This is a genomic window from Paraburkholderia strydomiana (assembly GCF_031456815.1).
In the GTDB taxonomy this organism is placed as follows: domain Bacteria; phylum Pseudomonadota; class Gammaproteobacteria; order Burkholderiales; family Burkholderiaceae; genus Paraburkholderia; species Paraburkholderia caledonica.
In genome coordinates, this window is record NZ_JAVDVL010000016.1 from 1 (window position 1) to 57671 (window position 57671).

Annotated in this window: 53 protein-coding genes and 1 pseudogene (1 of these 54 running past the window's edge); 30 read left to right on the forward strand and 24 right to left on the reverse strand. The window is 61.4% G+C overall.

The genetic code is table 11. The features are described from left to right. From sdhB to gltA, 3 genes and pseudogenes are all read left to right on the forward strand, one after another. Window positions 1-102 (forward strand): annotated as a pseudogene (sdhB, locus tag J2W46_RS29710) (succinate dehydrogenase iron-sulfur subunit); the annotation flags it as partial. A gap of 81 nt (window positions 103-183) precedes the next feature. After that, window positions 184-456 carry an FAD assembly factor SdhE gene (locus J2W46_RS29715; protein ID WP_020071103.1) on the forward strand — a complete coding sequence of 91 codons (273 nt, stop codon included), beginning with the start codon at window positions 184-186 and terminating at the stop codon, window positions 454-456. Between the two features lie 72 nt (window positions 457-528). Then, complete coding sequence (gltA, locus tag J2W46_RS29720) at window positions 529-1830, forward strand: citrate synthase (RefSeq protein WP_027805112.1); 1302 nt, start codon at window positions 529-531, stop codon at window positions 1828-1830. A gap of 154 nt (window positions 1831-1984) precedes the next feature. On the opposite strand, the gene J2W46_RS29725 is transcribed toward gltA, so the two are convergent. After that, the gene (locus J2W46_RS29725; RefSeq protein ID WP_310358701.1) at window positions 1985-3076 is read right to left on the reverse strand and encodes an AraC family transcriptional regulator; all 1092 of its coding nucleotides are present in this window, start codon (window positions 3074-3076) and stop codon (window positions 1985-1987) included. Between the two features lie 144 nt (window positions 3077-3220). On the opposite strand from J2W46_RS29725, the gene J2W46_RS29730 reads away from it, so the two are divergent. Beyond that, on the forward strand, window positions 3221-4471 hold the full coding sequence (locus J2W46_RS29730) for a DUF1479 domain-containing protein (RefSeq protein ID WP_310358703.1): 1251 nt from the start codon (window positions 3221-3223) through the stop codon (window positions 4469-4471). A 144-nt stretch (window positions 4472-4615) separates the two neighbouring features. On the opposite strand, the gene J2W46_RS29735 is transcribed toward J2W46_RS29730, so the two are convergent. Beyond that, window positions 4616-4867 carry a GlsB/YeaQ/YmgE family stress response membrane protein gene (locus J2W46_RS29735; RefSeq protein WP_020071099.1) on the reverse strand — a complete coding sequence of 84 codons (252 nt, stop codon included), beginning with the start codon at window positions 4865-4867 and terminating at the stop codon, window positions 4616-4618. A gap of 272 nt (window positions 4868-5139) precedes the next feature. Here J2W46_RS29735 and J2W46_RS29740 point away from each other — a divergent pair, with 272 nt between their 5' ends. The 9 genes from J2W46_RS29740 to J2W46_RS29780 all read left to right on the forward strand — a co-directional run bounded on the left by J2W46_RS29740 (window position 5140) and on the right by J2W46_RS29780 (window position 14159). After that, window positions 5140-6516 carry an amidase family protein gene (locus tag J2W46_RS29740; protein ID WP_310358706.1) on the forward strand — a complete coding sequence of 459 codons (1377 nt, stop codon included), beginning with the start codon at window positions 5140-5142 and terminating at the stop codon, window positions 6514-6516. A gap of 22 nt (window positions 6517-6538) precedes the next feature. Continuing rightward, window positions 6539-7420 (forward strand): polysaccharide deacetylase family protein, encoded by an 882-nt coding sequence (locus J2W46_RS29745; protein ID WP_020071097.1) that lies wholly within the window; start codon window positions 6539-6541, stop codon window positions 7418-7420. Between the two features lie 68 nt (window positions 7421-7488). Further along, on the forward strand, window positions 7489-8826 hold the full coding sequence (locus tag J2W46_RS29750; protein WP_204523746.1) for an MFS transporter: 1338 nt from the start codon (window positions 7489-7491) through the stop codon (window positions 8824-8826). Window positions 8827-8844: 18 nt separating this feature from the next. After that, the gene (locus tag J2W46_RS29755) at window positions 8845-9600 is read left to right on the forward strand and encodes an SDR family NAD(P)-dependent oxidoreductase (protein ID WP_020071095.1); all 756 of its coding nucleotides are present in this window, start codon (window positions 8845-8847) and stop codon (window positions 9598-9600) included. A gap of 59 nt (window positions 9601-9659) precedes the next feature. Next, the gene (locus J2W46_RS29760) at window positions 9660-10418 is read left to right on the forward strand and encodes an SDR family NAD(P)-dependent oxidoreductase (RefSeq protein ID WP_310358715.1); all 759 of its coding nucleotides are present in this window, start codon (window positions 9660-9662) and stop codon (window positions 10416-10418) included. 16 nt (window positions 10419-10434) lie between these two features. Beyond that, window positions 10435-10734 carry a hypothetical protein gene (locus J2W46_RS29765; protein ID WP_020071093.1) on the forward strand — a complete coding sequence of 100 codons (300 nt, stop codon included), beginning with the start codon at window positions 10435-10437 and terminating at the stop codon, window positions 10732-10734. Beyond that, window positions 10731-11804 carry a CobW family GTP-binding protein gene (locus tag J2W46_RS29770; protein ID WP_310358718.1) on the forward strand — a complete coding sequence of 358 codons (1074 nt, stop codon included), beginning with the start codon at window positions 10731-10733 and terminating at the stop codon, window positions 11802-11804. Before J2W46_RS29765 ends, J2W46_RS29770 begins: the two co-directional genes overlap by 4 nt. 32 nt (window positions 11805-11836) lie before the next feature. After that, window positions 11837-13036 (forward strand): ABC transporter substrate-binding protein, encoded by a 1200-nt coding sequence (locus J2W46_RS29775; protein ID WP_310071863.1) that lies wholly within the window; start codon window positions 11837-11839, stop codon window positions 13034-13036. A gap of 19 nt (window positions 13037-13055) precedes the next feature. After that, window positions 13056-14159, forward strand: a complete 1104-nt coding sequence (locus tag J2W46_RS29780; protein WP_310358722.1) for a GntR family transcriptional regulator — start codon at window positions 13056-13058, stop codon at window positions 14157-14159. 37 nt (window positions 14160-14196) lie between these two features. On the opposite strand, the gene J2W46_RS29785 is transcribed toward J2W46_RS29780, so the two are convergent. From J2W46_RS29785 to sapR, 7 genes are read right to left on the reverse strand one after another with little or no spacing between them, the layout of a single operon-like run. Further along, complete coding sequence (locus J2W46_RS29785) at window positions 14197-14964, reverse strand: ABC transporter ATP-binding protein (RefSeq protein WP_020071089.1); 768 nt, start codon at window positions 14962-14964, stop codon at window positions 14197-14199. Then, window positions 14961-15851, reverse strand: a complete 891-nt coding sequence (locus tag J2W46_RS29790; RefSeq protein WP_310358726.1) for an ABC transporter ATP-binding protein — start codon at window positions 15849-15851, stop codon at window positions 14961-14963. Before J2W46_RS29790 ends, J2W46_RS29785 begins: the two co-directional genes overlap by 4 nt. Before the next feature lies 1 nt (window position 15852). Next, the gene (gene nikC / locus J2W46_RS29795; protein WP_027805109.1) at window positions 15853-16767 is read right to left on the reverse strand and encodes a nickel transporter permease; all 915 of its coding nucleotides are present in this window, start codon (window positions 16765-16767) and stop codon (window positions 15853-15855) included. Window positions 16768-16825: 58 nt separating this feature from the next. Continuing rightward, window positions 16826-17896, reverse strand: a complete 1071-nt coding sequence (locus tag J2W46_RS29800; protein WP_310358730.1) for an ABC transporter permease — start codon at window positions 17894-17896, stop codon at window positions 16826-16828. A 21-nt stretch (window positions 17897-17917) separates the two neighbouring features. After that, window positions 17918-19525 (reverse strand): ABC transporter substrate-binding protein, encoded by a 1608-nt coding sequence (locus tag J2W46_RS29805; protein ID WP_020071085.1) that lies wholly within the window; start codon window positions 19523-19525, stop codon window positions 17918-17920. 57 nt (window positions 19526-19582) lie between these two features. Continuing rightward, on the reverse strand, window positions 19583-20149 hold the full coding sequence (gene ddpX / locus J2W46_RS29810; RefSeq protein WP_310358733.1) for a D-alanyl-D-alanine dipeptidase: 567 nt from the start codon (window positions 20147-20149) through the stop codon (window positions 19583-19585). A 5-nt stretch (window positions 20150-20154) separates the two neighbouring features. Further along, complete coding sequence (gene sapR, locus J2W46_RS29815) at window positions 20155-21033, reverse strand: sap1 transcriptional regulator SapR (protein ID WP_204523753.1); 879 nt, start codon at window positions 21031-21033, stop codon at window positions 20155-20157. A 442-nt stretch (window positions 21034-21475) separates the two neighbouring features. On the opposite strand from sapR, the gene J2W46_RS29820 reads away from it, so the two are divergent. After that, entirely contained in the window at window positions 21476-22384 is a 909-nt protein-coding gene (locus tag J2W46_RS29820) for a hypothetical protein (protein ID WP_310358735.1), read from the forward strand. A 143-nt stretch (window positions 22385-22527) separates the two neighbouring features. On the opposite strand, the gene J2W46_RS29825 is transcribed toward J2W46_RS29820, so the two are convergent. After that, the gene (locus tag J2W46_RS29825; protein ID WP_020071081.1) at window positions 22528-23679 is read right to left on the reverse strand and encodes a branched-chain amino acid ABC transporter substrate-binding protein; all 1152 of its coding nucleotides are present in this window, start codon (window positions 23677-23679) and stop codon (window positions 22528-22530) included. 148 nt (window positions 23680-23827) lie between these two features. After that, a complete protein-coding gene (locus J2W46_RS29830) occupies window positions 23828-25063 on the reverse strand; it encodes an NAD(P)/FAD-dependent oxidoreductase (protein WP_310358737.1) in 1236 nt (411 codons plus the stop codon). Between the two features lie 389 nt (window positions 25064-25452). On the opposite strand from J2W46_RS29830, the gene J2W46_RS29835 reads away from it, so the two are divergent. After that, entirely contained in the window at window positions 25453-26856 is a 1404-nt protein-coding gene (locus J2W46_RS29835; protein WP_310358740.1) for an aminotransferase-like domain-containing protein, read from the forward strand. Window positions 26857-27011: 155 nt separating this feature from the next. On the opposite strand, the gene J2W46_RS29840 is transcribed toward J2W46_RS29835, so the two are convergent. The 7 genes from J2W46_RS29840 to J2W46_RS29870 all read right to left on the reverse strand — a co-directional run bounded on the left by J2W46_RS29840 (window position 27012) and on the right by J2W46_RS29870 (window position 33583). Next, complete coding sequence (locus tag J2W46_RS29840) at window positions 27012-27635, reverse strand: hypothetical protein (RefSeq protein WP_310071895.1); 624 nt, start codon at window positions 27633-27635, stop codon at window positions 27012-27014. Window positions 27636-28226: 591 nt separating this feature from the next. Next, on the reverse strand, window positions 28227-29354 hold the full coding sequence (locus J2W46_RS29845) for a porin (protein ID WP_310358742.1): 1128 nt from the start codon (window positions 29352-29354) through the stop codon (window positions 28227-28229). Between the two features lie 328 nt (window positions 29355-29682). After that, on the reverse strand, window positions 29683-30039 hold the full coding sequence (locus tag J2W46_RS29850) for a host attachment protein (protein ID WP_310358744.1): 357 nt from the start codon (window positions 30037-30039) through the stop codon (window positions 29683-29685). Window positions 30040-30128: 89 nt separating this feature from the next. Beyond that, window positions 30129-31343 (reverse strand): alkene reductase, encoded by a 1215-nt coding sequence (locus J2W46_RS29855; RefSeq protein WP_310358747.1) that lies wholly within the window; start codon window positions 31341-31343, stop codon window positions 30129-30131. 391 nt (window positions 31344-31734) lie between these two features. Then, window positions 31735-31977 carry a hypothetical protein gene (locus tag J2W46_RS29860; protein WP_020071074.1) on the reverse strand — a complete coding sequence of 81 codons (243 nt, stop codon included), beginning with the start codon at window positions 31975-31977 and terminating at the stop codon, window positions 31735-31737. Window positions 31978-32168: 191 nt separating this feature from the next. Further along, complete coding sequence (locus tag J2W46_RS29865; protein WP_310358748.1) at window positions 32169-32807, reverse strand: SDR family oxidoreductase; 639 nt, start codon at window positions 32805-32807, stop codon at window positions 32169-32171. A 245-nt stretch (window positions 32808-33052) separates the two neighbouring features. Continuing rightward, window positions 33053-33583: a DUF1269 domain-containing protein gene (locus J2W46_RS29870; RefSeq protein ID WP_020071072.1), complete on the reverse strand. Its 531-nt coding sequence runs from the start codon at window positions 33581-33583 to the stop codon at window positions 33053-33055. 430 nt (window positions 33584-34013) lie between these two features. Between J2W46_RS29870 and J2W46_RS29875 the strand changes: the two genes are divergently transcribed. After that, a complete protein-coding gene (locus J2W46_RS29875) occupies window positions 34014-34667 on the forward strand; it encodes a BON domain-containing protein (protein ID WP_310358753.1) in 654 nt (217 codons plus the stop codon). Between the two features lie 115 nt (window positions 34668-34782). On the opposite strand, the gene J2W46_RS29880 is transcribed toward J2W46_RS29875, so the two are convergent. Further along, the gene (locus J2W46_RS29880; protein ID WP_310358756.1) at window positions 34783-35733 is read right to left on the reverse strand and encodes an AraC family transcriptional regulator; all 951 of its coding nucleotides are present in this window, start codon (window positions 35731-35733) and stop codon (window positions 34783-34785) included. A 323-nt stretch (window positions 35734-36056) separates the two neighbouring features. Between J2W46_RS29880 and J2W46_RS29885 the strand changes: the two genes are divergently transcribed. The 3 genes from J2W46_RS29885 (at window position 36057) to J2W46_RS29895 (ending at window position 40419) form a co-directional block, all read left to right on the forward strand. Then, entirely contained in the window at window positions 36057-36632 is a 576-nt protein-coding gene (locus tag J2W46_RS29885; protein ID WP_087752700.1) for an HdeD family acid-resistance protein, read from the forward strand. A 143-nt stretch (window positions 36633-36775) separates the two neighbouring features. Then, on the forward strand, window positions 36776-37321 hold the full coding sequence (locus tag J2W46_RS29890; protein WP_310358760.1) for an Hsp20/alpha crystallin family protein: 546 nt from the start codon (window positions 36776-36778) through the stop codon (window positions 37319-37321). A 263-nt stretch (window positions 37322-37584) separates the two neighbouring features. Then, window positions 37585-40419 carry an ATP-dependent Clp protease ATP-binding subunit gene (locus J2W46_RS29895; protein WP_310358762.1) on the forward strand — a complete coding sequence of 945 codons (2835 nt, stop codon included), beginning with the start codon at window positions 37585-37587 and terminating at the stop codon, window positions 40417-40419. Between the two features lie 53 nt (window positions 40420-40472). On the opposite strand, the gene J2W46_RS29900 is transcribed toward J2W46_RS29895, so the two are convergent. Both J2W46_RS29900 and J2W46_RS29905 read right to left on the reverse strand, forming a co-directional pair. After that, complete coding sequence (locus J2W46_RS29900) at window positions 40473-40745, reverse strand: UBP-type zinc finger domain-containing protein (protein ID WP_020071066.1); 273 nt, start codon at window positions 40743-40745, stop codon at window positions 40473-40475. 59 nt (window positions 40746-40804) lie between these two features. Beyond that, window positions 40805-42040, reverse strand: a complete 1236-nt coding sequence (locus tag J2W46_RS29905; RefSeq protein WP_310358765.1) for an NAD(P)/FAD-dependent oxidoreductase — start codon at window positions 42038-42040, stop codon at window positions 40805-40807. 291 nt (window positions 42041-42331) lie between these two features. Between J2W46_RS29905 and J2W46_RS29910 the strand changes: the two genes are divergently transcribed. Beyond that, entirely contained in the window at window positions 42332-42898 is a 567-nt protein-coding gene (locus tag J2W46_RS29910) for a phosphate-starvation-inducible PsiE family protein (protein ID WP_020071064.1), read from the forward strand. A gap of 106 nt (window positions 42899-43004) precedes the next feature. On the opposite strand, the gene J2W46_RS29915 is transcribed toward J2W46_RS29910, so the two are convergent. The 3 genes from J2W46_RS29915 to J2W46_RS29925 all read right to left on the reverse strand — a co-directional run bounded on the left by J2W46_RS29915 (window position 43005) and on the right by J2W46_RS29925 (window position 46439). Beyond that, a complete protein-coding gene (locus tag J2W46_RS29915) occupies window positions 43005-43316 on the reverse strand; it encodes a DUF4148 domain-containing protein (protein WP_087752696.1) in 312 nt (103 codons plus the stop codon). Window positions 43317-43559: 243 nt separating this feature from the next. Next, a complete protein-coding gene (locus tag J2W46_RS29920; RefSeq protein WP_310358768.1) occupies window positions 43560-44525 on the reverse strand; it encodes a LysR family transcriptional regulator in 966 nt (321 codons plus the stop codon). Between the two features lie 288 nt (window positions 44526-44813). Then, entirely contained in the window at window positions 44814-46439 is a 1626-nt protein-coding gene (locus J2W46_RS29925; RefSeq protein WP_310358888.1) for a putative bifunctional diguanylate cyclase/phosphodiesterase, read from the reverse strand. A gap of 462 nt (window positions 46440-46901) precedes the next feature. Here J2W46_RS29925 and leuC point away from each other — a divergent pair, with 462 nt between their 5' ends. The 10 genes from leuC to J2W46_RS29975 form a co-directional block, all read left to right on the forward strand. Then, window positions 46902-48311: a 3-isopropylmalate dehydratase large subunit gene (gene leuC, locus J2W46_RS29930; RefSeq protein WP_027779578.1), complete on the forward strand. Its 1410-nt coding sequence runs from the start codon at window positions 46902-46904 to the stop codon at window positions 48309-48311. A 5-nt stretch (window positions 48312-48316) separates the two neighbouring features. After that, window positions 48317-48475, forward strand: a complete 159-nt coding sequence (locus J2W46_RS29935; protein ID WP_020071059.1) for an entericidin A/B family lipoprotein — start codon at window positions 48317-48319, stop codon at window positions 48473-48475. Window positions 48476-48561: 86 nt separating this feature from the next. Then, window positions 48562-49215: a 3-isopropylmalate dehydratase small subunit gene (gene leuD / locus J2W46_RS29940; protein ID WP_020071058.1), complete on the forward strand. Its 654-nt coding sequence runs from the start codon at window positions 48562-48564 to the stop codon at window positions 49213-49215. Between the two features lie 86 nt (window positions 49216-49301). Then, entirely contained in the window at window positions 49302-50369 is a 1068-nt protein-coding gene (gene leuB / locus J2W46_RS29945) for a 3-isopropylmalate dehydrogenase (RefSeq protein ID WP_025601983.1), read from the forward strand. 405 nt (window positions 50370-50774) lie between these two features. Then, complete coding sequence (gene asd / locus J2W46_RS29950; RefSeq protein ID WP_027805102.1) at window positions 50775-51896, forward strand: aspartate-semialdehyde dehydrogenase; 1122 nt, start codon at window positions 50775-50777, stop codon at window positions 51894-51896. 140 nt (window positions 51897-52036) lie between these two features. After that, window positions 52037-54364, forward strand: a complete 2328-nt coding sequence (locus J2W46_RS29955; RefSeq protein WP_310358771.1) for a FimV/HubP family polar landmark protein — start codon at window positions 52037-52039, stop codon at window positions 54362-54364. Then, entirely contained in the window at window positions 54361-55179 is an 819-nt protein-coding gene (truA, locus tag J2W46_RS29960; protein WP_310358774.1) for a tRNA pseudouridine(38-40) synthase TruA, read from the forward strand. The genes J2W46_RS29955 and truA overlap by 4 nt, the downstream gene beginning before the upstream one ends. After that, on the forward strand, window positions 55169-55894 hold the full coding sequence (locus tag J2W46_RS29965; protein WP_310358777.1) for a phosphoribosylanthranilate isomerase: 726 nt from the start codon (window positions 55169-55171) through the stop codon (window positions 55892-55894). The genes truA and J2W46_RS29965 overlap by 11 nt, the downstream gene beginning before the upstream one ends. A 51-nt stretch (window positions 55895-55945) precedes the next feature. Continuing rightward, window positions 55946-57139: a tryptophan synthase subunit beta gene (gene trpB / locus J2W46_RS29970; RefSeq protein ID WP_020071052.1), complete on the forward strand. Its 1194-nt coding sequence runs from the start codon at window positions 55946-55948 to the stop codon at window positions 57137-57139. A gap of 11 nt (window positions 57140-57150) precedes the next feature. Further along, window positions 57151-57671, forward strand: the 5' portion of a protein-coding gene (locus J2W46_RS29975; RefSeq protein ID WP_310358780.1) for a DNA-methyltransferase. Its footprint extends 391 nt past the window's final position; only the first 521 of its 912 coding nucleotides appear in the window; it begins with the start codon at window positions 57151-57153; its stop codon lies off the right edge, out of view.

Genomic DNA, 57671 nt, shown 5'->3' on the forward strand with positions numbered 1-57671 from the left:
TGCCACACGATCATGAACTGCGTCGACGTCTGTCCGAAAGGACTGAACCCGACCAAGGCGATCGGCAAGATCAAGGAATTGATGGTGCGTCGCGCTGTCTAGGATGAATAACCTCACGCTCACAATCGTTCGCTGCCTCAGCGGGCGGTTAGTACGCTTGTGAGCGGCCCGGTACGTACTGACATGAACGAACCATCGCATCAGTCCGACCCTCTCCGCCGCGCGCGCCTTCGCTGGCGCGCACGACGAGGCCTGCTGGAAAACGATCTGATTTTTGAACGTTTTTTCAGCCGATATGAGCATGACCTCAGCGATGCAGATGTGGGCGCACTTACGCGCTTGCTCGAGCTGAGCGATAACGACCTGATGGACTTGCTTCTCGCGCGCAAGGAACCTGAAGGCGAGCTTGCCGACCCGGATGTGATCCGGGTCCTGGAGCTGCTGCGCAACGCTTGAGCGCCGCGAGTGCGTTGTTCCAGGCGTGCAATTATCGAAACCCTGTTTACATACTTCGATTGAGGATGTGCTATGACCCCGTCAGATGTTAAAGCCACGCTATCGTTCAGCGACAACTCGCCGAGCGTTGAAATGCCGATTTACAAGGGCACTCTCGGCCCGGACGTGATCGACATCCGCAAGCTGTACGGCCAGACTGGCAAGTTCACGTACGACCCTGGCTTCATGTCCACGGCGGCGTGCAATTCGGCGATCACCTACATCGACGGCGATAAGGGCGAACTGCTGTACCGCGGCTACCCGATCGACAACCTCGCGGAAAACGCCGACTTTCTGGAAACGTGCTACCTGCTGCTGAAGGGCGAACTGCCCAACGTGCAACAGAAAGACGAGTTCGTGAAGACCGTCACGAACCACACGATGGTGCATGAGCAAATGCACTTCTTCTTCCGCGGTTTCCGTCGCGACGCGCATCCGATGGCGATTCTGGTCGCCGCAGTCGGCGCGCTGTCGGCGTTCTATCACGACTCGCTGGACATCAACAATCCGCGTCACCGTGAAGTTTCGGCGATCCGCATGATCGCGAAGCTGCCGACGTTGGTCGCCATGGCGTACAAGTACAGCATCGGTCAGCCGTTTGCTTACCCGCGCAACAACCTGTCGTACAGCGCGAACTTCATGCACATGATGTTCTCGAACCCGTGCGAGGACTACAAGGTCAACGACGTGCTGGTGCGCGCTCTCGACCGTATCCTGATCCTGCACGCGGATCACGAGCAGAATGCATCGACGTCGACCGTGCGTCTCGCCGGTTCGTCGGGCGCGAATCCGTTCGCGTGTATCGCAGCCGGTATCGCATGTCTGTGGGGCCCGGCGCACGGCGGCGCGAACGAAGCCGCGCTGAACATGCTGGAAGAAATCGGCTCCGTCGACAACATTCCTGAGTTCATCAAGCAGGTGAAGGACAAGAACTCGGGCGTGAAGCTGATGGGCTTCGGCCACCGCGTGTACAAGAACTACGATCCGCGCGCGAAACTCATGCGCGAAACCTGCCACGAAGTGCTGAACGAGTTGGGCCTGCACGACGACCCGCTGTTCAAGCTGGCCATGGCACTGGAAAAGATCGCGTTGGAAGACGAATACTTCGTGTCGCGCAAGCTGTACCCGAACGTCGACTTCTACTCGGGCATCGTGCAGCGCGCGCTGGGGATCCCGACGTCGATGTTCACGTGTATCTTCGCGATGGCTCGCACGGTCGGCTGGATTGCGCAGTGGAACGAAATGATCGCGGATCCTGAACAGAAGATTGGCCGCCCGCGTCAGCTGTTTATCGGCGACACGCAACGTGAAGCGAAGCCGATTTCGCAACGCTAATTGGGTTTGAATTTGCCTGCCCATAGCACGAGGTTTGCTATGGACAAAGGCGAATCCTAAGGCTTTACGAGAAAACGCCCCAACGGGTTACACCGTTGGGGCGTTTTTATTTGCGGGCGTATGTCTGCCGCAAGCCGTTCGTCGTGTGCGCTGTTCAAGCCGGTGGCGTATTCCGTTGCCGTCGCCCCGATCTTTCGAGCGACGGCGGGCGCGCTTGAAGGTTGTGCGGCGCCGTGCCCGCATCTTTCGGCGGGTGGCCGTGGGTCTCGAAAAAGCGTCGATACGCGCTCGGCGTCATGCCGCGCGCGGACAGAAACTGTCGATTGAAGTTGGCCAGGTTTGGAAAGCCGGCTTTCGTGGCAATTAGCGCGATGGGCCACGCGGTGTCCGTCAGTTGCCGCGTTGCGTAGCCGATCCGCAAGCGGCTCAGATAACGCCCCACGCTTTCGCCGAGATGCCGCACGAAGTAGCGGTGCAAGGAGCGCTCCGACAGGTTGGCCACCTCGCACAGCTCCGCAATGCGCAGCGGCTCGTGAAAACGCCTGTCGAGCAGATCGAGCACGCGGTTCAGACGTTCTGCCTCGGACGCGCTGCCGCCCGGCGTCGCGAGCGCTGGGCCCGCGAGTGACCGCTTTCCGGCCTCGGCTGAATTGGCTGAGTTGTTGGATCGGTCCCGTCTGCCGGACCGGATAGCGTTGTCGCCCTGTACGCCGTGTCGTCTCGTTCCGTCTCTATGCGCAGCCGGCGACGCCAACGGCTCGGATTCCGCGTCCGCGAGTTGCGTCAGCACGTCTAGCGCGGCGCCAAGCCGCACGCGCGGCGACTGATCGAGCAACGCTTCCATTCGCTCGCGCATCAGCGTCGCGGCCTCGGTGGAGAATCTCAGCCCCGGCGCGGCACGCCGCAGCAGCGTGCGCAGCGACGCGAACTCGGGGCAGCAGTCCGCCATTCGGCGCGCCCAGTCGCCGCTGAACCACACGACGATCGCCACCTGAGGCGCGCTGGCATCGATCGGTTCAGTCGACGCCCACGTATGCGGCATGTCCGGCGGCACGAGCACGAGATCGTCGCCGCTGTAATCGGCGATGTGATCGCCAATGAAGCGGCGGCCGCGACTGTTCATCGTCAGCGTGAGTTCGTACTCGGGATGGTGGTGCCACTCGAACGGTATCTGCGCGAGCTGCCGGTGGTAGACGCGGACCGAGCAGCCGTCGGGAATGGTGACGCGTTCGTATTGAGGTTTCACGCTGGTCTACCTGGCCGCGCGGGGGGAGGCGCGGCAATGTCTGAATTGTATCGGTATCTGGCCATTAAGCATGTTTCGCGACGGCCAAACGTCCTTACTCTTCAAATGAGACAGCACCACACAGACCGCTTAAGGAGACGAACCATGCCACTTATCATCGACAATCTTCCGGAGGCGGTTCGCGCCACCAAGCGCGCGCTGCGAGCCGCGCTGCCGAACTACAAGCAGGTGTTCGGCGAAGTGGAGGGCGAGATCCGTCGGCAGGTCGACACGATTCAGCGCGACCGCGCGCAGGGACGCGATGCGATTCCCGTGTTCGACTATTCGTCAGTCGTTTCCGGCGACGTCGATCCAGCTACGATCCTCGGCATCAAGGCTCGCGGCGCATGCGTCGTGCGCGGCGTTTTCGACCGGCAGCAGGCGAGCGACTGGAACGACGAAATCACCGAATACGTCGAGCGCAACGACCTCGACGCCAAACTCGCACATCGCGCGGAAGACAGGTATTTCGGCAACCTGTCGTCGAGCAAGCCGCAGATTTACGGCATTTACTGGTCGAAGCCGCAAACGGCCGCCCGTCAGTCGGAACAACTGACCAACACACGAGTGTTCCTGAATCGCCTGTGGACGTCGGAAAGCGAAGGCAAGCGGCATTTCGATCCCGAGCGGGTGCCTGTCTACGCGGACCGCATTCGTCGTCGGCCGCCCGGTTCCGAGTCGCTGGGTCTGTCGCCGCACGTGGACGGCGGCTCGGTGGAGCGTTGGCTCGATCCGAACTTCCAGAAGGTGTATCGGCATGTGCTGACGGGCAACTGGCGCGACTACGATCCGTTCGACGCGGCGTATCGGCCGGACGTTCAGGAAATCCCATCGCCGGCCGTGTGCTCGATGTTTCGCACCTTTCAGGGCTGGACCGCGCTGACGCCGCAGGGTCCCGGCGACGGCACGCTGCAATTGATCCCAATCGCGAACGTCATGGCCTACGTGATTCTGCGCGCGCTGCAGGACGACGTTCCCGACGACGAACTGTGCGGCGCTCAACCAGCGCGCGCACTGTCGATCAAGCCGGAGTGGCACGGCTTGCTGCTCGAAGCGGTGACGCCGATCCCCCACATGCAACCGGGCGACGCCGTGTTCTGGCACAGCGACGTCATCCATTCGGTCGAAGACGCACACCGCGGCAACGGCTACAGCAACGTGATGTACATTGCGTCCGCGCCGTGGTGCGCAAAAAACGAAGATTATTTGAAGCGTCAGTTGCCGAGCTTCTTGCGCGGCGAAAGTCCCCCCGATTTTCCGGCCGACCACTTCGAGACGGACTTTATCGGACGGGCGCAAGAAAGCGATTTGACGCCGCTTGGGCGCGCGCAACTCGGTTTCGATCTATCGCGCTGAGCCGTCGAATGAGAGGCGGTCAGCGAACCGCCTTGCTAGATCCAGTCTCGCGCGTCGGTTGAACTGGCTAGCCTGGCGGGCCCGCTCTTATCCGGAGCGGGCCCTTTTCGCTATCGCCAACGTGGGCGCGTCACGCGCGAGCGATCAGGCCCGCCGGCGCACCATGCCATAAATGACCAGCAGAATGATCGCGCCGATCACCGACGCAATCCAGCCCGCCGCCTGACCCGGTTGATACCAGCCGAGCGCACGCCCGATATAGCCCGCAATCAGCGAGCCGGCAATACCGAGAATGATGGTCATGATGAGCCCCATCCTGTCGTCTCCGGGCTTGACCGCCCGTGCAATCAACCCGACCACGAGCCCTACGATCACCGTACCGATGAAGGAAAGCATGCTGACCTCCCAAGAGTGTGAGTACTACCGTTTTCATTAACTACGGGCTGCTTCGCTGCCGCGATGCATTTCCGAGCATACAGGCGAGCCGGCTGTCCATGTGTGCCGGTCCGCGCGTCGGATGCTTCAGCAACAACCGCGCCGCGGTTCCGGATGCGCGGATCCCGGTGAAAAGACAGCAACCAAGGGTAATCCCTGTGTTGCTGTTTTTTTTTGACCTCGTCACCGTAAACGTATGTTGTCAACGAAGTACATTCTGAGCGAGAACTGAATTGAATGTTCCATCGTGGGACCGGCGCAGCGCCGTCGGCCTTGCCCATACCTATGGCGAAGGCTCGGCCGACGTCGAAGGCGTCGTGCGTGAGGCGATTGACCGGGCACGCGCCTGCAACGCTGCCTTCATCGACGTCACTGAGACTCGCGCGCTCGAGGAGTCACGCGCTGCGGCCGCGCGTTGGCGCGAAAAGCGCCCGGCCAGCGCGCTCGACGGCGTGCCGATTGCCTGGAAAGATCTGTTCGATGTCGCGGGCACCGTCAGCACGGCGGGCTCGGCACTGTTCCGCGGCCGGCCGCCTGCCACCGCGGATGCACCGTTGGTCGCCGCAGGCGCGCGTGCAGGCTTCGTGTGCATCGGCAAGACGAACCTCAGCGAGTTCGCGTATTCCGGGCTCGGGCTTAATCCGCACTTCGGTACGCCGTTCAATTCCGCTTTCGATGCGACAGTCGAAGGCGGCGGGCATCGCGTTCCTGGCGGCTCGTCGTCGGGCGCGGCGATTGCCGTCGCTGCGGGCGTCGTGCCGATCGCGGTCGGTACGGATACGGCCGGCTCGATACGCATACCTGCCGCGCTGAACGGCGTGGTCGGATATCGCGCAAGCAGCGCGCGCTATCCGCAGCAAGGCATGATCGGACTGTCGAAATCGGCCGATACCTGCGGACCGCTTGCACGCAGCGTCGCCGATTGCGCGGCGTTCGACGCCGTTGTGCGCGGACGCGAACTGCCTCGCGCGCTCGCCGATTTGCGTGGACAACCCTTCGTCGTGCCGCTGGGCTGGGAATCGCGCTTCGCGGTGACGAACGACGTCGGCGACAACTTCATGCGCTTCGTGGCGCGTCTGTCGAAGGCCGGCGCGCGTATTCAGCAAGTGCGGGTGCGCGCCTTCGATGCGGCATGCGAGCTCATCGCGACGCGGGGCTGGTTCGGCTCCCTCGAAGCGTTCGAGGCCTATCGCAGCGTGCTCGACTCCGACGATGCCAAGCGCATCGATCAGCGCGTGCGTACGCGGCTCGAACTGAGCCGCGACGTGCCGGCGTCTCGCCTTGCCGAGTTGCTCGCGGAGCGCGGCCGCCTGCTCGGCGAATTCGGCGCCGAAATCGACGGCGCCACATTGCTCTTGCCGACCGTCCCCCATGTCGCGCCGGAGTGCGCGCCGCTCGAAGCGGACTCGAAGCGCTTTGCAGCCGTCAATGCCGCAACGCTGTCGATGACCATGCCCGGCAGCTTTCTCGACACCCCCGCCTTCGCGATGCCAACCGGCGCTGACCCGGCGGGACTGCCTACCAGCGTGCAACTGATGCGCGCGCAGAACGACGACGATGCGCTCATCGCGCTCGCGCTGGCCGTCGAACAGACGGTCGCCCTCGATTGATTTGCTCAAAGGAGAACTGAAGATGGCTAAGGAAATTCTGATCGCATTCGGCATCGACGTGGATGCGGTTGCGGGCTGGCTCGGCTCATACGGTGGCGAAGATTCGCCGGACGACATCTCGCGCGGTCTCTTCGCCGGTGAAGTCGGTTCGATGCGCCTGCTCAAGCTTTTCGAGCGCGAGAAGATCAAGACGACCTGGTTCATTCCCGGGCACTCGATCGAAACCTTCCCCGAGCAGATGAAGGCGGTGGCCGATGCCGGACACGAGATCGGCATTCACGGCTACAGCCATGAAAACCCGATCGCGATGACGCCCGAGCAGGAGGAAGCGGTGCTCGATCGCAGCATCGATCTGGTGACCAGGCTGAGCGGCAAGCGGCCGACCGGCTACGTCGCGCCGTGGTGGGAATTCAGCAACGTGACCAACGAGCTGCTCGTGAAAAAGGGCATCAAGTACGACCACAGCCTGATGCACAACGACTACCACCCGTACTACGTGCGCGTGGGCGACTCATGGACGAAGATCGACTACAGCAAGCATCCCGATACATGGATGAAGCCGCTGCAGCGCGGTCGTGAAACGGATCTCGTCGAGATCCCGGCGAACTGGTACCTCGACGACCTGCCGCCAATGATGTTCATCAAGAAGGCGCCGAACAGCCACGGCTTTGTCAATCCGCGCGACATCGAACAGATGTGGCGTGACCAGTTCGACTGGGTGTATCGCGAACATGACTACGCCGTATTCCCAATCACGATTCATCCAGACGTCTCCGGTCGCGCACAGGTGCTGCTCATGCTCGAACGCCTGATTGCGCATTTCCGCAAGCACGAGGGCGTGCGCTTTTGCACCTGTGACGAAATCGCCGACGACTTCCTGCGGCGTCAGCCTCGTCAATCCTGATCACAACACCAAGTCGACCAACGCGAGTCCCGACCATGTCCACTCCCGAGCTCCGAAGGAGCGCCACGATGAAAGAAAACCCTTTGTATGCTTCCGGTTTCAAGCTGGAGCAGATCCTGCCGTCCGACGTGAAGCGGGCGACCGTAGTAGCGTTCTTCGCGTGGGTGTTCGCCGTTTATGACTTCATTCTGTTCGGCACGCTGCTGCCGGAAATCGGCAAACACTACGGCTGGGACGCCGCGGCGCAGGCGGAAATCGCTACGCTGGTCGCCGTCGGCACGGCGGTGATCGCGTTCGCGATCGGGCCGTTACTCGACAGGCTCGGCCGTAAAGCCGGTCTGCTGTGGACGGTTGCGGGCGCGGCGCTGTGCTCGGGGCTCACGGTGGTCGGCGGGGCGATGGGACAGGTGCCGCTCGTGTTGATCCGCTCATTGTCGGGCCTCGGTTACGCCGAAGAGACCGTCAATGCCACGTATCTGAACGAGCTTTACTCGGCTGCCAACGACCCGAAGCTCAACCGCAACAAGGGCTTCATCTACAGTCTCGTGCAAGGCGGATGGCCGATCGGCGCGCTGATCGCGTCGGGACTCACCGCGCTTTTGTTGCCGCGCATTGGCTGGCAGGGTTGCTTCGTATTCGCGACGTTTCCCGCTATCGTCATCTTCTTCATGACGCGTCGCCTTAAAGAAAGTCCGCAGTTTCTGCTGCATAAGCGCATCAAACAGCTGCGTGAAACAGGACAGGACGGCGAAGCTCGCACGCTCGCGAGCGCCCATGCGGTCGATTACGAAGAGCATAGCCGCGCCGGTCTCGCTGAAGCGTTTCGTGGCAATGCGCTACGCGCGACGCTCGTTCTCGGCGGCGGCATTCTGCTCAACTGGTCCGCTATTCAGGTGTTCAGCGTTCTCGGCACGACGGTGCTGACGCGCGTGCATAACGTTTCGTTCGAGAATTCCCTGCTGATTCTCGTGTTGTCGAATGTGATCGGCTATTGCGGCTATCTGAGCCACGGGTTCATTGGCGACAAGATCGGCCGGCGCAATACGCTCGCCATCGGCTGGATGCTCGGCGGTCTTTCATTTGCCGGCATGCTGTTCGGTCCGAGCAGCGCGGGCGTCGTGGTGGCGCTCTATAGCCTGGGCCTGTTCTTCCTGATCGGACCGTACTCGGCGGCGTTGTTCTTCATTGGCGAGAGCTATCCCACGGCGATCCGCGGCACCGGCAGTTCGATCGTCCACGCGATGGGTCCGATCGGCGCCATTCTCGCCGGCGTGGGCGTGACCTGGATGCTCAATCATGGCGGCGACTGGCTGCACGCGGCGCTGTGGTTCGGCGCGGTGCCGTGCTTCCTGTCCGGCGTCCTCATTCTTTTCGCGCGGCACGTCAACCCTGCCGAAACCAGGTAATCCGACAGGAGAGTCTCTGTGAAAGTAGCTTTAGTAACGGGCGCCGCGAGCGGCATCGGGCAGGCGCTCGCCGTAGCGTATGCACAAGCCGGCGTCGCCGTGGTCGGCGGGTATTTTTCTGGCGATCCGCACGACCCGCAGTTGACCGTACAAGCCGTCGAGCAGGCGGGCGGTCAATGTCTGATGCAGGCCGTCGATGTCACCTCGGCGGACCAGGTCGAGGCCTTTGCGGCCGCGGCAGTGGAGCGCTTTGGCCGCATCGATTACGCGGTCGCCAACGCGGGTCTGCTGCGCGCATCGCCGCTGACGGACATGAGCGACGAGCAGTGGCATCAAATGCTCGATGTCGATCTGTCCGGCGTCATGCGCACGTTTCGCGCCGCAGCGCGCCACATGCAGGACGGTGGCGCAATGGTCGCGGTGTCGTCGATCGCCGGCGGGGTGTATGGATGGGAGAACCACACGCATTACTCGGCGGCGAAAGCGGGCGTGCCCGGATTGTGCCGTGCCGTGGCGATGGAACTCGCGCCGCGCAACATCCGCTGTAACGCCGTAATCCCCGGTCTCATCGAAACGCCGCAATCGCTCGACGCGGTGAATTCGCTCGGCCCGGACGGCCTGCGCGAGGCGGCCAAGGGCATTCCGCTTGGACGTGTCGGCAGGCCGCAAGAGATCGCGTCGCTGATCCGCTATCTGACGAGCGACGACGCTTCATACATCACCGGGCAGTCGATCATCGCGGACGGCGGTCTCACCGTGCGGTGGCCCGGCTAGGCCGTCGATCAGGACACACACAGGACACAGACAGGACACAGACAAGGACGCTCATCAACATGGCATCAATGTTCTCACTCGACGGCCGCCGCGCGGTCGTCACGGGTGCGGCGAGCGGCATCGGCGCCGCCATTGCGCTCGCTTATGCACAGGCCGGCGCGCGCCTCGTGCTCGCCGATCTCAACGAGGCGCGGCTCGCCGCTCATGCCGACGCCTGCCGCGCAAACGGCGTGGAGGTTCAAACCATCGTCGCCAATGTGGGCGACGAGACGGGCGCGCACGGCATCGTCGATCGCTGCATCGCGGCTTATGGCGGCATCGACATCCTCGTCAACAACGCGGGCATGCTGACACAGGCGCGCTGTACCGACCTCACCACCCAGATGTGGGACGACATGCTGCGCGTCGATCTGCGCAGTGTCTTCCTTTGCTCGCGGCGCGCGCTGCCGTCAATGACCGCGCAACGCTGGGGCCGCATCATCAACGTGGCCTCGCAACTCGGCATTAAGGGCGGCGCCGAACTCACGCACTATGCCGCGGCGAAAGCCGGCGTGATCGGCTTTACGAAGTCTCTCGCGCTCGAAGCCGCTCCCGACAACGTGCTCGTGAACGCTATCGCGCCGGGTCCGATCGAGACGCCCCTCGTGGATGGAATCAGCGCATCATGGAAGGAAGCGAAGTCAAAGGAATTGCCGTTGCGACGTTTCGGCCGTGCAGACGAGGTCGCACCGACCGCCGTGCTGCTCGCCTCCGACCCGGGCGGCAACCTTTTCGTCGGACAGACGCTCGGCCCTAATTCCGGCGACGTCATGCCTTAAACGGTGGAGAGTGCAAATGTGCGGCATGTGCGGATTGCTCGGCGGCGGGCGTCACTGGTCCAACACCGTGGCCGCAGGCGAAAGCGTGAGCGCGCGGCGGCAGCGGTATGTGCAGGTCGCGCATGCGAACCGGGTGCTCGAAAGCTTTCGGCTCAAGCTCGCGGATTTTCACGGGCAATCGTTCGTGCTGTCTTCGCCGACGGGCGCGCAGATCATCGTCGAAGATTTCATGCAGATATGGAAAGCCGCCGAGACCATGCTCGGCCGTCCGCTCGACCCGCTCACGATGTTTGCTGAAGACGAGGCGCAACCATGAGCCTCGCCTATGACGTGATTCCGGTGACTATCGTTACGGGCTTTCTCGGCAGTGGAAAGTCCAGCTTGCTCGCCGACGTTCTCAAGGGCGATGCCGCGCGCGATACGGCCGTGCTCGTCAACGAGTTCGGCGAGGTCGGGCTCGATCACCTGCTGATCGGCGAGGTAGATGCGCAGACCGTACTGCTCGATAACGGTTGTGTCTGTTGCGCGATACGTGGCGAACTGAAGGAAGCGCTCGCCACGCTGTTCTCGCGGCGCGCTCGCGGCGAGGTGCCGCCGTTCTCTCGCGTCGTGCTGGAGACAACCGGTCTCGCGACGCCCGCGCCGATCGTTGCGACGCTGCTCGGCGACCGCGTGGTATCGAGCCATTATTCGATCGGCGCGATCGTTACGGTGGTCGATGCCGTCAACGCCGATCAGCAACGTGCGCGGCATCCGGAATGGCTTGCGCAGCTGACGGCTGCAGATCGCATTGTCGTCAGCAAGGCCGATCTTGCCGGCGATGCCACGTCCGCTGTGCTCGAACAAACGCTCTCACAACTGAACCCGGCCGCGAGCATCACACGCCGCACGTGCGCGGACGATGCGTCGGTCGTACTGGACCCGGCGGCGAACGAGCACGACTTCGGGGACTTCGTTCGGCGCACGAGCATGGTGGCACGGGAGTCCCGCCAGGCAGACAATCCCCTCGCGGGACTCAACGCGACGCCCGCGCACCGTCAAGGACTTGCGGCGCTGGAAGCGTTTTGCATCGAGTTTGACGAACCTCTGGACTGGCCCGTCTTCACGCTGTGGCTGACCCTGCTGCTTAACCGCCACGGTGATAACATTTTGCGAGTCAAAGGCATTCTCGCGCTTGCCGGCGCGGATCAACCGGTGGTGCTGCATGCAGTGCATCATCTCGTGCATCCTGTTCTGCATCTGGATGCATGGCCAGGCGCCGGCAAGCAAGAAGCGCCTCGTTCGCGCCTTGTCATCATTGCGCAAGGTCTCACGCGAGACGCGGTTGCCGCATCCTACCGGCGCCTGTGCCGGCATCTTCAAACAGCCGAAGCCCTCATAGATTGAAATCCGACCGTCCGAGCTTGCCCGCCCCTGCCGTGCACCCATCCAGGGTCGAACTGCGCGTGCTCGGCACGACCGTTACGCTTCAGGAGCACATCCGCAAACGAGCCGAGCAGGATCTGGGCATCCGGCTGCGCTTCATCGTTCAGGATGGCGGCGCCGTGCAGCGGGACGGCGCGATGCATCCCGACCGCTATGAACTCTACGACCAGTGGTTCCACAGTCTCGATTGCCTGTGGCCGACTCATGCGCTGCAACCCATAGAGCTTGCGCGCATTCGCCGCTGGGACGAAGTCAACGTGCTGCCGCGCACGGGGCGCATCGGCCGCGCGCCCGCACGGCATGCGGCGGGCAAGCTCAGTGGTGCGGGCTGCACACCTGCCGACCGGCTCTACGTTCAGCCGGACGGCTCGCTTGCCCGCAAGCCGAGCGAGCGCATCAGCATGCTGCCGCTCACACACAATGCGGACAGCTTCGTCTATCTGGAAGATGCGATGCCTGCTTCGCTCACCGGAGGCGAAGAGAGTTGGGCCTGGCTGCTCGCGCCCGAACTCGCTGGCCGCGTTGCACTACAGGCGGATGCAGCAATCGGCGCTATCGATGCGGCGCTCGCCGTCGAAGCCAGCGGGCTCATGCGCTTCGACGACATCGGCAATCTGAGTATCGAGGAAATCGACGGGCTGATCGCGATTCTGATCGACTTCAAGCGACGTGGGCATTTCGCAGGGTTCTGGTCGAGCTTCGCCGAAGCCGCGCAACTGATGATCGCTAACAAGGTGGCGATTCAGAGCATCTGGTCGCCCGCCACCGTCGAACTGGAACGCGCGGGTCTCAAGTTCAGGCTCGCGCGGCCGCGTGAAGGGTATCGGGCGTGGTTCGGGGGCATCGGCATATCGCGGCTTGCGCATGGCCGCGTGCTCGACGCCGCTTACGAGTATCTGAACTGGTGGCTTGAGGGCTGGGCCGGCGCGACAGTCGCCCGGCAAGGCTTCTACATTTCGAATCCCGAGCGCTCGCGGGCACATATGGAAGCCAACGAATGGGCATACTGGTACGATGGTGCGCGCGCGTCGGCCGATCTGCCCGGTCCCATCAGCAAACATCTCGTGCCCGCGGGTCAGATGCGGGACGGGGGCAGCTACGTCGCGCGTATGAGCCGGGTCGCCGTATGGGATTCGGTGATGGATGAGCACAATTACCTGGTGCGCCGCTGGACCGAGTTCATGCGGTCCTGACGGCGAAGTTCGTTTGACGATGACAAGACGCGCAGGCGCTTCCCGATCTTCCCGCTCACATCCAGCCGCGCATCGGCCGGCGGCGCCGCTGACTGTGGACCCGGTCCATCCGACCGATTCCGCGGATGTATCGCCCGAAGCCGATAACCGGTTGCGCTACCGCGTGATTCACGACCGGCTGAAGTCGGCCATTGCGCTCGGCAATATCGCGCCGGGACTCGTGCTGCTGGAAGGACCGGTCGCGCGTATCTTCGGCACGAGCCGCGTGCCGGTAAGAAAGGCCTTCGAGATGCTGCACGCCGGCGGCCTGCTGCTCACCTTCGAAGGACGGGGCTACCTCGTGGCGAATGCGGACGGCAGCGCACCCGAGCCGCTGCGCGCGCCGATCTCCGAAGACACGCTGGGCTTCGACCGTCCCTCTGAACCGCTGGATATCCCTTCGAACAGCGAGCGCATTTACGATTCGCTAGAAGCCGCCATCTCGCTTGGCATCGTGTTCGGGCATTTTCGTATCGACGAAAGCAATGCGGCCGAAGTCTTCGGCGTGAGTCGCGGAACCGTGCGTGAAGCGCTCAACCGGCTGCGTGACCGCGGGCTGGTCGAGAAGTCCGCGTACTCGCATTGGCTGTGCGGTCCGCTCACCGCCCGCGCCGTGCGGCAGGATTACGAGTTGCGCACGTTGCTTGAGCCGGCGGCACTGCTGGCGAGCGCGCCGTCACTGTCGCGTGACCAGCTCGAAGCAGCACTGCGCGACGTCGAGCGCGCGATAGAAGACCCGGACTCAGTCGATGCGAGCACGCTGTACCACCTGGAAGTCACGCTGCACGATACGTTCCTGAGCGGTGCGCCGAACCGCAAGCTGCTCGCGACGATCAGCCAGGCACATATGCCGCTGATCGTAAATCACGCTTTCTACGATGCGTTCCGGCTGCATCCGGAGATGAGCACGCTCACGGAGCACCGGACCGTGATCGAACTGCTGCTGCGCGGGGAGTTCGTCGCGGCGTCAACGGCGCTCGCCGTGCACCTTCGGCATGGCGAAACGCGTACACGTCAGCGATTAAAGGTGCTCGCCGTGCTGCCCGATCCGGATCTGCCTAGTTACATGCAGCGGATTGCGTAAGCCGCGAACGTGGGCGATTTCTGCCCGCATTTTTGCTTCATAACGACGCGTCCACGCCGAACGATTCCGCGACCTTACGCTGATAACCGCCTGTCGCGAGCAACAGGCTGCGCGAGTACTCGCTCTCGACCTTTTGCGCTCGAATGCTTTCTATAGGAAGCTCTTCGACGATCTCTCCATTGCGCATGATCGCCACGCGCGAGCACAGAAAGCCGACCACGGCGAGATTGTGACTGACGAGGATCATCGTCAGATTGCGCTCGTGATGCAGGCGCTTCAACAGGTTGAGAATTTCGGCTTGCACCGAGACGTCGAGCGCGGACGTCGGTTCATCCAGCAGCACGATGCGCGGTTCGACGATCAACGCTCGCGCGATCGCCACCCGCTGCCGTTGCCCTCCCGACAGTTGATGCGGATAGCGAAAGCGAAAAGACGGATTCAGTCCTACTTCGCGCAGCGCGTTCAAGATCCTCGCTTCATGATCGCCAATGCCGTTGATACGTAGCGGCTCGCGCAGCGTCTGATCCACGGTGAAGCGCGGATGCAGCGACCCATAGGGGTCCTGAAACACCATCTGCACATCGCGCCTGCGCATGTCGCGATCCGAACCGGCGATATGCAGGGACCCCTCTGCAACGGGTGTGAGTCCGCTCAGCGCGCGAAGAATAGTCGACTTGCCGGAGCCCGATTCACCGACCAGACCGAATACCTCGCCTGCCGCGACATGAAAGCTTGCGCCGCGAACCGCATCGACGAGGCCCGTGGCCGTCTTGAAGCGAACGGTCAGTGCATCGACGCGAATCATAACGGCGCTCCTTGCTGTTCGTTTAAGTCGTTGAGCCACGCCGAGTCGCGCGAGAGCACGGGCAACTCGACAGGCGGATCCACAAGCGGCGGGTTCGCGGCAAGCAGCCCGCGGGTGTACGGATGTTGGGCATTGACCAGATCGCGCGCCGCGCAGGTTTCAATGACGCGACCGGCGTACATCACCACCACGCGATCGCAGAACGACATGACGAGCGGCAAGTCGTGACTGATGAAAATGAGGCCCGTCTGGTGCTTTTCGATGAGTTCATCGAGCACGGCCAGCACCTGCATGGAGACCAGCACGTCGAGCGCGCTCGTCGGTTCATCTGCGATCAGCAGGCGTGGACCTGTCGAGACCATCATCGCGATCATCACGCGTTGCCCCATGCCGCCTGACAACTCATGCGGATATGAGCGGGCGACGCGTTCAGGGTTGCGAATATGCACGGACTCGAGCGCCGCGACGACCTTTGCCCGCATTTCCCGACGGCCAAGTTTTGGATCACGCAGCGCGAATGCTTCGCGCATCTGCTGCTCGACGGTCATGACCGGATTGAGCGAATACTTCGGGTCTTGCAGGATCATCCCCATTTGCGAGCCGCAAAAGCGACGGCGTTTATGGGCCGGCATCGCCAGCATGTCCTGGCCGTCAAAGCGTAGACTTTTGGCGGTGCAATGTGCGGCGGGCGGCAACAAGCCGAGCAGCGCGCGGCCTGTGAGCGATTTTCCCGAACCCGACTCGCCGACAATGCCGAGTCGCTCGCCCTTTTTCAACGTGAGCGAGAGACCGCGTACCGCTTCGTTCAGCGTGCCGTCATGCGCGCGAAACGCAATGCGCAGGTCGTCGATTTCACACAGCGGATGGGCCGCTTCGCTCGTGTGCATGTCAGTCTCCATGACGCGGATCGAACACGTCGCGCAACCCGTCACCGAGCAGGTTGAACGCGAGGCTCACGAGCAGAATCGCGAAGCCCGGTATCGTGGCAACCCACCATGAATCGAGCAGCACGTTGCGCCCGGAAGCGACCATGAAGCCCCATTCGGGACTCGGCGGTTGCGCGCCAAGCCCGAGAAAGCCGAGACCCGCGACCGTGAGAATGATGCCGGCCATGTCGAGCGTCGCCCGCACGATCACGGACGACATGCATAGCGGCACCACGTAGCGCAGCAGGATGCGCAGATTCGACGCGCCTTGCAGACGTGCAACCTGAATGAAATCGGCCTGCACCAGCCTCAAGGTTTCGGCGCGAGCGAGACGTGCATATGCGGGCCACGCCGTGATGGAGATTGCGATCACGGCATTGATCACACCGGGTCCCAGCGCTGCGGCGAAGGCGAGCGCGAGCACGATTTTCGGAAACGCCAGCGCGATGTCGGTTACACGCATCAGCACGTTATCGACCCAGCCGCCGAAGAAGCCCGCTGTCGTGCCTATCATGAGGCCAATCGGCACCACCACGACGACCACGAGTATGGCTATCGACAAAGTGAGGCGCGAGCCATAAATGATGCGCGAGAGAATGTCGCGCCCAAGCTGGTCGGTGCCGAGCCAGTGCGATGGAGAGCCCGGCGGCAGCAGGCGGTCCGACAGCACCTGACGCAAAGGATCATGCGGCGCGATCCACGGTCCGATGATCGCGACGATCACGAGCACCATGAGGATCGCAAAACCGAATACCGAAAGCGGATTGCCCGCGAAACGCCGCCAGCGTCGATAGGCGAGGCCCAACGCTGCCTGTTTGCGCGACGCGGGCGTATCGGTGAGCAGCCATTGCTTCCACGTTAGGCGCGCGGCATTCATCGGCCAGTCCTGCGTCGAATGTTCAAGAGGATGACGCACGTCGAAAGTCTCCGTTGCATCAGCGGGCGCGTGGATCGAACACGCGATAGAGCGCGTCGGTGAGCAGATTCAGCGCGATGAAAGTGGCACCTATCACAAGCGTGCTGCCAAGCACGGCGTTCATGTCGGCATTGAGCAACGCACCCGTCAGATACGATCCGATGCCGGGCCACGCGAATACGATCTCGGTCAACACCGAGCCCTCCAGCAGGAAGCTGTACGACAGCGCGATCACCGTGAGCAGCGGCACAGCGATATTGCCGAAGGCGTGCACCCACACGACGCGCCGCTCGGGCACGCCCTTCGCGCGCGCCGTCGTGATGTACTCCTGGTTCAATTGATCGAGCATGAACGAGCGCGTCATCCGGCTCAGGTACGCGACGGAGTAATAGCCGAGTATTGCCGCGGGCAACGCGACGTGCGAGATTGCATTGAAGAACACATCCCATTCGCCGGCCATCAGCGAATCGACTAGCAGGCTGCCTGTGCGCGGCTCGACCATGCCGTCGAACACCGGGTCCAATCTCCCGGGACCCGACACCCAATGCAGCTTCGCATAGAAGAGCAACAGGCCCATCAGCCCGAGCCAGAAAACAGGCACGGAACTGCCGATGAGGCCCACGAAGCGCGCGACGTGATCGATCCAGCGGTTATGGCGCGTCGCGGCCACTACGCCGAGCGGCACGCCGACCAGCACGCCGGCGATGGTCGCGAGCGTGGCCAGTTCGAGCGTGGCGGGAAACACGCGGCGAATGTCGTCAAGTACCGGACTGGCTGTCAGCAGCGACACGCCAAGGTTGCCGTGCAGGACCGCATTCACGTAGATCAGAAATTGCTCGGCGAGAGGCTTGTCCAGACCCAGCTGGATGCGCGCGGCCACATAGGCGGCGGCCGACGCGCGATCCCCGAGTATCGCGAGCACCGGGTCGATTGGCACCTTGCGGCCGATCACGAACGTTACAGCGAGCAGACCCGTGAAGGTGATGGCGAGCGTCAGCGCCCAGCGCAAAACGCGCAGCGTCCAGCGCACGCTCGCGCGGCGCGCGGACGCGGCGCGAATGCGGTCGATAGGAGTCAACGTTGTCGACATGGTTCGGACGCCGCCCGGCGATTACTGCTTCTTCACGTGCAGGTACGACACCAGGTCGTTGATCGGCCCAACTTCGAGCCCCGACACGCCTGGCCGCATCGCTACCTGCGATACCTGCTGGAACATGATGACGAACGGCGACTGCGCGAGCATTTCCTTCTGCATCGCCTGATAAAGCTGCGCGCGTTTTGCAGTGGACGATTCGGCGAGTGCGGCATTGGTTTCTTTCGTCAGACCGGCGATGTCCCACGAATTGCGCCATGCGAGCATTTTGTACGAGGACTTGTCGGAGTTGTCCGGGTTCCACGCGAAGCCCTGCGCATTGCTGTGCGGGTCGATGTAGTCGGCAGACCATTCGCCGATGTAAATGTCATGCTGGCGCGCGCGATACTTGGCGAGCGTCTGCTTGTTATCGCCCGGAATAATGTCGACCTTGATGCCGGCTTGAGCCAGATTGGCTTGCACCGCCTGCGCGATCTCGTTGTACGGATAGGCGCTACGCACGTCCATCGTCACGTTGAAGCCGTTCGGCAAGCCCGCTTTGGCGAGCAGCGCCTTTGCCTTTGCGACGTCCTGGTGATAGGGGTTGCTGTTGAGCGCGCCAAGAAAACCTTCTGGCAAAAACGTTTGATGAACCTTATAGGTCGTCTTCACCACGTTCGTCTGAATGCCGTTGTAATCGATCAGCCACTTCATTGCTTCCTGCACTTCGGGCTTCGCGAGATTCGGGTTCTTCACGTTTAAGCCGAGATACAGCAACGTGGCTTGCGGTACGGCCGTCACGTGAGCCTTGTTCGACTTTGTCAATGCAGCGAGGTCGTCCGGGCTCAGATTGCGCGCAATGTCCGCGTCGCCATTTTCGAGTAGCAGGCGCTGGCTCGATGCTTCGGGAACATGTCGCAGCACGATGCGCTTCATGGCGAGCGGCATGCGGTAATCGTCGTATTTCTGCAGGATGATGCTGTCGTTGGCGGTCCATTTGACCAGCTTGTAAGCGCCCGATCCGGCCTCGTTCGTGCGCAGCCATTCGTTGCCGAAGTCATTGCCTTTCTGATGGGACATCAGCAGTTTTTTATCGAGCACGGAAGCGGGCCACGCGCCCAGAACGTTCAGCACGAAGGTCGGCGCGTACTTCTGATCGGTCGTGATACTGACCGTTGAATCGTCGATCTTTTTGACCTTGTCGAGCGCGTTCTCTTTGGTGAGCCCGATGCCCTGCAGCACGGCGGCAGCGCCTTTGTCGAGAAGCACGCAGCGCTGAATCGACCATGCGACGTCATCGGCCGTTAGAGGGTTGCCGGAGTGGAACTTGAGACCGGAGCGGATCTTGAAGGTGAATGTGAGTCCGTCGGGGCTCACGGTCCAGGATTGCGCGGCGTCCCCGTTGAATTTCGATGGGTCTTTCAGGTCGACCCGTACCAGGCGGTCATAGGTGTTCGCGACATATTCTTCCGGCACCAGTTCGTAGACCTCGCCGGGATCGAGCGTCGAAAATTCGTCGAGCGTCGTGGCCATGACAAGCATGTCTTTCGGCGTCGCCGCGAGCGCGCTGCCTGTCATCGAGGTGGAAAACGTCAGCGCGGATGCCACCGCGACCGCTGCCAGCGCATTGCGCAAAACCAGATTCATACTTGCTCCGCATGTAAAGGAAGAGAACCTGCAAACGGACAGCCAGAACCTACCAGGTCACATCAACTTCAACGGGCCGCTTTCGCTGTTGTCTATAACCGGCAGCGCACGCGAGCCAGGCAATTCGTAATGCCACCATTCGCTTGCGATGTGCGCAAAGCCGGCCGCGTGCATGATGCCGAGCAACAGCAGGCGATTGCGCTGCACAGACTGCGGCAGCCCTTGATGGAAATGCTCGGAAGCCTTCACCATCTCATCGAAACCGGTGCCCATGTCTAGCGGTTGACCGTCGCCGTCTATCAGCGTGAGGTCGATGGCCGTACCACGGCTATGGTTCGAGCCACGGCCCAGTTCGGCGATGTACGTCGGGTCGGGCAGAAAGTCCCACAGCACCTTTTGCGCTTGCGGCGGCCGATAGGCGTCGAAGATACGCAACGTCATGCCTGCGCTGTCCGCGAGTTCGACGGCTTTGCGCAATGCAGCTTCGGCGGGTTCGAGCAGCAGGCAATGCGCTTCGCGGTAGATCGGCTTGCCCGTGAAGTTGCGGGACGTCGCATAAACGAGGTCGATATCCACCCGATGTGTGTCGGGGGTGATAGGTATCAGGCGAGGAGTGTCGGTCATGGCTATCAGAATTCGAATTGATCGAGTTCGCGCTGCAGTTCGCGATTGCGCGCAACGCGCCCGTCGATGGCGGGGCCGAGACATTCAACAATTGAACTCAGCAGAAGATTGAAGAGACACGTGAGCGGCGCAAGCGAGTCCCAGAACTGGCCGACGTCCGTCTTGACTTGCAACAGATCGCATTCGAAATCGCGCGCCCACGGGCAATAGAGATCGGTGACGAGCGCGAAGGCGATGGCGCGTTGCGTCGCGGCTTCGCAATAGCGGCGTGCGATGCGTGAATAGGCGCGCGTGTCCGTCACGATCAGGTAGGGCGATGCAAACTCGGAGTTCAGTGAATCCACATACGAGCCCGACATTCCGTCGGAATAGAACACGCGTGGTCGCAGGTATTCGAGGTAGCTGAAAAACGCATTCGAGATGCCGCGAGTCGATTGAATGCCGACGACATACACGGCGTCAGCCGTCGCAACGCGCTCTGCGACTCGCCCAAATCCCTCGCTTCGTGCGAGCTGATAGACATCGCGTACGGCGTCTACCTCCAGCTCCATTGACCGTGCGAGCGAGTCGCCTTGCGAACTCGTGCCTTGCGTGTCTTCTTGATGGCGCTCGCTGCGATAGGCATCGAGGCGATCGGTAATGAACCAGGGACGCGTTTGCGCACCGCGTAACTCGCGCTTCAGCTCATCGAGATTGCGATAACCGACGCTACGCAGAAAGCGTCCAACGGAAATGCCGCTCGTTCCTGTCTGCTGTGCGATCTGATCGGCCGTTTCAAGACCGAGCCGGTCGAGATTCGCCAGCATATAGCTGGCAATGCGCTTGGCCGTCGGCGTGAGCGTCGTAAAGCTCTCTTTGACGGTATGGGCGAACGCAGTGGGCATCGGATCTTGTGCGTTAGTGTGCGTTATTTATCTGTCACAGCGACGTGCGCTGGTAGCTATCTGACAAGGACAATAAAGCGGACGCTACCTTAATTTTTCAATCGAAGCCTTGCGGTCAATAGTCGGTTCGATGTGCGAAGGGTGTACGGACGCAAAGCTGTTGAAGCATGCGTTCAGATCGCATTTTGCGTATGGCCGTCTGGTTCGGTGCGTTCCGGAAATGTGACCAACCTGCGTGGTTGACCAGGTTGGGGTCCGACATCCAATGCGAACGCTTCGAATTCCGTTGCGTTTGTTTCGCGTCTGCGTAGTGCAGCTTCGCGGCTGCGCGCCGTAGCTCGACAACGTCCGCTAGTCTTGACTCGCGCCCTCACGTGTCTGCGCTCGCTCTGCTGAGACTGCAGAACTGGCTGGAGGACTCGTCTCGAACAAGGAGCTAGCTGTGTCCAGTATTAAAACGAAACCCAATTTGACGATCAACACGTCGAGCGTCACGCAACATTCGTCCAAGGGCTCGTCTGAGCCGTTGAGTGCATCACCGTCGGCGCGCGCCAGGAATCCGGCGCTGGCCGCCTTGCCGCCTTCACCAACCAGTCCGCGCGCTTCCGCTGGCCGCCTGTTCCGCGTTGCAGACGCCGCGCAGAAGTTCAAAGGCAGCGGAAACGTGGGTGTCGAAACCAAGCTGCAGCCGAAACTCGAAGCGGGAAAGGCACATAAGGACGTTGCGTTCCAGGAGGGTGGCGGCTTTGTCGTCAAGAGCACATATACGAAGAAGTTCTCCGCTGATGAGATGGCTCAGCGAAACGCAGAACATCAGGCTAAGCTGGCAAAACATGAAGCGGATGTCAGCGCCTTTAAGGAGCAGAATCCGCAACTGGAAGGAAAGAAACTTGAGAAGGCCCTCGGCCAGCAGAAATTGGGCAGTGCGCCCAAGCCACCCAAGCCAACCAGACCGCTTGGATCGAATGAAGTCGAATATCACCCGCCTGGCGGCATACATTCTCTGAATCAGACGGATCTTCCTGGCCAGCCCGGCGAGTTCGGCGGCTCCTATGCGCGCGTCAAGCGCAGTGATGGCGGTTCTTCCTCCGAGTTCGAACGGCTGAGCCGCTTTGGTAAGTTCGGGGACAACCAGACTATTGAGGGCAAGCCGCTCGGCGGGCAGAGCAGAGCCGATCCATCCACTATCAGGCGGCAGGCGCCTGAGCGCCGCAATTCTGAGCCGCCGTCTCCGGCCACGGCCCAGGCCGTTCTGGACAAGTACTACAACAAGCCCGTCGAGACGATGAAAGAACTTGAGTCGGGCAAGCCATATAAGGACATTGCGCAGGCGTCCTCGTTGGACGAGTAACTTTTCTCACCGCCACACCTGGCTGTTCGCAGACACGGTGAACTGCGAGCAGACCAGTGCGGATCTTTATGGCGCGTCGCGGTTGCGAAGAGCAAGCACATTAGACGCCGCCGGTATGTCGTGTAGGTGTGTAATTGCGCATTTCAGGCGCCACTCCCTCCCAGCGTTTTCATGCTCTTCCATTGACCCTGTTGAACCTGGAACAGCGTGTACGGCGGCTTGATCAGATCGCCGTACGGGTCAAACGCGATCTGTCCGGTCACGCCCGTGACGTTGACCTTCGACAGACTGTCGACGATCTTCGAGCGGTCGAGCGAATTCGCCGTGTGAATCGCCTTGAGCATCGCGAGTGCCGCGTCATACGCAAACGGCGCGTACAGTTCCACGTCCTGATTGAAGCGTGCCTTGTAACGCTTGCCGAACTCAAGCGCGGCCGGCTGCTTGTCGAGCGCGGGACCGGGTTCCAGATCCTGCGTGCCGTCGCCCGCGGTGCCGGCGATCTGCAGGAACGCATTGCTCTTCAACGCGCCCGCGCCGAACAGTTGCGCGTTCATGCCCAGAGAGCGCATCTGCTTGATCAGCATTGCGCCCTGTTCATCTAGGCCACCAAAGAAAATCAGATCGACGTTCCTGCTTTTCAACGTCGTCAGGATGGCGCGGAAATCGACCGCTTTGTCGTTCGTAAATTCGCGAACTACGATGTTGCCGTTTGCTTCTTTGGCGCCTTTCTCGAAGGCGTCCGCGAGACCCTGGCCGAACGCCGTGCGGTCGTCAATGATGCCGATCCGCTTCGCCTTCATCTGCTCCACCACGAAATGTCCTGCGACCACGCCGCCGATACCATCGTGGCCCATCGTGCGAAACACGTTTTTGTAGCCCTGCTTGGTCAATTGCGGATTGGTCGAACCCGGCGTGATCATCGCGACATTTGCCTGGTGATAGACCGTCGACGCCGGAATGCTGCAACCCGAGTTGTAATGGCCTATTACGCCGACCACGCCATCGTCGACCAGCTTCTGCGCGACCTGGATCGCAACGCGCGGATCGGCCTGATCGTCCTGCACGTCGAGCACGAATTTGACGGGCTTCCCGCCGACAGTGGGATGTCGTGCGTTTTCTTCGTCTATCGCCAGTTGCGCGCCGTACTGCAGGTCTTTCCCAACCCGTGCAACAGGGCCCGTTAAAGGTCCGACAAAGCCGATCTTCACGACTTCCGGATCGGCTGCCGACGCAAACGGCGTCTGCGCGCCGAGTAGGCAGACGGCAAAATTCAACAGCCAGTTGCGGCGATTCATGATGAGCTCCTTGCGAGATGTCACGTCGCGCGTTATGTCGAACGAGCGGTTCGATGCGCGACGCGTCGAAACCGTCCCACGTATGGGTAGATGAAACTGAAACCTGTCGCTGCTGTGTCCGGTGAGTTGTCCGCAGTCTGGTCCTTCGCTAAATGCCAAAACGTGTCGCCGCATATGGCGCAAGATCGAGCGGAGGCGAACGACGCGCAACCATGTCCGCGACGATTCGCCCGCTCACGCCGGCCAGCGTGAGCCCAAGATGCTGGTGACCGAATGCATAGATCACACGCTCGCTTGCACGCGAGCGCGCGAGCACCGGCACACCGTCGGGCAAGGTCGGACGAAAGCCAAGCCAGCTGGAGTCCGGCGTTTCGAGCAGAGGCAACGCGCGTCGTGATGAGAACGTCAACAGGTCGAGCAACGAGCGGTTGCGCGTGTCGCTGAAGCCGCCCAGTTCGACGGTTCCCGCGACGCGGATGCCGTCGCTCATCGGCGTCATGTAAAAGCCCCGTTCGGCCCAGCCGACAGGCCGCGAAATGAGTTGCTGCGCGCCCGGATAACGCACGTGATAGCCGCGCTCCGTGTCGAGCGGCACGACGTCGCCGCATTGCCGGGCGAACTGCGCTGAGCGCGCGCCCGTAGCGATGACCACATGGCCAAAGCGCCGCGTGACTCCGTCGGCCGTCACGCTCGCGCCATCGCCGGAAGGCTGCACCGCGCTGACGGTCGAACGCTGCAGCGTCAGTCCCTGCGCCGCCAGTTGCTCAAAAAGCGCTTGCAGGAAGCCTTGCGGATCCGAGAAATGCCAGCTGTCGCTGAACAGCACGCCGCGCTCGAAAATCGGCGCGAGCGATGGTTCGAGCGCGCGAATGTCGTTGCCGCCCAGCACGTCGAAGATGACACCGAGTTTCTTGCGTAGATCGAGCGAGGGACGCGCCGCGTTGAACGAAGCTGCGCTGGAGTAGAGATACAGGCATTCACGTGACCGCACGAAGCGCGCGAGTTCGGCGTTCGCCAGCAACGGCGCATAGCCTTCCTGCGCTTGCGCGAGCAGCGCAGCGAGCGCGCCCGCGCTCGCCTCATAGCGGCGCGGCAGCGAACTCATCATGAAGCGCGCGAGCCACGGCACGAGGTGCGGCAGGTATTGATAGCGCAGCCTGAACGGGCTGTCGCCTGAAAACACGTAGCGCGGCAGGTCACGGAACACAGACGGGTTGTTCACCGGAATGCACGCGTAATGCGCGAACGTCCCTGCGTTGCCGAACGATGCGCCTTGCCCGACGCCGGACGGATCGAATAGCGTGACCCGATGTCCGTCGCGCATCAACGAAGCAGCGCTGGCAAGGCCGATGAATCCCGCGCCGACGATGGCGATCTCAGACATTACTGGCGTCCATCGCGATCATCGCGACGTGCCGTTGACGTAAAGCCGCGCCGGGTTTGGGCGGTGCGTCGGAGACCGTGGACTGCGTAACACGCACTGGAACACTCCTGCTGTCTGATTCCCGAACGATGCCTGGCGGCGTCGCGACACGCTCGCTACCAGACAAACTCTGGCATCTAGAATCACACAATAAATTTTTGTGTGCAATTAAAACGATTGTTGTGTGGTCCTGGCATTTTCCCTGGATGAAGGCGGGCACAATCTTCGCCGCTGTCCACGACCACGTCGGGACCGTCAGGAAGGCATACGCTCGGGCGTGTCTGGTATAGAATCGCCACACCTCCGCACAATTGCGGACAAAGCCGGTTTGTATGGAGACAGTTGATCTTATGGCTTCTGGCAAAGACGCAGCTTGCGCGTCCAACGGCGCGCCGGAGCAGGCGAAGCGATCGACCTACATCGAAGTGTCCAGCTCGATCGAGAGCGAAATCCGCAGCGGCGTCTATCCGCCCGGCAGCCGTCTGCCGCCGCAGCGGCAACTGGCGACTGAACTGGGCATCAACGTGTCGACGGTGTCGCGTGCCTACAAGGAATTGCAGTTGCGCGGGCTGGTGATCGGCAGCAAGCGACGCGGCTCGCTAGTAACTGGCGGCGCGATGCCGAGCGTTGAACCGGCGCGCGCGACGAACAATGCCGCCATCGACCTGACGGTGAACCGGCCGGCCACGGGCGAATTTCTGGAGTGTCTGGCGCGCACGCTCGCCGAGTTGCCGCGCGATCCACGCTATGCGCAATTGCAGGAATACCAGCCGCCACAAGGCCCCGAATGGGCGCGCACGGCTGGCGCACGCTGGATGGCGGCGCCCGGATTTACGCCGGATGCTGCGCACGTGGTCGTCACGAGCGGCGCGCAGCATGGCCTGTATGCCGTGCTGAACAGTCTGATCGGCACGGACGGCGTGATCCTCGCCGACCGGCTTACCTACTACGGGCTGAAGGCGCTTGCGCCCGTGTTCCAGTTCGAGATCGTCGGCATTCCGAGCGACGCCGACGGCCTGCTGACAGATGAGCTCGACGCCGCATGCCGGCGCATGCCGGTCAAGGCGATCTTCACGGTGCCCAATCTGCAGAATCCGACTGTCACGACGATGAGTCTCGAGCGCCGGATGGCGCTCGTGGACATCGCGCGCAGGCATGGTGTCGCGATCATCGAAGACGACGTATATGGACCACTGGTGTCTCAGCGTCTGCCGACACTCGCGAGTCTGTGTCCGGAGCTGACCTTCCATATTGCCGCGACGTCGAAGATTCTCGCGCCCGGGCTGCGGCTCGGCTATCTGGCGAGTCCGCCCGACAGTTCCGCGCTGTGCGCGGAGGCCGTACGCACTACCGCGTGGATGCCCGCGCCGATGTCGATGCTGATCGCGTCGATCTGGATCGAGGACGGTACCGCGCGCCACATCATGGATGCGCAACTCGCGGAGATTCGCGCGCGTCAGGCGCTCGCGCGGGAGTTGTTGCCGCAGTCGTTGCTACAGACCGATCCCGCCTGCATGTTCGTCTGGCTGAAGCTGCTTCCGCCCTGGCGCGCCGATGATTTTGCAGCCAACGCGAAGGCGCGCGGCGTGGTGGTCATGCCGTCGTCGGCGTTCGCGGTGGATCGCTCGGAAATCGAGCATGGCGTGCGTATCAATCTCGCGTGTGCATCGAGCCGCGATCAGCTCGTGAGCGCGTTGCGGTTGCTGGCGGGCACGCTAAAGGATCGGCCGAGGGCATTGTTTGGGACGATCTGAGTTCTGGCTCGTCAATGTCGCAAAGGCGGTTTCGCTTCAGGCTATCGTCAGGCAGACGGTGCGGGAATTAAAGGACCAGGAATTTTCGCCGAAGGCTGGGCTCAGCGCCGCTCATGGCAAGCGCCTCAGCGAGCGTGAGCCCATCTGGAACCCGATTAGCGGAAGCCGTAGACAACGATTTTCTTCCCCTCGAAATTTTCTTGCACAGCCTGCTCGCAATATTGCGGGCACGTTACCGAGTTGTCTCCGCTCGCGCCAGAGACAGTGACCGCCCTGTAAACAACGGATTCGACGAGCGTCCCATCCGCAGCGATGACCATGTTCAGGTCAGTCTCGACACCCGCCGGCACGGCTCCCCCGGCGGTATAAATGATTTTCATGGTGCCGGTGCAATCGGAGTTCACCGAGTATGTTCCGTTCTGGTTTGGATTGAAGGTCGTCAGGCCCCCTTTCGGCAGCCCGCCGATCATGCCGAAGTCGGTGCGCGTGAAGCCGCCCGTGCCATCGAACGTCACGAGGGCGACGTCATCAAGAATCAACGTGGACGCATAGGGAGCGACTTTATTATTCGGTCCTATCAATCCGATAATTTCGCCGTGACCGGTAAATGCATACGGTCCTCTGAGCGTTGCGTTCGAACAAAGGCCGCGTGGGCCGCCGTGTCCATCGTGTCCCTCGTGGCTGTCGTGTCCACCGGGACCCTCGGCCTGCGCGGCGCCGCTGAGTAAGAGAAGCGCCACGGCGGTTGCTGAGAGAATGCTGAATGGTTTGATCTTCACGATAATCTCCTTGTTACCCAATCTGGCGCGAACCATCTCAGCGCAGGGGCCCATTGCTGGCGGGATGAGACGCCCAATTCAAACGGAATGGAATTAGAGAATCGGTGCAGCGATAGAGCTGCCGCTGTTTGCGGAAACGAGCGATGGAAGAAAGAGGGCCGTCCGTGCTATTGGCTTTGGCGCAAAGGATGCGAGGAAGCTCGTCGTTCGGCAGGTAATTAACTGGCGAAACGCTTCACCAAGCAGTAGTTTTGCCCGGTGTCGGCAGGCACGTGCAGAAGGGGTGCACGAAAGTCCGCGAATTTGTGACTTCGTGAGTCAGCCGCGCTTTAATGTCGCATGGCAAAGGGGAGCGTAGTCCACAAACTTTGCCGATGCCAAACGAATATCGGACAAAACGCAGGCGCCTTCAGAATCGCGTTGAGAGGACGATGGACTTTATCGAGTGATTCCCGACGACTCCGAAGAGTCTTCGTTGAAGTGCGCTGTGCCCGAGCCCAAGGTGAATCTGCGCCGGCGGGTGGCTCGCCGGCGCAAACGGCTCTTGCGCTAACACAGGGCTAACTCGCTAACCCTGTGCGCCAGACTTCCTTAGAAGCGGGTGAGTATACCGACCGAACCCATGACCTGATTGCCCGTCGATGAAGCGCCACCTGCGTTGTACATGACTGCGACGTTTTTGTTGCCGGTTGCATGCTGGTACATGGCTTCGGCATAAAGCTCCGTACGCGTCGACAGCGAGTAGCGCGCAATCGCGTTGACTTGATTCCACTTCGGATCGGCGCCGAACGACGTTGCACCACTCAAATGCGCATCGGTGTAGGCATAAGAAACGCCGAGCATGAGCGCTGGCGTAACTGCGTACTTGCCATTGAGTTCGTAGTTGTCGAAATGAGCGCCACCATTTTTCAGCCCGAACGCGTTCGTATTCTGATATTGGCTGTGCGTGTAAGCAAAGCCGACCGTCGCAGGGCCGAAGCCGTAGCTCACGCCTGCACCAGCCGTACGCTGTACATCCGACGTCAGGCCACCCTTGAACTCGGTTGGATCAGCGGCACCCGTGGTATTCGGATTCGAAGCGCCCGAACCATTGATCTGCAGGTAGGCGGCCGCTACGTTCAAGCCGCCGAATTTGTAGCTGGCGCCCGCGCTGTAAGCACGATCGACAGCAAAGCCGGTCTGGGTGTTACTGAACGCATACATACCGCCAACCTTGAAGCCCGCATAGTCGAGGCTGGTGAACTTGACCGCGTTGTTGAAGCGAACGCTATGTTGCAGGTTGTCGTTGTCATACGGATGCGCGAACCCCGAGTCACCGAACGGGCCTGCCGTGGCAGACAGCGGTGCGACGAAATCAACCATCGAGTCATACTGGCGGCCCAACGTGACGGTGCCAAAAGTGTTGCTGCTCAGGCCGACATACGCCTGGCGACCAAACATCCGGCCACCCTGGCCGAGCGTGCCGTTATTGACGTTGAAGCCATTTTCGAGCACGAAGAGAGCCTTCAGGCCGCCACCGAGATCTTCCGTGCCACGCAGGCCGAAGCGGCTACCGCTGATGTTGCCGCTCGCCAGTGCAACCCGGCTGCTTCCGCCGACGTTATTCGTGTACGTGATACCGGCGTCGATGAGGCCGTACAGCGTGACCGAGGTCTGTGCGTGGGCGGCCGTCGCGGCAAGCGCAACGGAGACAGCGAGGGCGATGCGAATCTTTTTCATGAATTAACTCGAGCGTGTTGGGATTGCGTCAGAAGACAGCGGGGCGAGTATAAAACCGCCCAGGCGGCGCACTTCATTTCCGGTCTGGATTGGACCTTTGCGTATTTCCGAAGTAATTCGCCACAATTTCGCCACAATTCTGGTGGTGTCCCAGCCCACAAGGCGCAGCGCTTCCGTGCTTCATCCCACGGCTCGAATCGCTGTTGGATCGAAGCGACGGTATTGGAGTTAGCCGCCGCCGCGAACCAGAGAGAACACGCCCGCGTGCAGGCCCGACTCTCTGACGGCTTGACGCATTTAATGCGGCATACGACCGGGCAGTTCGCCGTCAGTGACTTCGCAGGTGCGCTTCAACTGCGCGCGCATCGAGGGCCGAGAGATCTTCGTTGATCTCTTCGAAAATCATCTGACGCGTCTCCTCGCTCAGGCGCGCGCGCAGCATCCCGAGAAACTTCGGCTCGGCGGCTAACCGCAATCGCTGATACCGCTGATGGAGCCGCCCCTGTTCGATATAGTCGGCGACGGTCTTCGCGAACTTTTCGCGATCCTTCTCGCTCAGCGCCGGTCCACTTGGGCCGACATTGACGAGGTCTTCGATTTCCCGCAATTCCAGTTTAAGTCCCGGTGTCTCGAAGATTCGTGCACGGCTGCCGTCGGCAACGACAACCCAGGTAGTCACAACCATGGTGCGCCTCTCAGCAATGATCGATCGCCGACGCTGCGGCCATCGCAAATCGTCGCGTGACGCCAGCGGGCTCGCCGGTCAACGACGGTCTATCTCCAACGCCCATCGATGACGGACCGTGGGGCCTCCCCGCGCTCCTGCGCAAGCGACGGATAGTCGGTGTATCCGCGCTCTCCGCCTCCGTAGAACGTGGACGGGTCCGGCGAATTGAGCGGAGCGTGCAACCGGAGGCGTTCGGGCAGATCGGGATTGGCGATGAACGGGCGTCCGAACGCGATCAGGTCCGCGTTGCCATCCTCGAGCCATCTTTCCGCACTGCTGCCGTCGAACCCGCCTGCGACCATCAGCACACCGCGATAGGTGCGCCGTATCATCTCGCTCATGCGTTTCGCACGCTCCGTGAAAGTGCCGTCCTCACCGGTCGCCGCCAGCGCGGGATTAACGATGTGCAAATAAGCGAGCCGGTATCGATTGAGCTTCTCGATGACGTAAGAGAACGTCGCCTCGGGATCGTCGTCATGCATGTCGTTGAAGGTGCCGAGAGGGGAAAGCCGCACGCCGACCCTTTCGGGCCCCCAGACTTCGCAAACCGTCTCGATCACCTCAAACAGCAGCTTGGCCCGGCGCTCGCTCGACCCGCCATATTCGTCCGTGCGGCGGTTTGTGCCCGACAACAGGAACTGGTCGAGCAGATACCCATTCGCTGCGTGCACTTCGACGCCGTCCATACCGGCAGCCTTTGCGTTGCGCGCACCCCTGAAATATTGGCGCACGAGGTATGGCATCTCTTCAATCTGCAGCGCGCGGGGCGTGACGCAGGGCGCGAGGACACCTTCGCCGCGCTCGTTCTCGATGAACGCCTCCGCTTTCGGCTGGAGCGCAGACGGCGCAACAGGCAGCATTTCATCAGGCTGCAACGAAGGGTGCGATATGCGTCCGACGTGCCAGAGCTGCATGAACATCAACCCGCCTGCCTCGTGCACGGCGTTCGCCACGAGCCGCCAGCCTTCGACCTGCTCGCGACTGTGAATCCCGGGTGTCCACGCATAGCCCTGTCCTTGCATCGACACCTGCGTCGCCTCGCTGATGATGAGCGCGGCCGATGCACGCTGCGCGTAATAGCAGGCGTTGAGCTGAGACGGTATGTTGCCTGGCCGGCTTGAGCGCGAACGCGTCAGCGGCGCCATCACGGCACGATGTCGCAGGTTGTACGGTCCCACCTTGACGGGTTCGAAGAGCTTGCGCAGCGGGATCTGTTCGTCGTGCTGCCCGGCGGCAGCAAACGTGGTTTCCGTGTCCGGCATGAATTCGCTCCTTGCGTTTTTGACTCGGCCCGAAAAGTACTGCCATGGACGCTTCCAGGCGTCCGCGTCGGATCACATTGACCTGATTCCGCTTCTATCCACTCTAGCCACGGTCCGCGCACGCTTCTTTCCGGTTTCTGCCCAGATCTGTCGCGATCCTGCCGCCACGCGGTCTATCGCTTCATCGGGCCGGATCTGGTCCTCTGCAACGACCCAACGCATGTCCGGCTGCGTTCCGGTCGAGTTCCACGCCGCCGTCATCGGTGTGCAGCGTGAGCGCCCCCACAGATCGTCCGGTTCACTCTCCGAACTCATCGCCCGACCTTACAAGCCGTTGTGTGCCCGACCTCGTCCCACGGAACCACTCACGCGATCCTGCGGCGTTGCAGCGTCAATCCGGCAGAACGAACTCGGTGCGCATGTCTTCGACGATGCGCCGGACCTCATGGGTGAAGTCGGTGCCCTTCTCGTTGAGTGGCACCATATTCCAGTTCCTGCCGGCGGCATCGGGCGGGTGCCGTTCGGGCAGCGGGATGCGCACGCGCAGTTCTTCGGGCGTATTCGCGCTAATTTTTGCCACGCGACTTTGCGCTTCATCGCGAATCTGCTCGGCTGAGAAAACGGTCTTGGGCATGGGAGTTCTCCATCGCGACGGGCCGCACGGCTCTGTTCTCGCGGGCAGGCGGCCGACATTTCAGTCTAGTTCGTATTGTCGGAATGTTCGCCCGGACGTTCGCGCCGTTGCGCGCGTGTGAGTGCTCGACGCAACTGGCGGCCTGCGTCACCGCCTATGGCGCGACGATCTGGCATGAGCGGCGCGCAACGTCAATGAAGCGCGGCCAACGCGTCGTCGATCGGTTTGCTGCCACCAGCAAATCCAACGATCGTGTTGACAAGGCCGATCCTGAGCGCTTCGAGCGCGACATCGGCGACATCCTCGCGCGCAACGGGAGCACGGGCGGACTGCGCGTCGGCCACGATCTCAATCTTCCCGGTACCGGACTCCATAGTCAGTGTGGCGGGACGCAGCACAAGATAATCGAGTCCACTGCCGATCAGATAATCGTCAGAAGCGCGCTTCATCTGGGCGTAATGCCGAAGCGCATCTGGAGCGGATTCAGGGGCGTATGCCAGCAAGGTGCTGACGACGATGAAGCGGTCCGCGCCATACTGCTTCGCGCAATCGACCGCCTTGATGATTGCGTCCCGGTCGATCTGACGCTCCTGCTCGGCGCCCTCGGTTTCAGCGGAGCCAGCGGCAAAGATAACCGTATTAACTCCCGCAAGCGCCAGGCAAAAGTCCTGCGTCAGGTCGACGATCACGGGGCTCCCGCCGAGGCTGTCGAAGTGGGCCCGCTGCGCCTCGTCGCGCAGCAATGCACGAAACGGAATGCCCGCACGGTGCAATTTTTCCGCGATAAACCGGCCGGTGCGGCCGGTGGCGCCAATTAATGCAATGCTCATCGTGTCTCTCCAGGAAGGCAGCCGCGGGATGCGCGAGCTTTCGGTGTGCTGACGCTTTCCCGCAAGCCATCAGATAGCGGGGTTGCGGTCAAGGGCGGCATGGTCAGCTTGCATGGGTTCGCGCGCGGTTGGAAGCGATGTCCGGATCGCACTTCAGTTCGTACTCCGCGTCCGGGTGTCGATCCGACCCAACTGCGAGCTTCGACACAACACACGACCACGACCATGATGCAGCGCAGTGATGCTTATGCTGTCGTGCCGCTGCTGTTCAGGCTCTCTAGTGCCTTTTTCAGGCGTTCCTCCTGATCGTTGGTGAGAGACGTTTTCAATACCTTTCCGCCGAAAGGCTTCAGCTCAGGCAGGACCTTGTCGAAATTCACTTGACGCACGAGGATGAAGAGTGCCGACGAACCCGGCTCGATGTTCTGGCCCGTCGAACGCATGAAATCATCATCGATTCCATAGTCCGAGAGCGCGCCCGACAGCGCGCCCGTACCAACGCCGATGGCCATGCCTGTAGCCAGTCCGGCGAGCGGATTGAGCAACATGAGCCCAACCAGCGCACCAAACAGGCCACCCCACGCCGCGCCACTGAGCGCGCCGATCTTGACGAGATCGACGGCTTGCTTGAGGTGTACCTTGCCATTCGCGCTGCGGACCAGAACACAGGCATCCTCAAGGTCGATCAGGTGCTCCTTTTGCATCTGCTGGAGTTTGGTCAACACCTGGTCGGCCGTTTCTTCGCCTTTAAAGCTTACAACGACTAAATCGCTCATCGATTTGCTCCTTTTCTCTGGAAATAAGCGCAGACCGTTACGCGGCAAGACGGTTGAACTCATGCTCAGCGCCGCGCGCAAGATGTCGACCGCGCCGCAAAACAGCAGCGGTGCCAGCCACCGTGCATGTCGCGCCCGGCGCGCACCCTGGAATGTGGACGGGTCATTGACGCGATGACGATGACCTCAAGACTAGGTTCTTGACGGTTGCACTTCTTCCTCATTCCTGCGAAGACGTGTCGGATCTCTGCGCTGTGCTGCGCGGCTTTCGAATGTGAACGTAAGGTGGCATTGCGCAAAACTGCGCAGGCGTACGGAAGAAAATGGGCCCGGCGCGTCATACCGTTGCCCTACTGCGGACCGATGCGTGTGGAGTAGGGCGTGGTCCGCGTGCGCGCGTTAGTCCATCAACAAACCGACGAGGAGCGTGATGAGCGCCGACGAAGACCTCAAGCGAGACGTAGAGAACGAACTGAAGTGGGACCCGGACATTGATGCATCGGATATCGGGGTTGCGGTCAAGGACGGTGCGGTCACATTGTCCGGTTTCGCGCGCAGCTTCCGGCAGAGGCGCAAGGCCGAAGAGGACGCGACGCGCGTGCGCGGCGTGAGGGGTGTTGCAAACGATGTGGAGGTGCGGTTGCCTTTGATCAACAGGCCGCCCGATCCGGAGATCGTGCGCGAGATCATTGCCCAACTGCAGGTCGAATTGCCTGATGCGGCGGACACCATCAAGGTGGTTGTCAGGGACGGAGATGTGACGCTGAAGGGCGAAGTCGAATGGGACTATCAGCGCCGCCGCGCGGCAGATACGGCGCTACGGGCGAGCGGCGTAACCGGCCTGACGAACGAGATTGAGATCAAGCCGAAGGTCGAGCCCGACGACCTCAAGCGCAAGATCGAGGACGCGTTCAAGCGCAACGCGGAAGTCGACGCACAGAACATCACTGTGGAGGCCGATGGCAATAATGTCGTCCTGCGCGGCACGGTCCGCTCGTGGGCCGAGCGCGAGGAGGCTGACCGGGTAGCATGGCTTGCCCCTGGTGTGATGCGGGTCGACAACCGGATCACCGTCGATTACTGACAGGTTCGCGGGTCATAAATCAAGGCGAACCCGCATAGTTCCGCTGCTACGGGGGCATCAATCGCGATCGCAGAAGTACAGCGGTTGTTACCTGTTCGCAACTTCGCTAAACGAATTAATTACCGGAGCTCCGGTGGGAAAGCCGGAATGCGCGCGGCGTCACACCGGTATATCTATGGAACACGTCGGTGAAATGCTGCTGCGTCTGAAATCCCGCGCGTGCGCCAACGTCGACTAGCGGAATGGTCTCCTCGCACAACATCGCTCTCGCAAATTTCACTCGTTCGAGTGTCACGTACAGATGGGGCGGGCTTCCCGTCGCCGTTTTAAAAACGCGTGCAAACTTTGAAACACTCATGTTCACTAGAACTGCGAGTTGCTCGACCAGAATGGTTTCGGCGATGTTGTCGTGAACGAAGGCTTGAATGCGAGCCAGCATTTGACGCGTAATAGGCATGTCCGGCTCGATCGCACCAGCACAGTGCCCGTAACGGACAGCGATGTGCACCGAAATGACATCGGCAAAAGCGTCGGCGCACGCAGCGTCGAAAAGATCCGCATTCGCTAAAGCACTCAATGTATCCGCAGCCTCGCGCAAAAAGGGATCCCAAGACTCGGACCATTTCGGGAGGGCGTCAAACGCTTCTTGCGAGACTTGGCCCAGTACGCTCGGTCTAAGTGCGATAAGCCATCCGCTGGGATCGTTGTCAGCGTTCGTGGCCAACTGCGCCGCCCCAGTAATAACTGCGACAAATGGAGCACTTATGAGAATCGAGTGACTCGTTCCGAGGTCGTCGGAGCCCACAGCCTGCACAACAGTGTTACCCGTGGGTATGACGAGCCGGAATCCTTGCACCAGATTCAGCTCGCCATTGGTGAAAACGACGTTCATCGGTTGGCAGCGTAACCCGTGATCAGGAGTCGATCCTATTGCTTGCTTCATGATGAGCAAAGTCTCCTTCTTGCCGCGGCGCATACCTAAGCTTAGGCCGAATTGAAGGCTGCTTAAGGCGGGTTCGTAATATGGGCAGAAGCAACCGGCTTCGTTGACGGAGCGCAGTTTCATTGCTGGGCAACCCGGCACGACGTTTGACACGACGATTCAAAACGATACCGACCGGTCCTGTGCCACAAGAATGTCATGAATGACGCAATGCACGAACCGTGCGTTGCAAAGTTCATGTTAGAACTCCTCACGGCGAACCGCTATAAGACGCGGCGATGGATCGGGTCATTTCGGTGCATCCGGGATACCAGTCTGGATGCTGTTCGCCATGCGTCCTGACTCAACGCAGAATTGCGAAACACATGGCAGAAACGCGAAAGAATCGCAGATGCGCGGAGCCTAGACTGAAGTTCATTAACTGACGTTACGGCTCGGAGTCCCACATGGATGAACTACTCGGGCGCGCCTGGTGGATGCTTATTCTGCGCGGCACGGTAGCGCTGCTGTTCGGCATGCTGGCGCTGTTCTGGCCGGGTCTTACTCTGCTACTGCTCATCACTCTCTTCAGTGCCTACGCAATTGCCGGCGGCATTGTCACGATCGTTGCGGCCATCCGCTACCGCTCGACGCACGGCACATGGTGGGTGCTCTTGCTGCTGGGTATCTGCAGCGTCGCAGCTGGTGTGATAGCCGCGTTAGTGCCGGGACTTACCACGCTCGTGCTGATCGCCGTTATCGGCGCAAACGCGATTATCACCGGCGTACTCGATCTGATCGCGGCAACCCGGCTGCATAGGCGTCTGCGCAATGCGTGGATGCTGGTGCTCACCGGAGTGCTCGCCGTGCTGTTCGGCATCTTCGTGCTGGCCTTTCCGGGCGCCGGCGCACTGGCGCTTGTCTGGCTGATCGGCGTGTATGCGTTGTTCACGGGCGCGCTGCTTTTCGTACTCGGCATCACTGCGCGTGCCTGGCACCATGACGGCCTGACCGGCGAGCCACACGCGCCTTTACATCCGTAAGCGCACCGCTTGAGGGACTCGTCGTGGGTCAAAAGGTCTCGCCCGCGGCAAACCTCGCATCCGGAGATCGAGTGGACCGTCCGTCTCCTCCAGTGGTCCAGCCTCAGGTCTGGCACTGGCGTACCTCACGAAGGGAGAATCACATGCTTCTCGATCTCGACAAATGGAACCCGTTCCGGTTTTTGCGCTCGCACCCCGCACAACAGAGCGCATCGGGGGGCGCCGGCGCGCCGAACACCAGTCAGCAAAGCGCGAGGTCAAATGCGCAACAGACTGGCGGCACGCAAACGGGTAACGGTGCACCGGCGGCAGCCGCTGCTGCGCCGGTAGCACTTTCAGCTGCCGCCTGGCCGCTGCCCGATCCAATTCATCTGTTGGCCGAATTGATACGCGATCCGTTCGGCGGCCGTGGACCGCTCGGAAGCTGGTTCGGCGACTTCAGCGCCAGCGAGTTTCAACCGCGGATCGATGTTACCGACGAAGGTGACGCACTGCGTATCGTCGCCGAATTGCCAAGCATGACCCGTGACGACGTCGAGCTCGAAGTGGTTGAAGACATGCTGATCATCAGTGGCGAAAAGCGCCTGGAATCGACGAGCGAAGAACAAGGATGCTATCGCGTCGAGCGGTCGTTTGGACACTTTCAGCGCGCGGTCCCACTTCCCGCGGGCGTCGATCTCGATCGGTAGAGGCCAGATTCGAAAACCGCGTGCTGACGCTGCGCGTTCCCAAAGCGGCCGGAGAACCGGCACCGAAGCGGCGCATTGAGATCAAGTGAAGATCCGCACTCCGCTGTCATGCCTGTCGTGAACAACCGGTCAGCTTCCGCGGTCTCGATGAAGTCCGGCGCGCAAACAGGGGCGGCATCGGAATAAGCAGCGGAACAGAGATTTTCCACCCACCCATTACCCGCCCGCAAAGCGATGCGCTCTCGGACGGACAGGAGATCATCATGGCCGAGTGCAGTGTTTGTGGAAAGCCAGCAACCTCGCAGATCACGATCACCGAAAACGGCCAACGCCGTCAGCTGATGCTGTGCGATCAGCACTACATGGAGTTCATGGCGCGCAATCAGCGCCGCCTGTCGCCGCTCGAATCCCTCTTTCACGGCGGACTTTTCGAAAGTCTGTTCGACGACATGTGGCCGCAGATGGAAGACGACCGCGGCAGCCGGTCACGCATTAGACGCGCGCCGGGACAATCCGGCGGCGCGGAGCAGGATACAGGCACCGGTAGCGGACAAATCGGCGATTCAGCGGGCGGACAGTCGGGCGGCCGGACACGCCGTCATCGCCGGGCGCGTGAAGCGGTGGACCTGCAGACGTACCTGAGCCAGAGCGGTTTGGACCGCCTGCAAGCTGCGGCGCAAGCAGCCGTCGAATACGGCAAGAACGAAGTCGATACGGAACACCTGTTGCTGGCGCTCGCCGATAACAATGTCGTGCAGGAAGTCCTGCGGGAATTCAAGCTCGATCCCGAAGAGATCAAGAAGACCATCGACCAGACGGCGCCGCGCGGCACCCGCAAGGAGCCGAGCGACAACGAGCAGATCGGCGTGTCGCCGCGCGCCAAAAGTGCACTGGAAAACGCGTTGAAGGCGTCGCAAGAACTGGGTCACAGCTACGTCGGGCCTGAACATATTCTGATAGGGCTCGTCGAGGAAGAAGACGGCTTTGCAGGTGAATTGCTGCGCAAGCTCGGGCTGTCGTCGCCATCGCTGCGGCAAAAAGCAGTCAAGGTGGTCGGCCAGGGTGCCGAAGACGGCAAGATGGAGGGCCGCTCGACCACGCCCACGCTCGACAAGTACGCGCGCGATCTCAGTGCGCTTGCGCGTCAAGGCAAGCTGGATCCGGTGATCGGCCGTGACAAGGAAATTGAAACCACCATTGAAGTGCTCGCGCGGCGGCGCAAGAACAATCCGGTGCTGATCGGCGAGCCCGGTGTGGGCAAGACCGCTATTGTCGAAGGTCTTGCGCAACGCATTGCTCAGGACCAGGTGCCGGAAGTGCTGCGTGGCAAGCGGGTGGTCGAGCTGAATATCAATAGCGTCGTGGCAGGCGCGAAGTATCGTGGCGAGTTCGAGGAACGCGTCAAGCAGGTGCTGGACGAGATCATCGAGAACCAGGATCGTCTGGTTGTGTTCATCGACGAACTGCATACCATTGTCGGCGCTGGTCAGGGCGGCGGCGAAGGCGGTCTGGATATCGGCAATGTCTTCAAGCCCGCGCTCGCTCGCGGTGAGTTGCACCTCGTGGGCGCGACCACGTTGAATGAATACCAGAAGTACATTGAGAAGGATTCGGCATTGGAGCGGCGCTTTCAGCCAGTCATGGTGCCTGAGCCGAGCGTCGAGGAAACGATCGAGATTCTGCGTGGACTGCGCGACCGGCTCGAAGCGCATCACAAGGTGAAGATCACCGAAGAGGCGATCGATGCTGCTGCAAAGCTGTCGGACCGCTATATCGCCGCACGCTTTCTGCCAGATAAGGCAATCGATTTGCTCGATCAGGCCGCTGCACGCGTGCGCATTTCGTCGAATTCGCGTCCGCAGCCATTGCACGATGTCGAGGCGACCATCCGCCGTATGAAACAGGAACAGGACGCGGCCAGCGCTGCAAAGAAATTCGATAAAGCCAAGGAACTGGAAGAGAGGCTCGTCGCCGAACAGAAACGCCTGCATGAAGCCACTGAAACGTGGAAGAAAGAGCGCGGCACCAGTTCGCAGGAAGTCACGGCGGAGGATATTGCGCAGATCGTATCGTCGCTCACGGGTGTACCGTTGGCTGAACTCACTGCTCAGGACCGTGAAAAGCTGTTGCGACTGGAAGACCGCCTGAAGGAGCGCGTGGTCGGCCAGGATGAAGCCGTCTCCGCGGTCGCCAAAGCAGTGCGGCTTTCGCGCGCCGGTCTGACAGAAGCCGGCAAGCCGACTGCCAGCTTCCTCTTCCTGGGCCCAACGGGCGTCGGCAAAACCGAACTCGCGAAGGCGCTTGCCGCCTCGGTGTTCGGCGACGAGAACGCGCTGGTGCGCATCGACATGAGCGAGTATTCGGAGCGTCACACGGTGGCACGGCTAGTTGGTGCGCCGCCCGGATATGTCGGCTACGAGGAAGGCGGCCAACTCACCGAACGCGTGCGGCGCAGGCCATATTGCGTAGTGCTGCTCGACGAAATCGAAAAGGCGCACTCGGAGGTGCACAACCTCCTGCTGCAACTGTTCGACGAAGGGCGCCTCACCGACGGCAAGGGACGTCTGGTCGATTTCACCAACACGATCATCATCGCGACCAGCAACGTCGGCTCACAGGTGATCCAGGACAACATGAAGGCCGACTCGAAGCAGCTCGACTATCCTGCACTGCGCGACCGGTTGATGGAAATCCTGCGGCATCATTTCAAGCCGGAGTTTCTCAATCGCGTCGACGAGGTGGTTGTGTTTCATGCGCTCGGCAAGGAGCAGATTCGCAGCATCGTCGATCTGCAACTTGCGCGCGTACGGCGTACGGCGCTGGCCCAAGGCATCGATCTGTCGTTCGACGATGGCTTGCGCGATCACCTTGCGCAGATCGGCTATGACCCCGAGTTCGGCGCGCGGATGCTCAAACGTAAGATTCGGCTCGAAGTGGAATCGCAACTCGCCGATGCGCTGCTGCGAGGCGACGTGCGCGACGGCGACAAGGTCACAATGACCTACGACTCGGGTACGCATTCGGTGCGTGTGCAAAAAGGAGCAACGCCTGCAGAAGCGCCGAGCGAGGCGCCGAAACAGGCACCGGCGCATGCGTGAAGCGGGCATGCCGAAGAACGCAAAACCGGCCGCACATGCGGCCGGTTTTGCCGTTACGACTCAAGTTCACCTACGACGATCTCGTCGCGATAACACCAGATCCACGTTTCGCCGGGTTCGATTGAACGGACCAGCGGATGGCCGGTCGCGAGAAAATGTTTGCTTGCATGCCGGTTGGGCGACGAATCGCAACAGCCGACGTGTCCGCACGAAAGACAAAGCCTCAAATGTACCCACGGCTGGCCGAGCTTCACACAGTCCTCGCAATAGTCGATGGGCGTGTGGAAAATGCGGGCCGCGCCTTGGTGCGTGCAACCAGGGGTCATGTTCGTACTCCTCGGACAAGGTACGCGCAGAGGCGCGTGGATCAAGGTTGCGCGTCCGCTCAAGCACTAGTTAGATAGCGATGCACCAGCGCCACAGCCATTGCGCCTTCGCCCACTGCTGACGCCACGCGCTTGATCGACGCGTGACGCACGTCGCCTGCTGCGAATACGCCGGGCATAGATGTTTCCAGATGCAGCGGCGCGCGTTCTAACGGCCAGTTGAAGTGCGCCCGGTATTCCTGCAGGTCGGGACCGGTCACGAGGTAGCCGCCTTCATCGCGGACAATGCCGACCTCCTGCGCCCACTCGGTCTGTGGCACCCCGCCAATGCACACGAATAGCCAGTTCGTCTTTACCGTGCTTTGCCGGCCGGTGCGGATATCGGTCAGCGTGACCTCCTCCAGCACGTCACCGCCTGCGAGCGCGGTAACTTCGGTGCACGTGCGTACTTCGATGTTCGGCGCGGACGTGATGCGATCCACCAGGTAATGCGACAACGTGTTCTTGAGCGATGTGGCACGCACGACCATGTAGACGCGGTTGGCCGACTGCGAAAAATGCATGGCGGCCTGTCCTGCCGAATTGCCGCCGCCCACCACATATACGTCTTCGCCATCGATCAGCTCGGCTTCACTCGCACCGGCGCCATAGTAGAGCCCCGCGCCGAGAAAGCGCTCTTCACCCGCCAGGGCCAGCGTGCGATATGCCACCCCGGTCGCGCAGATAGACGTGCGCGCCGTGATACGTGTGCCGTCTTCCAGAGATACGATGCCACGGCCTGGCGGAAACTCCGCGTGCACGCCGGCGCGCGCCAGCAGGATTTCGGCGCCGAACTTAACGGCCTGAACGCGCGCCCGCTCTGCGAGTTCCGCGCCGCTCAAGCCCTGTGGGAAGCCCAGGTAGTTTTCGATTTTCGAGCTGCTGCCTGCCTGGCCGCCCAGTGCCCAACGCTCCACTAGTACCGTTTGCAGCCCCTCCGATGCACCGTACACTGCCGCGCTCAATCCCGCTGGTCCCGCGCCGTAAATCGCGAGATCGTAGGCCTCACGAGATGGACTTGCGAACCAGCCGAGCTTTTCCGTGATTTGCCGGATGGTCGGACATTCGAGCCGCGTGCCGTCGTGGAAGACGCAAACCGGCAACCGCGAATCGGAAAGATGCTGAACGTGCGCCAGTTCCTCCGCTTCTTTATCGCTGCGCAGTTCGATCCATTCGAACGGAATGTCGCTCCGACGCAGGAAGTCGCGTATTGCGTAGCCGTTTGCGCTGCGCATGGGTCCATAGATTCTGACCATGAAATGCCATCCGCCTTTGAGGACGTTCACGAGCAGGCGGTCCCGTTGGGATAACCGCGGGCCGCCATATTGGTGCATCGTAAGCACACGGTGAGTGGGCGTCTTTCGCGATACTCCCGGATTTTGTTCGCTTTCCGCCGATCGTTCCTTTACATCAGATCGCGCTCGACTTCCGCGTCTTCCGATTGAATGACGCATACGCTCTTGTTGCCGCGCATGCGTCTACGATGCTTCAAGTCTAGTCGTTAATCCGGGTATGCTTGGACAATCCGGCCGCTGCGGAGCCAAATCATGGAAAGAAAGAAAAGCTGGCTGCGTAAGGATCTCGATACGTTACGCGTACAGTGGGATCTGCTCACCTTTTATGAAAGATTCGAGCAGATTGTCACGCATGTCCTGAGCGTGGTGATTTCTATCATCATCCTCGTGTCGCTCTGGCAGTTGATTCGCGCGGTGATCTTGTTGCTGGTTTCGAACGCGCTGAACCCGCTGGATCACGAGGTGTATCAGACCGTTTTCGGCATGATCATGACGCTGTTGATCGCTATGGAATTCAAACATTCGATTACGCGCGTGATGGCGCGGCGCGATCACATCGTGCAGGTCAAAACAGTACTTCTGGTTGCGCTGCTGGCGATCGCCCGCAAATTTATTATTCTCGATCCCGCCGGTGCGCCGGCCCAGATCGCGGCGCTTGCGTTTGCGTTGGTGGCGCTGGGGAGCGTCTACTGGCTGATGCGGCAGCGTGATGACCCGATCGACGCAACGGCCGCCGCGCAAGCAGAACGCGATCGCGTTGCGCTCGCGCAGCGACGGCAAAGGGCAGGGGCCGGCGAAGGCGAGCAGGGCGACAATTGACCGAGTTCCGGCAACACGAGACCGACCGCATATCGATCTACGACGGAACCCGACGGCGCGGATGACCAGATACTTCATCCTGCCGCGCACATCCAAAACTAATGCATTACGGGTGGTTGTACATCGCGTTCCAGTCCGCATTTGTCACTGACGGGTGACCTGATTCCGACGAACCTTTCACCTCACCGCCGTAACCGCTTGTCGCGCCGTTCTGCGCAGCAACCTTGGCTTCAGCAGCCTGAATGGCTTCGGGATAGTGTGCGTTGTCGCCGTCACCAACGTGATAGCCCGCGTTTTGCAACTGGGTCAGTTCGGCGCGTACCTGTGCACGGGTGACTGACCCATTCGATTGCGCGAACGACACTACCGGAGCGGCAAGGGCAGCGGCAACGACAACGGCGTGAATAAGAGACTTCATGATTACCTACCTCCAGACTTGTTTGTCCTGCTACGAACAGCCCTGTTCGTAAACCAGTGATCACAGTCTATATAAGCAGGCGCTTAAAATTAAGGGTGCTCCGTGCAGAAGATTGTTCTTGGATTTGGGTAAACCTCTCGTTCGCGGGAACTCATTGCGCGTGTGCAAAGGCAGACGCTTCCACACGCCGCTTGTGAGTTACTTCGATACTGCAAGATTGTCACAGAGCCATGTTTGGCCGCGCTATCCGCGCGGCTTCGCATCGGTGCCGCTATCGGTCCGGCCAATCTCAGCCAGCAACGCCTCGTCGCGGGCGATCACCTTCGGCAAATGCGCGCGCAAGAACTCCACCCATGTCCTCGTCTTTGCGTCGATAAACTTCCGCGACGGGTACAGCGCATAAACATGCATTTTCTGCAGCGTGTAGTCCGGCAATACGCGTACTAACGTGCCATCCCTCAATCCGGCGATTGCCGCGTAAAGCGGCACCATACCAATGCCCATTCCCTCCCGGATCGCAACGACTAGCGACTCCGCGATATTCACCTGCACCGGGCCGTCGATCTGCATCGCTTCACTGCCGTTTGGCCCGTCGAGTATCCACTCGTGCGGCGCGAATGCGGGCGTCTGCAGAATCAGGCACTCATGGTCAGCAAGATCCGCCGGCCGCTGCGGCGCACCGTGCGTTTTTACATACGAGGGCGATGCGCACAGTATGCTGAACGTCGTTCCAAGCGGGAACGAAACGAGGTCGGAATCGGGTAGCGCAGAAGCGCCAATCACTGCGACATCCGCGCTGCCTTCGAAAAGATCCGGCATGCGCTGCGACAGAGTCAGCTCAACGGTCACGTCGGGATAAAGCGCGCGATAGTGTGCGATGGCGGGCAGCACATAGTGTTGTCCGATACTCGCAAAGCTATGCATACGGAGCGCGCCGCTCGGGCGTTCGTGGGCACAACTCGCTTCTTCTTCCGCTGTGTCGATATCCGCAAGAATCTGTTGACATCGCTTGAGATAACGCTCGCCTGCGGTAGTGAGCGCGAGACGGCGTGTGGAGCGATTGAGCAAGCGCGTGCGCAGATGAGCCTCCAGTTCGGAGACTGCGCGTGACATGGCGCCGGTCGTCGAATTAAAAGACTGAGCGGCGGCGGTAAAACTGCCGGCCTCCACTACGCGCACGAAAACACGCATGTTTTGTAATGTGTCCATCGATCACTGACGCGTGCAGCGGAAGTGGGAGTCGGGATTATTTGCTCAAGCGCAGCGGCGCGTTGACTGCGCCTCAGCGCTCAGGCCTTGTGCTGTTGCAAGCATTGCAAGTCCGTCATGGAGAGTGTACTGCGTTCGCTGTCGACATGCTTTCCCGCCGGGTCGATCGGAGAGCATTCGTGTGCACGGTACAACCTGGAACAAACAACAGGCGGGCCGCATTATCAGCCGCGTTATCGGCATCACGCAGTTTCCAAGCTGAAGTCGCCAACATTACTTTCAATCGCGCTACGACACTCGCAACATGAACTCCGCCACGGCCTTCGAGTCAAGCGGGCGGCTCACCAGATAACCTTGAATGGCATCGCACCCGGCGTCCTTCAACTCTTCGGCCTGGTGTTGGCACTCGACGCCTTCCGCGATAGTTTTCATGCCCAGCGAACGTGCGAGACCGACAATGCCTCGAATGACCGTCGACGCCTTCTGTGACTCGGCCAGTGCTCGAACAAACGACTTGTCGATCTTCAGCGTGTCGATAGGCAGTCGGACCAGATAGCCGAGGCTGGAGTACCCAGAGCCAAAGTCGTCCAGCGATGTGGATATGCCCGCTTGCTTCAGCGCGGACAGAATGGACGTTGCCTTTTCGATATCGCTTACCAGCGAATCCTCCGTGACCTCAATGTCGAGCATTGCGGGGGAAACGTCGTATTTCGTCGCGATATGGAGAATCTTGTCTGTAAGACCCACGCTCAGAAGTTGCCGAGCCGACAGATTGAGGCTGACCCGTGGTACGTATATGCCCTGCCGTCGCCATTCAGCAATATGCCGGCAAACTGCATTGAGCAGCCATTCGACGAGCGCCCCTTCATAAGGGGACTCGAGTAAGACTGCGAGGAATGCGTGCGGAGTCAGCAACCCTCGGTCAGGATGACGCCAGCGAAGAAGTGCCTCGACACCGATTGCGGAATTGTTCGTGAGTGATATCTGAGGCTGGAAATGAAGCTCGAACTGGTTCGCCTCAAACGCTTCACGAAGATCCATGCGCAAAGCAAGGCGCTCACGCACGCCCCGGTCGAGGGCTCCATCGTACGAGCGCACCTGGAAACGGCCAGATGACTTCGCTGCGTACATGGCCGCGTCGGAATGATTGAGCAACGTCTCGGCCGAACCTGGCGCTTCTCTTAGCAGCGCGATGCCAATGCTAGCCGACAGCGAGATGGATCTTCCAGATACTTCGAATGGCGCTGCAAGTTCGCGAAGCACCGCATGCGCGAACGCTTCTGCCGCGCTTTCCGTGGTGTTGCGTAACAACAGAACGAACTCGTCGCCCCCTACGCGTGCGGCGAAAAATGCTGGATCGGGAATGGCCATCAGCCTCTTCGCGAAGCCGCGCAGCAGTTCATCGCCGACAGCATGACCAAAGGCGTCGTTGACTTCCTTGAAATGGTCCAGGTCGATAAACAGGACCGCATCTGAAGCATCGTGCGTAGAGCGAGGCGAAGCAGCGTCAGCGACCGCGCGTGACAGAACTTCCATGCACTCGCGCCGGTTCGCCAACCCGGTCAGATAGTCGTGGCTCGCTTCGAATTCCAGTTGCGCCGCGTGCTCGCGTTCACGTGTGACGTCGCGAAAGAGCACGGTAATGCCGTCGTCGTGCGCAAATGAACGAACCTCGAACCACGTGCCGAGCGGTGCGTAATAGTCAGTGTGCCGGCCGGGAAGACCCGTTGCCGCCGTCTCCTGATAGACGCGATAGTAGCCGGAGCCTACCAGGTCCGGGTAACACTGCCATATGTCGCGGCCGAGCAGATTTTGCCGTTCCTGCTGCAAGAATCGTTCAGCTGTATGGTTGAGATAGGTGAAGCGCCACGACCTGTCGATCGACATGAGTCCGTCGCTCAAGCTGTCGAGCATGTCGGCGAGGTGGGTCGGTGCAGACTGTCGGGAGCCGGCATCTGTCGGGCGGGGAGGACGAGAGTCGGACTGTCGTTCCATTTTTTGTCCTTCTATTCGCGTCGGATCAAAGGCGTCGCTCGTGCGCAAACCGGGGCTCGTCGCATTCTAATCGTACTTGCCGGCGTTTCGAACACTGAAAGCTGTCGCGCCTCGCCGCTGAGCGAGTCACTCATTCATCGTGCATTGCGTTCGCAATCAATCCGTCGATCAAGCGGGACCACTGTTCGGGAACAGATTTCTTCTGCAATCACCGCCACGATCTCCCCGCTCATCAGGGTAACGTCGATACAGGTATCGACACTACCACCCAACTCACTGTTTTTTATCGCTTTTTCCCATCGCGAGGCGCCCCGGGGCGAGACTTTGCGTGGCATAATCGACCGACACAGTCAGCCCGCAGTCATTACTACCCCGCATACCATGGCACAGACTCTCTACGACAAATTGTGGAACACACACGTGATCCACACGGAAGAAGACGGCACGACGATTCTCTATATCGACCGTCACCTGCTGCACGAAGTGACCAGCCCCCAGGCGTTCGAAGGTCTGAAGCTGGCTCAGCGTCCGGTGTGGCGCATCAGCGCGAATCTGGCCGTCTCGGACCATAACGTGCCCACCACGGACCGCAGCCACGGCATCGCCGATCCGGTGTCGAAACTGCAAGTCGATACGCTCGATTCGAACTGCGACGCCTACGGCATCACGCAGTTCAAGATGAACGACCTGCGTCAGGGCATCGTGCACATCATCGGGCCGGAACAGGGCGCTACGCTGCCGGGCATGACGATCGTCTGCGGCGACTCGCACACGTCCACGCACGGCGCGTTCGGTGCGCTGGCGCACGGCATCGGCACGTCAGAAGTCGAGCATGTGCTCGCCACGCAAACGCTCTTGCAGAAGAAGAGCAAGAACATGCTGGTGAAAGTAGAAGGGCCGTTGCCGCGCGGCTGCACGGCGAAAGACATCGTGCTCGCGATCATCGGCAAGATCGGCACGGCGGGCGGCACTGGCTACGCAATCGAATTCGGCGGCTCGACGATTCGCTCGCTGTCCATGGAAGGCCGCATGACAGTCTGCAACATGGCGATCGAAGCGGGCGCGCGTGCCGGCATGGTCGCGGTCGACGACACGACCATCGAATATCTGAAGGGCCGCCCGTTCTCGCCACAAGGCGCGGAGTGGGATCACGCGGTCGAGTACTGGAAGCAGTTCAAGTCGGACGAAGGCGCGCAGTTCGACCGCGTTGTCGAGCTCAACGCGGCGGACATCGTGCCGCAGGTCACCTGGGGCACGTCGCCGGAAATGGTCACCGCCGTGGACGGCCGCGTGCCGGATCCCGAGCGCGAGAAAGACCCGGTCAAGCGCGATGCAATGGAACGCGCGCTCAAATACATGGCGCTCGAACCGAATGCGCCGATCGAGTCGATCAAGCCGGATAAAATCTTCATCGGGTCGTGTACCAACGCGCGCATTGAAGACATTCGCGCCGCGGCTTACGTCGTGAAGAAGCTGGGTCGCCGCGTCGCGCCGAACATCCGTCTCGCCATGGTTGTGCCGGGTTCGGGTCTGGTCAAGGCGCAGGCGGAACGTGAAGGCCTCGACAAGGTCTTTACAGACGCCGGTTTCGAATGGCGCGAGCCGGGTTGCTCGATGTGTCTCGCGATGAACGCCGACCGGCTGGATCCGGGCGAGCGTTGCGCGTCCACGTCGAATCGTAATTTCGAAGGTCGTCAGGGCGCCGGTGGCCGTACCCATCTCGTGAGCCCCGCCATGGCCGCAGCCGCGGCCATCGAAGGGCATTTTGTCGATATTCGCAAGCTGGGATAAATCGCATGATGAAGAACATGAATCGCACCGCTCTTTTGCGCCGCTTCGCGCTCGGTACTCTGGCTGGGCTACTGCTCGGTCTGACCGGCTGCAACACGGTGCACGGATTTGGGCAGGACATGTCGCACCTCGGCAATTCGATCAGCAATCACGCTGAAAAATAACCGGTTTTTGATTTTTGCCGGCGACGCGGCGAGCGGCTTTCATGCCGCCACGCGCATCGCCCGGTCCTGAAACAGGCGCAAGCGTCATGGATAAATTCACCGTACACACAGGCGTCGTGGCCCCGCTCGATCGCGAGAACGTCGACACGGACGCGATTATTCCGAAGCAATTCCTGAAGTCGATCAAGCGCACGGGTTTCGGTCCGAACGCGTTCGACGAATGGCGTTATCTCGACCACGGCGAGCCGGGTCAGGACAATTCGAAGCGTCCGCTGAATCCGGACTTCGTCCTGAACCAGCCGCGTTATCAGGGCGCTTCGGTGCTGCTCGCGCGCAAGAATTTCGGCTGCGGCAGCTCGCGTGAGCACGCGCCTTGGGCGCTTCAGCAATACGGCTTTCGCGCGATCATCGCGCCGAGTTTCGCCGACATTTTCTATAACAACTGCTTCAAGAACGGCTTGCTGCCGATCGTGCTGAGCGAACAGCAGGTCGATCACCTGTTCAACGAAACGTATGCGTTCAATGGTTTTCAGTTGACCATCGACCTCGAAGCGCAAGTCGTGCGCACTTCGGACGGCGGCACTGAGTATCCGTTCGAAGTCGCGGCGTTCCGCAAGTACTGCCTGCTGAACGGTTTCGACGATATTGGCCTCACGCTGCGTCACGCCGACAAGATTCGTCAGTACGAAGCCGAGCGTATTGCGAAGCAGCCGTGGCTCGCGCATCGCATCGTCGGTTAAGACTTGCGTGCTTGAGCGCTTGAGTGTTTGAGGCGCGTCTGTTAGCTCAGGCTCGAAGCCTGGAAGACAATCATTAAGGAATTCGCATGAAGATCGCAGTGCTGCCGGGCGACGGCATCGGTCCCGAAATCGTCAAAGAGGCCGTGAAGGTTCTGAACGTGCTTGGCGAAAAGTTTGAACTGGAAGAAGCGCCGGTTGGCGGCGCGGGCTACGAGGCGAAAGGTCATCCGCTGCCCGATTCCACGCTCGCGCTCGCTAAGGAAGCCGACGCCATTCTGTTCGGCGCCGTCGGCGACTGGAAGTACGACAAGCTCGAACGCGCGCTGCGCCCGGAGCAGGCGATTCTCGGTCTGCGCAAGCATCTGCAATTGTTCGCGAACTTCCGGCCGGCAATCTGCTATCCGCAATTGACCGGTGCGTCGTCGCTGAAAGAAGAAATCGTTTCGGGTCTGGATATTCTGATCGTGCGCGAGCTGAACGGCGACATCTACTTCGGCGCGCCGCGCGGCGTGCGCGAAGCGCCGGACGGCCTGTTCGCCGGCTCGAAGGAAGGCTTCGACACGATGCGCTACTCGGAGCCCGAAGTGCGCCGCATCGCCCACGTCGCGTTTCAGGCCGCGCAAAAGCGCGGCAAGAAGCTGACCTCGGTGGACAAAGCCAATGTGCTCGAAACGTCGCAATTCTGGAAAGACGTCATGATCGACGTGTCGAAGGAATACGCGGACGTCGAGTTATCGCACATGTACGTCGACAATGCCGCGATGCAACTCGTCAAGGCGCCGAAGTCGTTCGACGTGATCGTGACCGGCAACATGTTCGGCGACATTCTTTCGGACGAAGCGGCAATGCTGACGGGCTCGATCGGCATGCTGCCGTCGGCCTCGCTCGACAAGAACAACAAGGGCTTGTACGAGCCGTCGCACGGTTCCGCGCCGGACATCGCGGGCAAGGGCGTCGCGAATCCGCTGGCCACCATTCTGTCGGCGGCCATGATGCTGCGTTATTCGCTGAACAAGGCCGAGCAGGCGGATCGCATCGAAAATGCGGTGAAGAAGGTGCTTGAACAAGGCTACCGAACCGGCGACATTCTCACGCCCGGTTGCAAGCAGGTCGGCACTGTCGCAATGGGCGACGCCGTGGTCGCGGCGCTGTAACTACCGCTCGCGCGTCGACAAACTTACGGCTGCGCGGCTGGCTTGACGGAAGATCGGTCAGTTCATCAGTCAGGTCATTAATCAACCTCAAAAACGCGAATCGGCCTTCAAAAAGGCCGATTCGTGCGTAATACGGACGGCAGCGACGGACATTGACGTCGCCGGATTCCGGTTTTCGTGTATATTGTAGCGATGGCACAAACGGCTCAAATCTCCTCGATTTCGAAACTGCACGGCAAAACGGCCCGTGTGGTTAAGCTCGCCATTACCACCGCAACATCCATTAAAACGATTACCCCGAAAACGATCACGAAGCGCTGATCGTCCGTCGTGCCCGCTCATCTTCCCCGCGCGGTCACTGCGGGCAAAGATGCGGGGAAGTTTCCACTCGAAGGGTATGAAGTCATGAACGTAGGTCTCGTAGGTTGGCGCGGCATGGTCGGCAGCGTCCTGATGCAACGCATGCAACAGGAAGGCGATTTCGACTTGATCGAACCGGTGTTTTTCAGCACCAGCAACGCGGGCGGCAACGCGCCGTCGTTCGCCAAAAACGAGACCAAGCTCAAAGATGCAACAAGCATCGAAGACCTGAAGAAGTGCGAAGCAATCATCTCCTGCCAGGGCGGCGACTACACGAACGAGGTGTTCCCGAAGCTGCGCGCGGCCGGCTGGAACGGCTACTGGATCGACGCGGCGTCGTCGCTGCGCATGAAGGACGACGCGGTCATCATTCTCGATCCGGTCAACCTCGACGTGATCAAGAATGCCCTTGTGAAGGGGCAGAAGAATTTCATCGGCGGTAATTGCACGGTCAGCCTGATGCTGATGGCGCTCGGTGGCCTGTTCCGCGAAAACCTCGTCGACTGGATGACGGCCATGACGTATCAGGCTGCATCGGGCGCGGGCGCGCAAAACATGCGCGAACTGCTGCAACAAATGGGCACGCTATACGGTGCAGCCAAAGAAGATCTGGCTGATCCGTCGTCGGCGATTCTCGATATCGACCGCCGCGTGTTGTCCGCCATGAATAGCGACCGCATGCCGACCGACAACTTCGGCGTGCCGCTCGCCGGCTCGCTGATTCCGTGGATCGACAAAGACCTCGGCAACGGCATGTCGAAGGAAGAGTGGAAGGGCGGCGCCGAAACCAACAAGATCCTCGGCAAGCCGGCCATGGGCACGCCGGGTTCGATTCCGGTAGACGGCCTGTGCGTGCGGATCGGCGCGATGCGTTGCCACTCGCAGGCGTTGACCATCAAGCTGAACAAGGACGTGCCGCTCGACGAAGTGAACAGCATCCTCGCTTCGGGCAATGACTGGGTCAAGGTTGTCCCGAACGAGCGCGAAGCGTCAATGCGCGACCTCTCGCCGGCAGTGGTAACGGGAACGCTCACGGTGCCGGTCGGCCGGGTGCGCAAGCTGGCCATGGGCGGCGAATATCTGTCGGCATTCACGGTCGGCGACCAGCTGTTGTGGGGCGCGGCCGAGCCGCTGCGCCGTATGCTTCGCATTGTGCTCGACAAGTAAAGTAAACTACGCGGTCACGACGCGTAGAAAACTCAAGAAGCGTCGCGCTTGCGCGGCGCTTTTTTCATTTGTGTGCTCCGAATATCTTGTCTTTTTATAACCGCAAAAAAGGGCCGCGCGCTGACGCGCCAGGAGTCCCGATGAATCTTCGACTCTCTTCCCTTCGGGCCATGTTTGCGCGCCCAGATACCGGCCGCCTTGCGGTCGCAGCCGCTTTGGCGGTGATGCTGGCTGGCGCCGCTTCGAGCAGCGCCATCGCGGCGCCCGTCGACGCAGCGAGCGCGCCGGACGGCGCTTCGGTATCCGCTTCCGGAACCGCGCCTGTCTCCTCTGCGACTGGCGGCCAATACACGGTGCGGCCCGGTCAGTCGCTGAACGACGTGGCGATCGCCGTCACGCAGTCACACGACCGCGCCACGCTCGCTCGCGCGGCCCGCGCGCTCTTCGACGCGAATCCGAGCGCCTTCATGGGCCACGATCCGAGCCGCATGCGATTGGGCTCAGTGCTGAACGTGCCGGCGCTGGACGCGTCCGGCGCGGTTGCCGCGTCTGCAGCGCGTCCGGCATCGGTGCCGACGGCCGACAACGGCTCGCCGTCGAATGCGGCAGTCGGATCCGGCGCAAGCAGCGCCGCGCCGGGCAATGCAGCAGCGGCGAGTACGGCAGGCGGGCAGAGCCCCGCTACGCAAGCTGCGACGTCGCCCGCGCCCGCGGTTCAGGGCTCGGCCAGCGACGCAAGCTCCGTGGTGTCGAGCGACGCGGCATCGTCGGCTGCTGCTGCTACTGCTGCCGGATCGCAAGCTGCATCGGCTGCGAGCGGCACGCATGTGTGGGCTGGTTCGGTCCAGCCTTCGGCAAGCGAGGCAGCCGCCGCCACCGGCGCCTCGCAGCCGCGCGCGCAAGTGTCGAGCTTGCAGCAGTTGCTCGCGCTCAAGAATCGCGTGCTGATGGAGTTGCAGAAGCACGGCATCGGCAAGGCCCCGGCAGCGCCGGTCGCGCCTGTTGCAAGCGGCACGCAATCGGCGGGGGGCGCTTCGTCTGCTGCGGTCGTGCCCGGTCGTCCGGGCACTGCGACCACCACGTCGAACGATACGGGCATTTCGCAGACGAACCTCGCTATCGCGGCGGCGGTCGGCGCTGCGCTGGTCGTGCTGTTGACCGGCTTGCGTCTTGGCCGGCGCAAGCGTGAGCGTCTGGCGCAGGAGGAACACGCGGCGTCAGCGGACGGCATAGCGCCGTCCGGCGTGGCTGAGCAGTCGAATCGGATTGCGCCTGCAGACGAGGTATTCGAGCCTAACTTGACCGACGCGGACGCCGCCGCCGCGCAGCATGCGGCCGCAATGGCCGCCGCCGAGCGCGAAGCTGCCGAGGGCGAAGCCGCCGCTCGCGAAATGTCGGAGCGTGTTGCCGCAGAGCGCGAGGCGGAAATTCGCGCAGCCGCTTCGCGCGAGGCTGAAGCGCGCCAGGCGGCAGAGCAGGGAGCAGCAGAGCGGGACACTGCGCAATTCGCTGCCGACGAGGTCGCGGGCGTACGCGAGACGGCTCAGCCAGCCGGAGAGCACGAGCCATCGGCGGACTTCGCGGCGCCGAACGCCGAGCTGAGCGACGACCACGCCGCGCCCGCGGAAGCCGCTGCGCTGGAACAATCCGAACTCCCGCCGGCCCAGATCCACCACGAACTGGACGCCGCGACGACCGTTGCCAGCCTCGACACCGCCGCCGAGCTAGGCGCCGACGCGCTGCCGCGCGCGCCGCTCGAGCCGCTCGAGCCGGTTAACGAAGCGTGGGAGCCGGAACCGCTTTCGCATCGTCTCGAATGGGACGACGAGCCGTTGCCGGCCGAGCCGATGGAGCCTTTGAGTCCTCAACCGCTGGCGACAACCGCGCAAGTCCACGACGACCACGTCGACACTCCCGCGCAGCCCGCAGCGGCCGACCAGCCGCGCGTCCAGGCGCCGGCGGACTTCCCGCGTGACGCCCTCGATGCATTCGGCAGTCTCGATATGCCCTTGCCGCCGCGCGTGGAGTCGGCGGCAGAAACCGTTCATGCGCCCGAGTCGCTGAGTACACAGCCCGTCGCGTCGCAGGAAGCAACGGCGCGCCAGGCCGTGCTGCCGCCCGATGCGGACGAAGCGCCGCATGCGGCCGATGAAATCGCAGCCGGGACCGCCGGCCGTGCTGCCGTGGCAGGTCTCGGTGCCGGCAACCTCGGTACAGCGGGCTTCGGCGCGCTGAAGCTCGATTTCGATCTGGAGCTGCCGCCAAGCCCGGCCCAGCCGTTACCGGCGTTCACGCCTGCCGACCTGGCCCGCATCGCGCGCAACAAGCTGGACCTGGCGGCCGAGTACATCGAACTGGGCGACCTTGCCGGCGCACGCACGCTGATTAACGAAGTGATCGAGTCAAACGATCCGGCCACGCGCAACGACGCCCGCGCGTTGCTCTCGACGCTCGCTCCGTTGTCGTGAAGCGGATTGCTTTAGGCGTCCAGTACGACGGTTCGGCGTTCTGCGGATGGCAGTCGCAGCCGCACGGCAACACGGTTCAGGACGAGCTCGAAAAGGCGCTGCGCGAATTCGCGCAGACGCCGGTGCATACCGTCGTCGCCGGCCGCACGGACACGGGCGTGCATGGGCTCGGCCAGGTCGTGCATTTCGATACGGAGCTCGACCGAGCGGACATTTCGTGGATTCGCGGGACGAACTCGTTTTTGCCGAAAACAATCTCCGTGCAGTGGGCGAAGCCGATGCCGGAAGCGTTCCACGCGCGGTTTTCGGCGTTCGAGCGCACGTATCACTATCTGTTGTACGTCCATCCCGTGCGCTCGCCGATGCTCGCAGCGCGCGCCGGCTGGGTGCACACGTCGCTCGATATAGACGCGATGCGGGCGGCCGCCGCCCTTTTGATTGGTGAACGCGACTTTTCGGCGTTTCGCTCGTCGCAATGTCAGGCCAAGACGCCGGTCAAGCATCTGTACCAGATCGACATTCAGCAACAGGGCGACTTCATCCATTTCCGTTTCCGGGCGAACGCGTTCCTGCATCACATGGTGCGCAACCTGATGGGGTGCCTGGTCTATGTCGGCAAGGGTCGGCGCCCCGTCGCGTGGATGGCCGAAGTGCTCGCGAGCCGCGACCGCGAATGGGCGGCGCCGACCTTCATGCCGGACGGGTTGTATCTCGCGCAAGTGGGCTATCCTGAGCACTTCGCGGTGCCCGCGCCGCAGACCGGCAGCGTGCCGTGGAGTACCGTATGGAACGAGCAGGCACATCATGAACTTTGAAAATTACGGGACTGACAGCCTCGCGAACGAAGCTGGCGCTGCCGCGCCTGAGCAAGGCATTCCGCGGCGAACGCGCATCAAGCTGTGCGGGCTGTCGAAACCCGCCGACGTCAGCTGCGCGATAGATCTCGGCGCCGACGCCATCGGCCTCGTGTTCTACCCGCCGAGCCCGCGTTCAGTGAGCGTTGCGCAGGCCGTCGAGCTTGTGCATCAGGTGCCGCCGTTCGTGTCGGTGGTCGGCTTGTTCGTGAACCCCACGCCCGACTGGATGCGCGAGGTGGTCAGCAACGTCGGGCTTTCGCTGTTGCAGTTCCACGGCGACGAGACGGCGGACCAATGCGAATCGCTCGCCAGCGTTGCGGGTTTGCCTTGGTTGCGCGCGCTGCGAGTTGCGGCGGATACTCAACCGGCCGATTTGGTAAAATCGGCTCTCAACTATTCAGCTGCCAGCGGCTTCCTGTTCGACACCCATGTCGAAGGCTATGGCGGCGGCGGGAAGGTTTTCGATTGGTCACTTATTCCAGCAGAGCTCGCGCGTCGGGCCGTTTTGAGTGGTGGGTTGAACGCGCAAAACGTCAGTGACGCGATCCATCGCGTGCGCCCGTACGCGGTCGATGTCTCGAGCGGCATCGAAGTACCGGGCGCCAGGGGCGTGAAAGATCACGCCCGGATGGCGGCATTCGTGCGCGCGGTGCGCGCGGCGGATGCCGGATGATTTCGCGGCGCGGCACCCCAAAATGCCGCGCGCCAGATATGAGTGATCACCATGTACAACTTGCCTGACGAAAGAGGCCATTTCGGCCAGTTTGGCGGCGTGTTCGTCGCTGAAACGCTGGTCCACGCGCTCGACGAGCTGCGTGCTGCCTACGAGAAATTCCAGAAAGACCCGGAGTTCGTCGCCGAATACGAGCGCGAATTGAAGTACTTCGTTGGTCGGCCCTCGCCGATTTACCACGCGCAGCGTTGGAGCGAACTGCTGGGCGGCGCGCAGATTTTCCTCAAGCGCGAAGACCTTAACCACACCGGCGCACACAAGATCAACAACGTGATCGGCCAGGCATTGCTGGCCAAGCGCATGGGCAAACCGCGCGTGATCGCCGAAACCGGCGCCGGCCAGCACGGCGTCGCCACGGCGACCATCGCCGCGCGTTTCGGTATGGAATGCGTGGTCTACATGGGCGCCGAGGACGTGCGCCGCCAGGCCGCGAACGTCTACCGGATGAAGCTGCTCGGCGCTTCGGTTGTGCCAGTGGAGTCGGGGTCGCGCACGCTGAAGGACGCGCTGAACGAAGCAATGCGCGACTGGGTGACGAACGTCGAAAACACGTTCTATATCATCGGCACGGTGGCGGGGCCGCATCCTTATCCGATGATGGTGCGCGACTTCCAGCGTGTGATCGGCGACGAGTGCAAAGTGCAGATGCCCGAACTCATCGGGCGGCAGCCGGACGCGGTGATCGCGTGCGTCGGCGGCGGTTCGAACGCTATGGGCATTTTTTACCCGTATATCGACGACACCGCGGTCGAGCTCATCGGCGTGGAAGCGGCGGGCGACGGCATCGAGTCGGGCCGTCACGCCGCCTCGCTGATTGGCGGCAGTCCAGGGGTTCTGCACGGCAACCGTACTTATCTGCTTCAGGACGAGAACGGGCAGATCATCGAGACACATTCGATCTCGGCGGGCCTCGATTATCCGGGCGTCGGCCCTGAGCATGCGTGGCTAAAAGAGATTAACCGCGCCCAATACGTTGGTATCACCGACGAAGAAGCGCTCAAGGCGTTCCACGACTGCTGCCGCATCGAGGGCATCATTCCGGCGCTGGAGTCCAGCCACGCGCTGGCTTACGCCACGAAGCTCGCGCCGACGCTGCCCAAGGACAAGCACCTTCTGGTGAACTTGTCGGGCCGCGGCGACAAGGACATGCACACGGTCGCCGAGCGATCGGGCATCCAGTTCTGAGCACCGCACCGATGCGTGACGAGTTCGACGAGCCGCAACCGGCGACCACTGAAATACCGCCGGCCGGCGAGCCTCTGACGCCCGGGGCACCTGCTCTGCTTTTGCCGCAGGTGCCTGCGGGCATCCAGTTGTTGAACCGCGATTTTCTGACCGATGTAGCGAACATTCCCGACGGGTCGATCGACCTGATCCTATGCGATCCGCCATATGGGCTCGGCAAGGATTACGGCAACGACTCCGACATGCGAACCGGCGACGATTTTCTCGCCTGGACGCGTGGATGGCTTGAGCTGGCAATCCCGAAGCTCAAGCCGTCGGGCTCGCTTTATATTTTTTGCACGTGGCAGTACGCGCCGGAAATCTTCAGCTTCCTGAAGACGAAGCTCACGATGATCAACGAGATCATCTGGGACCGGCGTGTGCCGAGCATGGGCGGAACGGTGCGCCGATTTACTTCGGTGCATGACAACATCGGCTTTTTCGCGGTGTCGAAAGATTACTATTTCGACCTCGATCCCGTCCGCATCCCGTA

Coding starts and splice junctions, on each gene's coding strand:
- J2W46_RS29715 (WP_020071103.1), top strand. CDS start 184: ATGAACGAACCATCGCATCAGTCCGACCCTCTCCGCCGCGCGCGCCTT.
- gltA (WP_027805112.1), top strand. CDS start 529: ATGACCCCGTCAGATGTTAAAGCCACGCTATCGTTCAGCGACAACTCG.
- J2W46_RS29730 (WP_310358703.1), top strand. CDS start 3,221: ATGCCACTTATCATCGACAATCTTCCGGAGGCGGTTCGCGCCACCAAG.
- J2W46_RS29735 (WP_020071099.1), bottom strand. CDS start 4,867: ATGCTTTCCTTCATCGGTACGGTGATCGTAGGGCTCGTGGTCGGGTTG.
- J2W46_RS29745 (WP_020071097.1), top strand. CDS start 6,539: ATGGCTAAGGAAATTCTGATCGCATTCGGCATCGACGTGGATGCGGTT.
- J2W46_RS29750 (WP_204523746.1), top strand. CDS start 7,489: ATGAAAGAAAACCCTTTGTATGCTTCCGGTTTCAAGCTGGAGCAGATC.
- J2W46_RS29760 (WP_310358715.1), top strand. CDS start 9,660: ATGGCATCAATGTTCTCACTCGACGGCCGCCGCGCGGTCGTCACGGGT.
- J2W46_RS29765 (WP_020071093.1), top strand. CDS start 10,435: ATGTGCGGCATGTGCGGATTGCTCGGCGGCGGGCGTCACTGGTCCAAC.
- J2W46_RS29770 (WP_310358718.1), top strand. CDS start 10,731: ATGAGCCTCGCCTATGACGTGATTCCGGTGACTATCGTTACGGGCTTT.
- J2W46_RS29780 (WP_310358722.1), top strand. CDS start 13,056: ATGACAAGACGCGCAGGCGCTTCCCGATCTTCCCGCTCACATCCAGCC.
- J2W46_RS29785 (WP_020071089.1), bottom strand. CDS start 14,964: ATGATTCGCGTCGATGCACTGACCGTTCGCTTCAAGACGGCCACGGGC.
- J2W46_RS29790 (WP_310358726.1), bottom strand. CDS start 15,851: ATGCACACGAGCGAAGCGGCCCATCCGCTGTGTGAAATCGACGACCTG.
- nikC (WP_027805109.1), bottom strand. CDS start 16,767: ATGAATGCCGCGCGCCTAACGTGGAAGCAATGGCTGCTCACCGATACG.
- J2W46_RS29800 (WP_310358730.1), bottom strand. CDS start 17,896: ATGTCGACAACGTTGACTCCTATCGACCGCATTCGCGCCGCGTCCGCG.
- J2W46_RS29805 (WP_020071085.1), bottom strand. CDS start 19,525: ATGAATCTGGTTTTGCGCAATGCGCTGGCAGCGGTCGCGGTGGCATCC.
- ddpX (WP_310358733.1), bottom strand. CDS start 20,149: ATGACCGACACTCCTCGCCTGATACCTATCACCCCCGACACACATCGG.
- sapR (WP_204523753.1), bottom strand. CDS start 21,033: ATGCCCACTGCGTTCGCCCATACCGTCAAAGAGAGCTTTACGACGCTC.
- J2W46_RS29825 (WP_020071081.1), bottom strand. CDS start 23,679: ATGAATCGCCGCAACTGGCTGTTGAATTTTGCCGTCTGCCTACTCGGC.
- J2W46_RS29830 (WP_310358737.1), bottom strand. CDS start 25,063: ATGTCTGAGATCGCCATCGTCGGCGCGGGATTCATCGGCCTTGCCAGC.
- J2W46_RS29835 (WP_310358740.1), top strand. CDS start 25,453: ATGGCTTCTGGCAAAGACGCAGCTTGCGCGTCCAACGGCGCGCCGGAG.
- J2W46_RS29845 (WP_310358742.1), bottom strand. CDS start 29,354: ATGAAAAAGATTCGCATCGCCCTCGCTGTCTCCGTTGCGCTTGCCGCG.
- J2W46_RS29850 (WP_310358744.1), bottom strand. CDS start 30,039: ATGGTTGTGACTACCTGGGTTGTCGTTGCCGACGGCAGCCGTGCACGA.
- J2W46_RS29855 (WP_310358747.1), bottom strand. CDS start 31,343: ATGCCGGACACGGAAACCACGTTTGCTGCCGCCGGGCAGCACGACGAA.
- J2W46_RS29860 (WP_020071074.1), bottom strand. CDS start 31,977: ATGCCCAAGACCGTTTTCTCAGCCGAGCAGATTCGCGATGAAGCGCAA.
- J2W46_RS29865 (WP_310358748.1), bottom strand. CDS start 32,807: ATGAGCATTGCATTAATTGGCGCCACCGGCCGCACCGGCCGGTTTATC.
- J2W46_RS29870 (WP_020071072.1), bottom strand. CDS start 33,583: ATGAGCGATTTAGTCGTTGTAAGCTTTAAAGGCGAAGAAACGGCCGAC.
- J2W46_RS29875 (WP_310358753.1), top strand. CDS start 34,014: ATGAGCGCCGACGAAGACCTCAAGCGAGACGTAGAGAACGAACTGAAG.
- J2W46_RS29880 (WP_310358756.1), bottom strand. CDS start 35,733: ATGAAACTGCGCTCCGTCAACGAAGCCGGTTGCTTCTGCCCATATTAC.
- J2W46_RS29885 (WP_087752700.1), top strand. CDS start 36,057: ATGGATGAACTACTCGGGCGCGCCTGGTGGATGCTTATTCTGCGCGGC.
- J2W46_RS29890 (WP_310358760.1), top strand. CDS start 36,776: ATGCTTCTCGATCTCGACAAATGGAACCCGTTCCGGTTTTTGCGCTCG.
- J2W46_RS29895 (WP_310358762.1), top strand. CDS start 37,585: ATGGCCGAGTGCAGTGTTTGTGGAAAGCCAGCAACCTCGCAGATCACG.
- J2W46_RS29900 (WP_020071066.1), bottom strand. CDS start 40,745: ATGACCCCTGGTTGCACGCACCAAGGCGCGGCCCGCATTTTCCACACG.
- J2W46_RS29905 (WP_310358765.1), bottom strand. CDS start 42,040: ATGGTCAGAATCTATGGACCCATGCGCAGCGCAAACGGCTACGCAATA.
- J2W46_RS29910 (WP_020071064.1), top strand. CDS start 42,332: ATGGAAAGAAAGAAAAGCTGGCTGCGTAAGGATCTCGATACGTTACGC.
- J2W46_RS29915 (WP_087752696.1), bottom strand. CDS start 43,316: ATGAAGTCTCTTATTCACGCCGTTGTCGTTGCCGCTGCCCTTGCCGCT.
- J2W46_RS29920 (WP_310358768.1), bottom strand. CDS start 44,525: ATGGACACATTACAAAACATGCGTGTTTTCGTGCGCGTAGTGGAGGCC.
- J2W46_RS29925 (WP_310358888.1), bottom strand. CDS start 46,439: ATGCTCGACAGCTTGAGCGACGGACTCATGTCGATCGACAGGTCGTGG.
- leuC (WP_027779578.1), top strand. CDS start 46,902: ATGGCACAGACTCTCTACGACAAATTGTGGAACACACACGTGATCCAC.
- J2W46_RS29935 (WP_020071059.1), top strand. CDS start 48,317: ATGATGAAGAACATGAATCGCACCGCTCTTTTGCGCCGCTTCGCGCTC.
- leuD (WP_020071058.1), top strand. CDS start 48,562: ATGGATAAATTCACCGTACACACAGGCGTCGTGGCCCCGCTCGATCGC.
- leuB (WP_025601983.1), top strand. CDS start 49,302: ATGAAGATCGCAGTGCTGCCGGGCGACGGCATCGGTCCCGAAATCGTC.
- asd (WP_027805102.1), top strand. CDS start 50,775: ATGAACGTAGGTCTCGTAGGTTGGCGCGGCATGGTCGGCAGCGTCCTG.
- J2W46_RS29955 (WP_310358771.1), top strand. CDS start 52,037: ATGAATCTTCGACTCTCTTCCCTTCGGGCCATGTTTGCGCGCCCAGAT.
- J2W46_RS29965 (WP_310358777.1), top strand. CDS start 55,169: ATGAACTTTGAAAATTACGGGACTGACAGCCTCGCGAACGAAGCTGGC.
- trpB (WP_020071052.1), top strand. CDS start 55,946: ATGTACAACTTGCCTGACGAAAGAGGCCATTTCGGCCAGTTTGGCGGC.